This is a genomic window from Nonomuraea sp. NPDC050680 (assembly GCF_040654555.1).
Taxonomy (GTDB): Bacteria; Actinomycetota; Actinomycetes; order Streptosporangiales; family Streptosporangiaceae; genus Nonomuraea.
Genome location: NZ_JBFAIF010000007.1, coordinates 283,249 through 340,141, shown reverse-complemented (window position 1 = coordinate 340,141; position 56,893 = coordinate 283,249). Strand labels below are relative to the sequence as shown.

General features: G+C 69.8%; 53 protein-coding genes and 1 tRNA gene. 33 read left to right on the top strand and 21 right to left on the bottom strand.

Annotation, left to right across the window (positions count from 1 at the left end; genetic code table 11):
• Positions 1–200 precede the first annotated feature (200 nt).
• A complete protein-coding gene (locus AB0H88_RS25945; RefSeq protein ID WP_357648623.1) occupies positions 201–932 on the top strand; it encodes a GntR family transcriptional regulator in 732 nt (243 codons plus the stop codon).
• A gap of 7 nt (positions 933–939) precedes the next feature.
• Here the strand turns inward: AB0H88_RS25945 and AB0H88_RS25940 are convergent, their stop codons facing one another.
• Positions 940–1,335 (bottom strand): hypothetical protein, encoded by a 396-nt coding sequence (locus tag AB0H88_RS25940; RefSeq protein WP_357648621.1) that lies wholly within the window; start codon positions 1,333–1,335, stop codon positions 940–942.
• Positions 1,336–1,495: 160 nt separating this feature from the next.
• Here AB0H88_RS25940 and AB0H88_RS25935 point away from each other — a divergent pair, with 160 nt between their 5' ends.
• The 7 genes from AB0H88_RS25935 (at position 1,496) to AB0H88_RS25905 (ending at position 6,890) form a co-directional block, all read left to right on the top strand.
• Positions 1,496–1,915, top strand: a complete 420-nt coding sequence (locus AB0H88_RS25935; RefSeq protein ID WP_357648619.1) for a plasmid replication, integration and excision activator — start codon at positions 1,496–1,498, stop codon at positions 1,913–1,915.
• The gene (locus AB0H88_RS25930; protein ID WP_357648617.1) at positions 1,915–2,181 is read left to right on the top strand and encodes a hypothetical protein; all 267 of its coding nucleotides are present in this window, start codon (positions 1,915–1,917) and stop codon (positions 2,179–2,181) included. Before AB0H88_RS25935 ends, AB0H88_RS25930 begins: the two co-directional genes overlap by 1 nt.
• Positions 2,178–2,492, top strand: a complete 315-nt coding sequence (locus tag AB0H88_RS25925) for a hypothetical protein (protein WP_357648615.1) — start codon at positions 2,178–2,180, stop codon at positions 2,490–2,492. Before AB0H88_RS25930 ends, AB0H88_RS25925 begins: the two co-directional genes overlap by 4 nt.
• An 84-nt stretch (positions 2,493–2,576) precedes the next feature.
• Positions 2,577–3,995: an FtsK/SpoIIIE domain-containing protein gene (locus AB0H88_RS25920; RefSeq protein WP_357648613.1), complete on the top strand. Its 1,419-nt coding sequence runs from the start codon at positions 2,577–2,579 to the stop codon at positions 3,993–3,995.
• Positions 3,992–4,147 carry a hypothetical protein gene (locus AB0H88_RS25915; RefSeq protein ID WP_357648611.1) on the top strand — a complete coding sequence of 52 codons (156 nt, stop codon included), beginning with the start codon at positions 3,992–3,994 and terminating at the stop codon, positions 4,145–4,147. The genes AB0H88_RS25920 and AB0H88_RS25915 overlap by 4 nt, the downstream gene beginning before the upstream one ends.
• Complete coding sequence (locus tag AB0H88_RS25910; RefSeq protein WP_357648609.1) at positions 4,144–5,754, top strand: replication initiator; 1,611 nt, start codon at positions 4,144–4,146, stop codon at positions 5,752–5,754. Before AB0H88_RS25915 ends, AB0H88_RS25910 begins: the two co-directional genes overlap by 4 nt.
• On the top strand, positions 5,754–6,890 hold the full coding sequence (locus AB0H88_RS25905) for a site-specific integrase (protein WP_357648607.1): 1,137 nt from the start codon (positions 5,754–5,756) through the stop codon (positions 6,888–6,890). Before AB0H88_RS25910 ends, AB0H88_RS25905 begins: the two co-directional genes overlap by 1 nt.
• A gap of 83 nt (positions 6,891–6,973) precedes the next feature.
• On the opposite strand, the gene AB0H88_RS25900 is transcribed toward AB0H88_RS25905, so the two are convergent.
• From AB0H88_RS25900 to AB0H88_RS25870, 7 genes are all read right to left on the bottom strand, one after another.
• Positions 6,974–7,045, bottom strand: a tRNA-Val gene (locus AB0H88_RS25900).
• Positions 7,046–7,062: 17 nt separating this feature from the next.
• Positions 7,063–8,004, bottom strand: coding sequence for an ROK family protein (locus AB0H88_RS25895; protein WP_357648649.1), 942 nt, complete (start codon positions 8,002–8,004; stop codon positions 7,063–7,065).
• Between the two features lie 100 nt (positions 8,005–8,104).
• Positions 8,105–8,431: a hypothetical protein gene (locus AB0H88_RS25890; RefSeq protein ID WP_357648605.1), complete on the bottom strand. Its 327-nt coding sequence runs from the start codon at positions 8,429–8,431 to the stop codon at positions 8,105–8,107.
• An 11-nt stretch (positions 8,432–8,442) separates the two neighbouring features.
• Positions 8,443–8,904 carry a peroxiredoxin gene (locus tag AB0H88_RS25885; protein WP_357648603.1) on the bottom strand — a complete coding sequence of 154 codons (462 nt, stop codon included), beginning with the start codon at positions 8,902–8,904 and terminating at the stop codon, positions 8,443–8,445.
• 37 nt (positions 8,905–8,941) lie between these two features.
• On the bottom strand, positions 8,942–9,370 hold the full coding sequence (locus AB0H88_RS25880; protein WP_357648601.1) for a DUF3052 domain-containing protein: 429 nt from the start codon (positions 9,368–9,370) through the stop codon (positions 8,942–8,944).
• Positions 9,371–9,487: 117 nt separating this feature from the next.
• Positions 9,488–9,895: a secondary thiamine-phosphate synthase enzyme YjbQ gene (locus AB0H88_RS25875; RefSeq protein ID WP_357648599.1), complete on the bottom strand. Its 408-nt coding sequence runs from the start codon at positions 9,893–9,895 to the stop codon at positions 9,488–9,490.
• Positions 9,896–9,904: 9 nt separating this feature from the next.
• Positions 9,905–10,087 (bottom strand): DUF1918 domain-containing protein, encoded by a 183-nt coding sequence (locus tag AB0H88_RS25870; RefSeq protein WP_357648597.1) that lies wholly within the window; start codon positions 10,085–10,087, stop codon positions 9,905–9,907.
• A 397-nt stretch (positions 10,088–10,484) separates the two neighbouring features.
• Here AB0H88_RS25870 and aceE point away from each other — a divergent pair, with 397 nt between their 5' ends.
• The 3 genes from aceE to AB0H88_RS25855 all read left to right on the top strand — a co-directional run bounded on the left by aceE (position 10,485) and on the right by AB0H88_RS25855 (position 15,647).
• Positions 10,485–13,232 (top strand): pyruvate dehydrogenase (acetyl-transferring), homodimeric type, encoded by a 2,748-nt coding sequence (aceE, locus tag AB0H88_RS25865; protein WP_357648595.1) that lies wholly within the window; start codon positions 10,485–10,487, stop codon positions 13,230–13,232.
• Between the two features lie 153 nt (positions 13,233–13,385).
• Entirely contained in the window at positions 13,386–14,888 is a 1,503-nt protein-coding gene (locus tag AB0H88_RS25860; protein WP_357648593.1) for an alpha/beta hydrolase, read from the top strand.
• 15 nt (positions 14,889–14,903) lie between these two features.
• Complete coding sequence (locus AB0H88_RS25855) at positions 14,904–15,647, top strand: maleylpyruvate isomerase family mycothiol-dependent enzyme (RefSeq protein ID WP_357648591.1); 744 nt, start codon at positions 14,904–14,906, stop codon at positions 15,645–15,647.
• 164 nt (positions 15,648–15,811) lie between these two features.
• On the opposite strand, the gene AB0H88_RS25850 is transcribed toward AB0H88_RS25855, so the two are convergent.
• The 3 genes from AB0H88_RS25850 to AB0H88_RS25840 all read right to left on the bottom strand — a co-directional run bounded on the left by AB0H88_RS25850 (position 15,812) and on the right by AB0H88_RS25840 (position 18,147).
• Positions 15,812–16,171 (bottom strand): VOC family protein, encoded by a 360-nt coding sequence (locus AB0H88_RS25850; RefSeq protein WP_357648589.1) that lies wholly within the window; start codon positions 16,169–16,171, stop codon positions 15,812–15,814.
• 77 nt (positions 16,172–16,248) lie between these two features.
• The gene (locus AB0H88_RS25845; protein WP_357648587.1) at positions 16,249–16,977 is read right to left on the bottom strand and encodes a YafY family protein; all 729 of its coding nucleotides are present in this window, start codon (positions 16,975–16,977) and stop codon (positions 16,249–16,251) included.
• 150 nt (positions 16,978–17,127) lie between these two features.
• Positions 17,128–18,147: a PHP domain-containing protein gene (locus tag AB0H88_RS25840; protein WP_357648585.1), complete on the bottom strand. Its 1,020-nt coding sequence runs from the start codon at positions 18,145–18,147 to the stop codon at positions 17,128–17,130.
• A gap of 102 nt (positions 18,148–18,249) precedes the next feature.
• Here AB0H88_RS25840 and AB0H88_RS25835 point away from each other — a divergent pair, with 102 nt between their 5' ends.
• The 9 genes from AB0H88_RS25835 to AB0H88_RS25795 all read left to right on the top strand — a co-directional run bounded on the left by AB0H88_RS25835 (position 18,250) and on the right by AB0H88_RS25795 (position 26,461).
• On the top strand, positions 18,250–18,663 hold the full coding sequence (locus tag AB0H88_RS25835) for a hypothetical protein (RefSeq protein ID WP_357648583.1): 414 nt from the start codon (positions 18,250–18,252) through the stop codon (positions 18,661–18,663).
• Between the two features lie 2 nt (positions 18,664–18,665).
• The gene (locus AB0H88_RS25830; protein WP_357648581.1) at positions 18,666–19,814 is read left to right on the top strand and encodes a glutathionylspermidine synthase family protein; all 1,149 of its coding nucleotides are present in this window, start codon (positions 18,666–18,668) and stop codon (positions 19,812–19,814) included.
• Positions 19,811–20,242 carry a DUF350 domain-containing protein gene (locus AB0H88_RS25825; RefSeq protein WP_357648579.1) on the top strand — a complete coding sequence of 144 codons (432 nt, stop codon included), beginning with the start codon at positions 19,811–19,813 and terminating at the stop codon, positions 20,240–20,242. The genes AB0H88_RS25830 and AB0H88_RS25825 overlap by 4 nt, the downstream gene beginning before the upstream one ends.
• A 119-nt stretch (positions 20,243–20,361) precedes the next feature.
• Positions 20,362–21,486 carry a helix-turn-helix domain-containing protein gene (locus AB0H88_RS25820; protein WP_357648647.1) on the top strand — a complete coding sequence of 375 codons (1,125 nt, stop codon included), beginning with the start codon at positions 20,362–20,364 and terminating at the stop codon, positions 21,484–21,486.
• Between the two features lie 103 nt (positions 21,487–21,589).
• Entirely contained in the window at positions 21,590–22,486 is an 897-nt protein-coding gene (locus tag AB0H88_RS25815; protein WP_357648577.1) for an ACP S-malonyltransferase, read from the top strand.
• On the top strand, positions 22,483–23,439 hold the full coding sequence (locus AB0H88_RS25810; RefSeq protein ID WP_357648575.1) for a beta-ketoacyl-ACP synthase III: 957 nt from the start codon (positions 22,483–22,485) through the stop codon (positions 23,437–23,439). The genes AB0H88_RS25815 and AB0H88_RS25810 overlap by 4 nt, the downstream gene beginning before the upstream one ends.
• An 88-nt stretch (positions 23,440–23,527) precedes the next feature.
• Positions 23,528–23,767 carry an acyl carrier protein gene (locus tag AB0H88_RS25805; RefSeq protein WP_357648573.1) on the top strand — a complete coding sequence of 80 codons (240 nt, stop codon included), beginning with the start codon at positions 23,528–23,530 and terminating at the stop codon, positions 23,765–23,767.
• Positions 23,768–23,803: 36 nt separating this feature from the next.
• Positions 23,804–25,036: a beta-ketoacyl-ACP synthase II gene (gene fabF, locus AB0H88_RS25800; protein ID WP_357648571.1), complete on the top strand. Its 1,233-nt coding sequence runs from the start codon at positions 23,804–23,806 to the stop codon at positions 25,034–25,036.
• Positions 25,037–26,461, top strand: coding sequence for a carboxyl transferase domain-containing protein (locus AB0H88_RS25795; RefSeq protein ID WP_357648570.1), 1,425 nt, complete (start codon positions 25,037–25,039; stop codon positions 26,459–26,461). It abuts the gene before it with no gap.
• An 82-nt stretch (positions 26,462–26,543) separates the two neighbouring features.
• On the opposite strand, the gene AB0H88_RS25790 is transcribed toward AB0H88_RS25795, so the two are convergent.
• Positions 26,544–27,038 (bottom strand): DUF3145 domain-containing protein, encoded by a 495-nt coding sequence (locus AB0H88_RS25790; protein WP_357648568.1) that lies wholly within the window; start codon positions 27,036–27,038, stop codon positions 26,544–26,546.
• 175 nt (positions 27,039–27,213) lie between these two features.
• Here AB0H88_RS25790 and AB0H88_RS25785 point away from each other — a divergent pair, with 175 nt between their 5' ends.
• The 4 genes from AB0H88_RS25785 to AB0H88_RS25770 all read left to right on the top strand — a co-directional run bounded on the left by AB0H88_RS25785 (position 27,214) and on the right by AB0H88_RS25770 (position 32,074).
• Positions 27,214–28,227, top strand: a complete 1,014-nt coding sequence (locus AB0H88_RS25785) for a S8/S53 family peptidase (protein ID WP_357648566.1) — start codon at positions 27,214–27,216, stop codon at positions 28,225–28,227.
• A gap of 107 nt (positions 28,228–28,334) precedes the next feature.
• Entirely contained in the window at positions 28,335–28,838 is a 504-nt protein-coding gene (locus AB0H88_RS25780) for a sigma-70 family RNA polymerase sigma factor (protein ID WP_357648564.1), read from the top strand.
• Complete coding sequence (locus AB0H88_RS25775; protein WP_357648562.1) at positions 28,835–29,281, top strand: hypothetical protein; 447 nt, start codon at positions 28,835–28,837, stop codon at positions 29,279–29,281. Before AB0H88_RS25780 ends, AB0H88_RS25775 begins: the two co-directional genes overlap by 4 nt.
• A 69-nt stretch (positions 29,282–29,350) precedes the next feature.
• Entirely contained in the window at positions 29,351–32,074 is a 2,724-nt protein-coding gene (locus tag AB0H88_RS25770) for a CHAT domain-containing tetratricopeptide repeat protein (protein ID WP_357648560.1), read from the top strand.
• On the opposite strand, the gene AB0H88_RS25765 is transcribed toward AB0H88_RS25770, so the two are convergent.
• The 3 genes from AB0H88_RS25765 to AB0H88_RS25755 form a co-directional block, all read right to left on the bottom strand.
• Entirely contained in the window at positions 32,014–32,826 is an 813-nt protein-coding gene (locus AB0H88_RS25765) for a sulfurtransferase (RefSeq protein ID WP_357648558.1), read from the bottom strand. The two genes, AB0H88_RS25770 and AB0H88_RS25765, sit on opposite strands and share 61 nt — an antisense overlap.
• A 43-nt stretch (positions 32,827–32,869) precedes the next feature.
• Complete coding sequence (locus tag AB0H88_RS25760; RefSeq protein WP_357648556.1) at positions 32,870–33,997, bottom strand: alkaline phosphatase family protein; 1,128 nt, start codon at positions 33,995–33,997, stop codon at positions 32,870–32,872.
• 591 nt (positions 33,998–34,588) lie between these two features.
• On the bottom strand, positions 34,589–35,179 hold the full coding sequence (locus AB0H88_RS25755; RefSeq protein WP_225288990.1) for a DUF5998 family protein: 591 nt from the start codon (positions 35,177–35,179) through the stop codon (positions 34,589–34,591).
• A 550-nt stretch (positions 35,180–35,729) separates the two neighbouring features.
• Here AB0H88_RS25755 and AB0H88_RS25750 point away from each other — a divergent pair.
• Positions 35,730–36,170, top strand: a complete 441-nt coding sequence (locus tag AB0H88_RS25750; RefSeq protein ID WP_357648554.1) for a hypothetical protein — start codon at positions 35,730–35,732, stop codon at positions 36,168–36,170.
• Here the strand turns inward: AB0H88_RS25750 and AB0H88_RS25745 are convergent.
• Positions 36,127–38,115 (bottom strand): zinc ribbon domain-containing protein, encoded by a 1,989-nt coding sequence (locus tag AB0H88_RS25745; RefSeq protein ID WP_357648552.1) that lies wholly within the window; start codon positions 38,113–38,115, stop codon positions 36,127–36,129. The two genes, AB0H88_RS25750 and AB0H88_RS25745, sit on opposite strands and share 44 nt — an antisense overlap.
• Positions 38,116–38,398: 283 nt before the next feature.
• On the opposite strand from AB0H88_RS25745, the gene AB0H88_RS25740 reads away from it, so the two are divergent.
• Together AB0H88_RS25740 and AB0H88_RS25735 are read left to right on the top strand one after the other, a co-directional pair.
• Positions 38,399–38,941 carry a hypothetical protein gene (locus tag AB0H88_RS25740; RefSeq protein ID WP_357648550.1) on the top strand — a complete coding sequence of 181 codons (543 nt, stop codon included), beginning with the start codon at positions 38,399–38,401 and terminating at the stop codon, positions 38,939–38,941.
• A 49-nt stretch (positions 38,942–38,990) separates the two neighbouring features.
• Positions 38,991–39,959: a C39 family peptidase gene (locus tag AB0H88_RS25735; RefSeq protein WP_357648548.1), complete on the top strand. Its 969-nt coding sequence runs from the start codon at positions 38,991–38,993 to the stop codon at positions 39,957–39,959.
• Between the two features lie 57 nt (positions 39,960–40,016).
• Here the strand turns inward: AB0H88_RS25735 and AB0H88_RS25730 are convergent, their stop codons facing one another.
• Positions 40,017–42,812 carry a GNAT family N-acetyltransferase gene (locus tag AB0H88_RS25730; RefSeq protein ID WP_357648546.1) on the bottom strand — a complete coding sequence of 932 codons (2,796 nt, stop codon included), beginning with the start codon at positions 42,810–42,812 and terminating at the stop codon, positions 40,017–40,019.
• A gap of 169 nt (positions 42,813–42,981) precedes the next feature.
• Here AB0H88_RS25730 and AB0H88_RS25725 point away from each other — a divergent pair, with 169 nt between their 5' ends.
• On the top strand, positions 42,982–43,872 hold the full coding sequence (locus AB0H88_RS25725; protein WP_357648544.1) for a sugar kinase: 891 nt from the start codon (positions 42,982–42,984) through the stop codon (positions 43,870–43,872).
• A gap of 190 nt (positions 43,873–44,062) precedes the next feature.
• Here the strand turns inward: AB0H88_RS25725 and AB0H88_RS25720 are convergent, their stop codons facing one another.
• Together AB0H88_RS25720 and AB0H88_RS25715 are read right to left on the bottom strand one after the other, a co-directional pair.
• Entirely contained in the window at positions 44,063–46,150 is a 2,088-nt protein-coding gene (locus AB0H88_RS25720) for an ATP-dependent DNA helicase RecQ (RefSeq protein ID WP_357648542.1), read from the bottom strand.
• Positions 46,151–46,409: 259 nt separating this feature from the next.
• A complete protein-coding gene (locus tag AB0H88_RS25715; protein WP_357648540.1) occupies positions 46,410–47,225 on the bottom strand; it encodes a TauD/TfdA family dioxygenase in 816 nt (271 codons plus the stop codon).
• Between the two features lie 127 nt (positions 47,226–47,352).
• On the opposite strand from AB0H88_RS25715, the gene AB0H88_RS25710 reads away from it, so the two are divergent.
• Both AB0H88_RS25710 and AB0H88_RS25705 read left to right on the top strand, forming a co-directional pair.
• Complete coding sequence (locus AB0H88_RS25710) at positions 47,353–49,878, top strand: DNA topoisomerase IV subunit A (protein WP_357648538.1); 2,526 nt, start codon at positions 47,353–47,355, stop codon at positions 49,876–49,878.
• 125 nt (positions 49,879–50,003) lie between these two features.
• Positions 50,004–53,051 (top strand): glycoside hydrolase family 3 N-terminal domain-containing protein, encoded by a 3,048-nt coding sequence (locus AB0H88_RS25705; protein ID WP_357648536.1) that lies wholly within the window; start codon positions 50,004–50,006, stop codon positions 53,049–53,051.
• A gap of 122 nt (positions 53,052–53,173) precedes the next feature.
• Here AB0H88_RS25705 and AB0H88_RS25700 read toward each other — a convergent pair whose 3' ends face one another.
• Positions 53,174–53,551, bottom strand: a complete 378-nt coding sequence (locus AB0H88_RS25700; RefSeq protein ID WP_357648534.1) for a VOC family protein — start codon at positions 53,549–53,551, stop codon at positions 53,174–53,176.
• 72 nt (positions 53,552–53,623) lie between these two features.
• On the opposite strand from AB0H88_RS25700, the gene AB0H88_RS25695 reads away from it, so the two are divergent.
• On the top strand, positions 53,624–54,187 hold the full coding sequence (locus AB0H88_RS25695; protein ID WP_357648532.1) for a thioredoxin family protein: 564 nt from the start codon (positions 53,624–53,626) through the stop codon (positions 54,185–54,187).
• A gap of 13 nt (positions 54,188–54,200) precedes the next feature.
• Here the strand turns inward: AB0H88_RS25695 and AB0H88_RS25690 are convergent, their stop codons facing one another.
• Positions 54,201–54,512, bottom strand: coding sequence for a hypothetical protein (locus tag AB0H88_RS25690; protein ID WP_357648530.1), 312 nt, complete (start codon positions 54,510–54,512; stop codon positions 54,201–54,203).
• A gap of 153 nt (positions 54,513–54,665) precedes the next feature.
• On the opposite strand from AB0H88_RS25690, the gene AB0H88_RS25685 reads away from it, so the two are divergent.
• A complete protein-coding gene (locus AB0H88_RS25685; protein ID WP_357648529.1) occupies positions 54,666–55,163 on the top strand; it encodes a carbonic anhydrase in 498 nt (165 codons plus the stop codon).
• 263 nt (positions 55,164–55,426) lie between these two features.
• Entirely contained in the window at positions 55,427–56,833 is a 1,407-nt protein-coding gene (locus AB0H88_RS25680) for a DNRLRE domain-containing protein (protein ID WP_357648528.1), read from the top strand.
• Positions 56,834–56,893 lie beyond the last annotated feature (60 nt).

The window sequence follows — 56,893 nt, the reverse complement described above, 5'->3', positions numbered from 1 at the left end:
GGCCACTGCCTTGTCTCGCCACGCCTCTCCCGGCAGGTAGATGCAGTGGCATCCACGCGGCAACCTTCCCAGCCCGGCCGCTGCGCTGCCTGTCGGGTTCTCATGTGCGCTCACGCTTCCGGTAACGCCGTGGACAGCCGGCGGTTGGCCGGATACTCTCAAACTTAGTAAAACAACCTGTCGGCTGTTGGACGGTCAAGATGTCGCTAGAGTCCGTGCCGCCTAAGTATGCGCAGCTTGTGCACACTCTTCAGAGGCGCATCGAGGCGGGAGCCTACCCACCGGGCACGATGCTCCCCAGCGAGAACCAGCTCATCCAAGAGTTCAGCGTTTCCCGTCCCACCGTGGTCGCCGCCCTTCGCGTCCTGCGTGAGCAGGGCTGGATCGAGTCTCAGCAGGGCAAGGGACGCTTCGTGCGCGGCCGTCCGGCGATGGCCTCTGTTGAGCAGAAGCGTCCGGGACAGGCGTATCTGACCAAGCCGGAGACCGACTCCGCGGGCGAGGTCGTCGAAGTCGGCACGGTCGCCGTACCGAATCGGGTCGGCGTGCTGCTCGATGTGCGGCCCAAGAGCAAGGCGTTCGTTCGGCGGCGATTGATCACGCGAGAGGGCGAGCCGACTGAGTTGGTGTCGCTCTGGCTGCCGTTGGAACTGTCCGAGGGAACGGATCTGACCAGCGGCGAGCCGTTGCAGCAGGGCTTCCGCGAGCATCTCCAGGCGCGCCAGGGCGTGCGTTTCGATCACATCGTGGAGCAGATCACCGCTCGCATGCCCTCTGCTGACGAGGTCAAGCAGCTTGCCATGCCGAAGAACCAGCCGCTCTTGGCCGTCTTCGGTGCGGTTCGCGATGCCTCCGGCCGGCCTCTGGCGGTCGTAGAGGTTCTACTGCCCGCCGACCGGCACGAGTTGGAAGACGCCTACCCGATCGCCTGAGGCCACGTCATCCGCCGGGACAGTCACTGTCTCCGCCGCTGTACTCGGCGCAGTAACCGGATGGCAGAGGCGGCGGAGGGCGGTGTAGCTCCGCCTGGCGTGCGTTCATGTACAGGCTCCCCTGGACGAAAACTACGCACGCCACTGCGATGAGACCGAAGATCCAAGCGCCCGTCACTCTGCGGGTGAAGACACAGATGCCGGTGGACATGACGGGCGCAGCGATGAAGATCACTGCCGCTGCGGTCGTCCACGCGTTCACTTTCTCGCTGTCGACTTCGGGGAACTTCAGGCCAGCATCAAGCGAGTGCCAGAGGCACAGCGGTACGCCGATGAACCAGATGAGTGCCAGGAGGCAGAGAACTACACCGCCGACCTTCACTGGCTCCGTATCTGCCTCCACGATTAAGACTATTTCGTCCAGTTCTGTGGTGAATGAAGCACGAGAGATTCACGATTCCGCACCAAAAATTCTCTTAGGCACTTGACCTAGCAAGTTTGAGCTGCCTAATCTCAGAGCACTTGATAGGTTAAGTGCCTGTCAGTCAAGAGAGGAAAGCCTTATGGCTCTGCAAGGCCCCATCCCTGTCACCTTCGCCATGGTCTTCCCGCACGGCTGCTACGTCGTCGGCGAGGTCGAGCCCGTCAAGGACTTCGACGCCTCGTCCAACGGCCGGTTCGTGCAGGCCCGCGACAAGCAGACCGGTGAGCTGGTCTGGCAGGTCGCGGTCATGGACGGTGACCCGACCCTCAAGCCCGCTCAGAAGACGGTGGCGGTCAAGATCCTCGCGCCGGTCCAGCCGGTGCCGCCGTCCCCGATGCCGGGCCTCCCGTTCACGCCCGTCGAGTTCGACGCCATCTCGGTCACGCCGTACGTCAACGGCAACGGTCGCCTCGCCTACTCCATCAAGGTCCGCGACATGCACGCTCCCCGCCAGACCGCACAGCCCACCCAGGCCAAGGCCGGAAAGGACGCCGCCTGATGACCCGCCGCCGTACCCCGCGCAACAGCGTGATCCGGCTGACCACCGGAAACGCCGCCCGCACGCTCAACCACCCGTTCACCCGCCGTGAGCCCGTCCTGGCGCTCGACTTCGGCGCCACGTCCGTCCTGGTCACCACGAGCGGACCCGTGACGGCGGAGGACCTGGAGTTCGCGCGCCAGCTCGCCCGCGAGGCCCACCGCTTCGCCCGCTCTCTGGAGCGCAGCTTCTACGGCCTGCCCGATGGTCAGGGAGTGGCGGCGTGAGCGAGCACCGGCCCTATACCTACGTCACCTTGTCCATGCGACCCGATTCCGACCCGCACGTCGGTGTCTCTTTCCACACGCCGCGCCTCCAGATCCGCGCCGGACTGCTGGTCAGCAATCCGCGGCCGTACCTGGAGTTCGCCTCCCACGAGGCCAACGTCCACATCTCCACCACCGGGTCCGGGCCGGTCACCGACGCCGACCTGAACATCGCCCGCGAGATCTTCAACGCCGCCGCTCGCTACCTGGCCGACTGCGAGTTGCTGCACGCCGAAGAGCCGGCCGACGACGCCAACGACACAGCGGCCTGACACGAAGCGGGGCCGCTGGAAGCGGCAACTTCCGGCGGCCCCTTGGTTCTCCCCTGACTGCACATCACGAGAGGTTTCCAGCTTATGTTCAAGCGGCTGCCTGGAGACGAGGCGCGCAACCTCGTCTCCACTACGCCCGATACGGCCGTCGTCTTCCGACCGGCCGTGCTCAAGACACCCGCCCTCGTCACCCTGCTCATTTACGGCTGGCGCTTCCTCGCCGCCCTCATCCGTACCACCTGGCGGCACCCCGTAGCGGTCGCCGTACCCATCGCTCTCGCTGCCATCGGCTACCACTTCGGGTGGCCTCTAGCCGCGTCCCTCCTGGGGACCATCGTCTTGGCTCTGGCCTCCTGGTCCTACATCGATCGCGGCTCCTTCTCCCGTATCGTCGGCTTCCGGCTGCTGGCCTGGTGGCGACTGATGTCGGTGTACCGCCGACACTGGCACGGCGTCATGGACGTCTCCGGCCTGGCCAAGCGCGTCAACGGACGCGTCTACATGCCCCGTCTGATGCGCGTCACCTGCGATGGCTGGGCCGACCGCATCACGGTCCGGATGCTCGGCGGTCAGGCGGTCAAGGACTGGTCCGATCGCATCGACAACCTCGCTCAGGGCTTCGGCGCTACCTCCTGTCGTGTCGCGCTCGTCAAGGGCGGCCGGTTGCTGCTCACCTTCCCACGCAGCGATCCACTCGCCTCGCCCATGCCAGCCCTTCCCATCCCGGACGAGCCAACCGTGGGACCGGTTGAGATCGGCAAACAGGAGGACGGCCGACCGCTACGGCTCAAGGTGCACGGCACGCACATCCTGATCGCGGGCGCGACCGGCGCTGGCAAGGGCTCGTTCCTGTGGGACACCATCCGCGGGCTACTCCCCGCCATGCGGGCGGGCCTGGCCCAGGTATGGGCGTTGGATCCGAAGCTCATGGAGCTTTCGTTCGGACGGGAGTTGTTCCAGGGCCGGTACGCCGCCGATCCGACCGATTGCGCCGACCTGCTCGACGAGGCGGTCAGCGTCATGCAAAAGCGCGCGACCCGCTTCGCCGGTCTCCAGCGCTCCCACGTTCCGACGATCGAGGACCCGTTCGTCCTGGTGCTCGTCGACGAAGTCGCGTTCCTGACCGCCTACCAGCCCGATAGGCAGCTTCGGCAGCGCATTTCCGCCGCCCTGGCCACGCTCGCCACCCAAGGCCGCTCAGTCGGCGTCGGCGTCATGGCCGCCCTCCAGGACCCACGCAAAGAGGTCATGAACATCCGCAACCTCTTCCCCGACAAGATCGCCCTCCGACTCGACGAATCCGAACAGGTGGACATGATCCTCGGCGATGGCGCACGCGATCGTGGCGCACTTGCTGATCACATCTCACCGGTCCCGGAGCTGGGCGCAGGTGTCGCCTACATGCGCCTGGAGACCTCACCCGAACCGATCCGCGTCCGCGCCGCGTACGTCTCCGACGCTGACATCCGCGCCATGGTCGCCTACTACGGGCAGGCCGCATGACACTGGCTCACTTCCTGGACGGCCTTCGCTGCGCCACCTGCCTCACTCTGAACGCTCTGTGGCTCCACCCCGTCCGCGCCCTGGTCGAATGCCGCGAGTGCGGCCAGACCGCACTCACCGTCACCGATCCCGACGAAGGGAGGACCGCATGACCCATGCGCACGACCGCGCACTCCCCCGGGCCGTCCGACAGGCCATGCCGATGGCCCGCGACGTGCTCGAAGAGGTCGCCAAGCTCCACGGCGTCTGCATCCGGCCCATCCCGCTCAAGCGGCTCGACATCGTCACCGGCAAATCTGAGATCATCGACGTCCCCTGCGGCGCCACCCTCGACAGCAAGTGCCCGCCATGCGCCAAGCGCAACAAGCAACTGCGTAAGGCCCAGTGCCGCGAGGGCTGGCACCTCGACGCCGAACCCGCCATCACACCCGACGAGCCGAACGAGGAACAGCGCTGGCTCGTCGAGTTTCGCGCCGACTACCACGCGCAGCGTGACGCCGCCGAAAAGGCCGGCGACGACACCACCGAACTCGACACGATCATCACCGGCCTGGACGAGGAGATCAACGCCGCAGGCATGCGCGGCAACATCCTCGGCCGAACGACCGCCAAGCGCTCCCGCTCGACCAAGAGACGGCAAGACGCGCCCGACCTGCCCAAGCGCAAGATGACCAACACCACCCTTGGACGCACCTTCCAAGGCACCGACGGCAAGACCTATCGGCCGTCCCTGTTCGTCACACTCACCCTGCCCTCGTACGGCAAAGTTCGCGACGGCGTACCCATCGATCCGGACACTTACGACTACCGGCGCGCCGCTCGGGACGCGCTGCACTTCTCCAAGCTCGTCGATCGCTTCGTGCAGAACCTGCGCCGCGTCGCGGGCTATGACGTGCAGTACTTCGCCTCTGTGGAGCCTCAGAAGCGGCTCGCGCCGCACCTGCACATGGCCATTCGTGGAACGCTCCCACGTTCGGAGATCAAGCAGATAGCCGCCGCCACTTACCACCAGGTCTGGTGGCCGCAGGCTGACGAAGTCGTCTTCGAGGGCGATCACCTGCCGGTCTGGCAGGACGGCACCGGCTACCTGAACCCGGCCACCGGCGAAGTCCTACCCACCTGGGACGAAGCTCTCGACGCGCTTGACGAGGACGCCGAACCCCTCCACGTCATCCGCTTCGGCGAGCAAATAGACGTCCAAGGAGTCCTCGGCGGAACTCCGGATGCCGACCAGTGCATCCGCTACCTGTCCAAGTACCTCACCAAGTCCATCGGCGACACCCTCGACGGCGGCCAGGCCAAGCAACAGCACGCCACCCGCATGCTCGACGCCCTCCGCTTCGAACCCTGTTCACCTAACTGCCCGAACTGGCTGCGCTATGGCATCCAGCCCAAGAGCGCCAAGCCCGGCATGCTCCCCGGCCGGTGCCGTGGCAAGGCCCACAAGCCCGAACACCTCGGCTACGCGGGCCGTCGCGTCCTGGTCTCGCGCAAGTGGTCCAACAAGACCCTCGCCGAACACAAGCAGGACCGCCGCACCTGGGTCCTGCAAGCCCTCGGCCAACCCGACGAACCCACCGACCCACACCGCTACATCTGGCGCCCCGTCCCAGCCGGAGACGCCAACGTGCCACCCCTCGCCGTTCGCCTCCTCAGATCCGTCCACGAACGCCAACGCTGGCGAGCCCACCTCCGCGAACTGGAAGCCAGAGCGAACGGCCAAGACCTTTCGGCAACTGATCTCGGGAGGGCGGCCTGATGCCGAACAAGCCAGGCAAGCGCCGCTTCGGAAGCATCCGCCAACTCCCTTCCGGCAGATTCCAGATCCGCTACCCCGGCCCCGACGGCCAGATCCGCATGGGCGAGACCACCTATGCCCGCGAGCGCGACGCAGAGAAGGCACTCTCGCTGATCGAGGCCAAGCTGCTCACGGGCGACTGGACCGACCCACAGCGCGCCAAGGTCAAACTTGGCGACTACGCGGACAAATGGATCACAGAGCGGACGAACCTCCGACCTCGAACCGTCGAGATCTACAAGGGATTGCTCAAGCGCTACATCCGCCCCCACCTCGGCGGCGTGCCCATCGGCAAGGTGGACACGGCTGCGATCCGTGAGTGGCGGGTCCTGCTGCTCGGCAATGGCGTCGGCCCGTCCGAGGTGGCCAAGGCGTACCGCTTCCTGCGGGCCGTTCTCATGACGGCGGCAGACGATCAGATCATCCCGCGCAACCCGTGCCGCATTCGAGGCGCGGGCGAGGAGAAGCCGGAAGAGCGGCCGGTGCTCACCGTGGCGAAGGTGTTCGAGCTGGCCGGCCAGATGCCTGAACGGCTGCGCGCCTTGGTCCTCCTCGCCACCTTCGCCAGCCTGCGTTGGGGCGAAGTGGCGGCCCTCCGGCGGATGGATCTGGACCTCGCCGCCCGGACCATCAGCGTTCGGCAACAACACGTCGAACTCGACACGGGCGAACTTCTGGTCGGCCCTCCGAAGTCCCGCGCAGGAGTCCGTACGGTTGCTATCCCGGAAGCGATCATCCCGGCACTCCGCGAACACCTCGACCGGTTCACCGAGCCAGAGCCCGACGCGCTGATCTTCACTGGCGCACGAGGCGGCATCCTTCGCCGCAGCAATTTCCGACGTGCGGCCAAGTGGGACTTTAGCACCAAGAAAATCGGCTTTCCGGGCCTCCACTTTCACGATCTACGACACACCGGCAACACGATCGCCGCCAGCTCCGGCGCGAGCCTCAAGGACCTCATGCAGCGCATGGGACATGACTCCGTAAGGGCCGCGTTGATCTACCAGCACAGCACGGCGGAGGCAGACTCCAAGATCGCTGATGCCATGAACAGCAAGATCGCAGAAGCTCTGCCCGTCAAGGCGAGAGGGGACTGACCAAGATCACCCGCGTCGGCTAATGGCACGTTAATGGCACGAGCCCCGTTTCCGCAGGTCGGAAACGGGGCTCTTTTCGCAGGTGGGCGGTACTGGTATCGAACCAGTGACCCCTCGCTTGTAAGGCGAGTGCTCTACCGCTGAGCTAACCGCCCCTGATCGGCACTACACCTTACGACACCAACGGCTCCGATCGCACATCCACCGCCCACCCGGCCCCCAGGTCTTCCCGGCCGGCCGCGCGCCAGCCCAGCAAGGCCGCCCCCAGCATGCCGGCGTCGACGCCCAAGGCGGCGGGCAGGAGGGGTGGGGCGTCTCGGAAGGCGAGGCGTTTGACGAGGCGGGTGCGGACGGGGTCGAAGAGGGCGGGGCCCGCCTCGGCCAGGCCGCCGCCCAGGACGATCATGGAGGGGTCCAGGAGCAGGGTGTAGGTGGCCAGGGCCAGCGAGAGGGCCTCTACCGCCTCGTCCCAGACCTCTACGGCCAAGGGGTCGTCCGAGGAGACGACCTGTTCGGCGCGGACGTCCTCGAGGCCGGAGCGGAGGCTGTAGCGCCGGCCGACCGAGGCCGCCGACGCGTACGTCTCCAGGCAGCCGAACTGGCCGCACGCGCACTCCTCGCCGTCCGGGAAGACCGGGATGTGGCCGACCTCGCCGCCCCAGCCGGAGGAGCCGCCGTACGGCTCGCCGTGGACGATCATGGCGCCGGCGATGCCCGTGCCGATGGGCAGGAAGAGGAAGTCGGGTACACCGCGCCCCGCGCCCAGGACGCTTTCCGCCAGGCCGCCGGTGCGGACGTCGTGGCCCAGCATGACCGGCACGTCGAGCGCGGTGAAGTCGGAGGCCTGGACGTCACGCCAGCCGAGGTTCGCCGCGTAGACGGCCACGTCCTCGGACACCAGCCCAGGTACGGCCAGGCCGACGCCTGCCGGGATGCCGTCGCCGGAGGCGGCCAGGTGGCTGATGAACTCGCGGATGGCGGCCACGACGGCCTCCGGGCCCTCCGTACGCGGAGTGGGGCAACGCTCGCTCAGCAGCACCGCGCCGGACTCGCTGACCAGGCCGCCCTTCATGGACGTGCCACCGACATCGAGCGCCACCACGAACGAACTCATTGCAGACACGCAGGAGACGATAGCGCAGCTCAGCAAATGTCTGGATAAAGGCGGGCCGCGCCCTCGACGCCCCCAGGACCGCGCCCCCCGCGCCCCCAGGTCAGGCCCGGCCGAGTACCCGGTTCAGCGCCGCCTCGACCTCGGCCGAGAGGCCCGGCGGGGCGCCCGAGCCCGCCATCGCGTCCGACCCCACGAACGCCTCCGCCCGCGCCTGCCGCACGGCCCCGCAGGCCCGGCACTCCACCTCGCCCAGCCGGCAGATCAGCGTCGTGGACCCGCATGTGCCGCACGCGTCGAGGTCGAGGTCGTGCAGCCGTTGACAGTCCGGGCAGATGAGCACCTGCGTCTCGCGGCGCACCCCACGCTTCCACGGGCTGGCGCCACGGACGGGGTCCGTCTGCCGGGCCCCGCAGCGGTAGCAGGGCATCGTTTCCTCCGTTAAGAGATGTCGGCGAGTGCCTTGACGTAGTCGGCGACGTCACGTGCCTGGCTGGTCGGATTGACCACCGACCACCGGATCACGCCCGCGCCGTCGATGATGAAGGTCCCCCGCAGAGAAACCCCCTTCTCGTCATCGAACACACCGTACGCCCGCGCGACCTGTCCATGTGGCCAGAAATCGGACAGCAAGGGGAACGTGTAACCCTCCACGTCCGCCCAGGCGCGATGGGTGAACATGGAGTCGACCGAGACGGTGAGGAGCTCCGCGTCAGCCAGGGAATCCTGGACATCGCGCAGCGCCGACAGCTCCCGATGGCACACGCCACTGAAGGCAAGCGGATAGAAGACCAGCACGACCTTCCTCCCCCGGAAGCCCGACAGCTTCACCGGAGTGCCGTGCTGGTCCCGCAGTTCGAAGTCTGGAGCAAGGGCGCCGACCTCGGCAGGACGTTCGTTCACACACGCCATCCTGCCGCATGGCAGGCGCTCAGACTCCCTAGCGTCGGCCCTTCGGTGAGGCCAGTCTGGTCCCAGACCAGTCAGGGGCGGCGGAGATGCTGCTGGTCTGCGAGAGACCCGCGGTAGCGGCATCCTCCCCGATGTCGCTCGGCTCCACATGGCCGTCGCGCCCGGCCTTGGGAGTCAGCAGCCAGATCTGGCCGGCTTCGGCGAGTGCTCGCATGGCGTTGGTGAGGACATCGAAGAGATCGCCGTCGCCGTCGCGCCACCACAGCAGCACCACGTCGACTACGTCGTCGGTCTCCTCATCCAGCAACTCATTACCGGTCAGGTCTTCGATGGAGTCGCGAAGCTCGTCGTCGACGTCCTCGTCCCAACCGATCTCCTGCACCACCTGACCCGGCTTGAGGCCGAGCCGTTCGGCCAGGCCGCGCTCACTTTGCGCCTGACCCGCGGTCGCGCTCACGTTTATCCCTCCTGCTTGAGTGGCCCCGCATATGCGGTTTATCGCTTCGGGACAGTCCACACGCTGTGACCCTTAGTCGTCAACGGTCGCCACGGGTACGGCCGTAGACGGGCCGCATCAATCCGACAGAAACGACAGGCGGACCTGACGTTGCGGGTTGTCGACATTAAGGTCGACGATTGCGATGGACTGCCAGGTGCCCAGCGCCAGACGCCCGCCGAGTACGGGGATGGTCGCGTACGGCGGGATGAGCGCGGGCATGACGTGTGACCTGCCATGACCGGGCGACCCGTGGGCGTGACGCCACCTGTCGTCGGCCGGGAGCAGGTCGCGCAGGGCGGCGACGAGATCGTCATCACTGCCCGACCCCAGCTCGATCAGTGCCACCCCGGCCGTGGCGTGCGGTACGAAGACGTGCAGCAGCCCGTCCTCCCCCAGCGTCCGCACGAAGTCCGCGCAGTCCGAGGTGATGTCGTGCACCGTCTCCCGTGAACCCGTGGCCACGGAGATGATCTGAGATCTCACACACGAATTCTACTTAGGTACGACGACCGCATCAGGGCCGGGAAAGACCAGCCCGGTGTGCCCGTCATCGAACCGCACGGTGTACGGGGGCCCACCGGAGGTTCCGTGGATCTCGATGATGATCCCACCGTGATCCCGCTCGCCGACCGTATTGCCGTGCACCAGCAGCCGGTCGCCTATCGTCGCGTTCATATCTCCACACTCGTACGGAGAGCGCCGTTCGGAAAGAGGGACACACTCCTCCCTCCGCAGGGAGAGGGAGAATCCTGACCGAAACGTTACGCTGTCCAGGCTCGCGGCTGGGACTCGCGCGGCGCATCGCGTCCGGTGGGAGTCGTTCTCACCCTTACGGGGCTCTCCACGCCACGCCCGGCGAAATTTCGGAGCTTTTCCGGTCTTGTTAAATTGACGGGCCAAGGTAACCTTGGCCGGGATTCGTCCTACCATCGGTGGTCTAGGCCACCGTTCGTGACCCTGCCAGCAGGGACACACTGGTTACCGACCAGTAGAGATGCACTTTCTACGGTAAGCGACCAGGATGGAAGGCGACCCAGACCAGACATCAGTCACCCTCGGAAGGCGAGACCCAGTGGCTTCCGGACGCCAGCGATTTTCGATCATCAGCGACGGCCTACCCAGCCAACTGCCTGATGTCGACCCCAGTGAGACCAACGAGTGGCTCGAGTCCCTCGACAACGTCGTCAAGACGGAGGGCCGCAGCAGAGCTCGCTACTTGATGCTCCGCATGCTGGAGCGCGCCCGTGAGCACCAGGTCGGCGTGCCGGGCCTGCGCAGCACCGACTACATCAACACGATCCCGCCGGAGCGCGAGCCCTGGTTCCCCGGCGACGAGCACGTCGAGCGGCGGATCCGCGCCTACATCCGCTGGAACGCCGCGATCATGGTCTCCCGCGCCAACGCGCGCACCAACGTGGGCGGTCACATAGCCACCTACGCCTCGGCCGCGTCGCTCTACGAGGTGGGCTTCAACCACTTCTTCCGCGGCAAGGACCACGGCGAGTCGGGCGATCAGGTCTTCTTCCAGGGCCACGCCGCGCCGGGCATCTACGCCCGCGCCTACCTGGAGGGCCGCCTCAACGAGGCGCAGATGGACGCGTTCCGGCAGGAGCTGTCGCACGGCTTCCACGGCCTGCCCTCCTACCCGCACCCGCGGCTCATGCCCGACTTCTGGGAGTTCCCCACCGTCTCCATGGGCCTGGGGCCGATCGGGGCGATCTACCAGGCGCGGTTCAACCGCTACCTGCTCAACCGCCAGATCAAGGACACCAGCCGCAGTCACGTATGGGCGTTCCTGGGCGACGGCGAGATGGACGAGCCCGAGTCGCTCGGCGCGATCGGCCTGGCGGCCCGCGAGGAGCTCGACAACCTCACGTTCGTCATCAACTGCAACCTGCAGCGGCTCGACGGCCCGGTACGCGGCAACGGCAAGATCATCCAGGAGCTGGAGTCCTACTTCCGGGGCGCCGGCTGGAACGTCATCAAGGTCGTCTGGGGCCGCGACTGGGACCCGCTGCTGGCGGCCGACGTCGACGGTGTGCTGGTCAACCAGATGAACACCACGCCCGACGGCCAGTTCCAGACCTACTCCGTCGAGTCCGGCGGCTACATCCGCGACAACTTCTTCGGCGGCGACCCGCGCCTGCGCAAGATGGTCGAGCACATGTCCGACGACGACATCCGCAAGCTGTCGCGCGGCGGCCACGACTACCGCAAGGTCTACGCGGCGTTCAAGGCGGCCCGTGAGCACGTCGGCCAGCCGACGGTCATCCTGGCCCAGACCATCAAGGGCTGGACGCTCGGCAAGGACTTCGAGGCGCGCAACGCCACGCACCAGATGAAGAAGCTCACCAAGGCCGAGCTCAAGGAGTTCCGCGACCGGCTCTACCTGCCGATCCCCGACTCCGCGCTCGAGGGCGAGCTGCCCCCCTACTTCCACCCGGGCGAGAACGACCCCGAGATCGAGTACATGCGCGAGCGCCGCGCGGCCTTGGGCGGCGTGCTGCCCAAGCGCGTCATGCGCGCCAAGCCCATCAAGCTGCCCGGTGACAACATCTACGAGCAGTTCGGCAAGGGCTCGGGCAAGCAGCAGGTGGCCACCACGATGGCCTTCGTCCGCGTGCTGAAGGACCTGATGCGCGACAAGGAGATCGGCCACCGGTTCGTGCCGATCATCCCCGACGAGGCCCGTACGTTCGGCCTCGACGCGATGTTCCCGACGGCGAAGATCTACTCCCCGCACGGCCAGACGTACGAGGCCGTCGACAGGGAGCTGCTGCTGTCGTACAAGGAGGCCGTCCAGGGCCAGATCCTGCACGAGGGCATCAGCGAGTCGGGCTCGATGGCCTCGGCGATCGCGGCGGGCACCGCCTACGCCACGCACGGCGAGCACATGATCCCGATCTACATCTTCTATTCGATGTTCGGCTGGCAGCGCACCGGCGACCAGATGTGGCAGATGGCCGACCAGATGGGCCGCGGCTTCCTGCTCGGCGCGACGGCCGGCCGCACCACGCTCAACGGCGAGGGCCTGCAGCACGAGGACGGCCACACGCCGCTGATCGCCTCGACGAACCCGGGCGCCGTCTCCTACGATCCCTCGTGGGCGTTCGAGGTCGCGCACATCGTCAAGGACGGCCTGCGCCGGATGTACGGCGAGCAGCCCGAGAACGTCTTCTACTACCTGACCGTCTACAACGAGCCCTACACGCAGCCTCCGCAGCCCGCGGACCTCGACGTGCAGGGCCTGCTCAAGGGCCTCTACCGGTTCGCCACGGGGCCTCAGACGCAGGGACCGAAGGCCAACATCCTGTCGTCGGGCGTAGCGGGGCCGTGGGCCGTCGAGGCCCAGCGGCTGCTGGCCGAGGACTGGGGCGTGTCGGCCGACGTGTGGTCGGCGACCTCCTGGACCGAGCTGCGCCGCGACGCGCTGGCGTGCGAGGAGCACAACCTGCTCAATCCCGACGCCGAGCCGCGCGTGCCGTACGTCACCCAGGCCCTCTCCCAGGCCGCCGGCCCCTTCGTGGGCGTCAGCGACTACATGAAGGCCGTGCAGGACCAGATCGCGCAGTGGGTGCCGGGTGACTGGTCCTCGCTGGGCACCGACGGGTTCGGCCTGTCCGACACCCGCTCGGCGCTGCGCCGCCACTTCCACGTCGACGCCGCCTCGATCACGCTGGCTGTGCTGACCAGCCTGGTCAAGCGCGGCGAGCTCGACGGCGAGGTGCTGCGCGAGGCGATCGCCCGCTATCACCTCAAGAACGGCGTCACCGAGGCCGGTGGCGCGGAGAGCAACGACACCCAGTCGATGGGCGTCTGAGCGCACAACCTGACGGCGACGCCCCCGCGGAAGGCCTTCCGCGGGGGCGTCGCCATTTTCAGCCAGGAGGGGTACGTGCCGCCTCGCTCCATTGATACGCACTCGCGTATTGTGGGGAAAACTTCCCCCTGAGCTATCGAGGGGGAGATGGACATGCGACGCGTCCTTGCCGTTGTCACACTGGCCGCATCGGCCGCAGCCTGCATGAGTGCGCCGACGAAACCGGCCGTGGACGGAGGCACCGGCGCCGCCCAGCAGATCGCCTGGGGACCGTGCACGGACCTCAAGCGGCCCGACGGGCAGCGACCGGCCAGGCAGGACACCTCGGTGCGGTGCGCCAAGCTGGCGGTGCCCCTTGATTACGCCCATCCCGAGGGCGACAAGATCGAGATGGCGCTCATCAAGGTCCCCGCCACCGACCAGAGCAAGCGGCTGGGCTCCCTGGTGTTCAACTTCGGCGGCCCGGGAGGCTCCGGCGTCGACACTCTTGATCAGGCCGCCAAGTCGCTCACCAGCCTGCGCTCCCGCTATGACCTGGTCAGCTTCGACCCGCGCGGCGTGGAGCGGAGCTCGGGGGTGCGCTGCGGCGACAGCGCCGAGCTGGACAAGTACATGGCCCTCGACACGCTGCCCGACACCGAGCAGACCCGCGCGGAGGGCGACGCGGCCAACAAGGAGCTGGCCCAGCACTGCGAGAAGGACTCCGGCAAGATCCTGCCGTACGTCGGCACGGTCAACGCCGCCCGCGACATGGACCTGCTGCGCGCCGCGCTGGGTGACGACAAGCTCAACTACGTCGGCATGTCGTACGGCACGCAGCTGGGCGCCGTCTACGCCACCAAGTTCCCCAAGAGGGTGGGCCGGATGGTGCTCGACGCCCCGCTCGATCCCACGGTCACGTTCGAGCAGCGCACCCTGGCCCAGACCCGCGGCTTCCAGCACGCCTACCAGAGCTTCCTGAAGTCCTGCGTCAAGGACCGCTGCGAGGTCGGCAAGGACGTGCCGACCGCCGCCGCGAACGTCGACCGGCTGATGAACCAGCTCGCCGCCAAGCCGCTCAAGGTCGGCCAGCGCGACCTCACCCAGGGCCTGGCCTCCACCGGCGTCGCCGCCGCCCTCTACTCCGAGTTCGCCTGGCCGTTCCTGGGCAACGCGCTCGGCGCGGCGCTCAAGGGCCAGGGGCAGGCGCTGCTCTACCTGGCCGACTCCTACACCGGCAGGTCACAGGACGGCACGTACTCCACGCAGATGACCAGCTTCCCGGCCATCACCTGCGCCGACACCTCCGAACGGCCCGACCTGGCCGCCCTGCGGCACACCGAGGACGCGGCCGTGAAGATCTCGCCGCTGTTCGGCAGCGAGGGCCCCGGCGGGCTGTGCACCGTCTGGCCGGTCAAGGGCGACGACGAGGCCAAGCACGTCGACGCGACCGGCTCGGCGCCGATCATGGTGGTGGGCGGCACGGGCGACCCCGCCACGCCGTACGAGTGGGCGCCCAAGCTGACCGCGCAGCTCAAGACGGCCACGCTGGTCACGTACGAGGGCGAGGGGCACGGCGCCTACCTGTCGGGCAACAAGTGCGTCAAGCGGTTCGTCGACTCCTACCTGCTGGCCGGGAAGATGCCCGAGCGGGGTGCCACCTGCAAGTCGGTCTGATCTAGTCTCGGTCACGTGACGGACTATCCCCGGCTGGTGGAGAGCGAGAGCGCGCGGCTGGCCGAACTGGCCACCGGCGCCGATCCCGGCACCCCGGTGCCGTACTGTCCGGGCTGGACCCTGGCGGACCTGATCACGCACGTCGGCACGTTGCACCGGTGGGTGGTGCACATCGTGGAGACGGCGCGGCAGGAGCCGATCTGGTCCCGCCAGGTGCCCAACGGCCTGGCCGAGGGGCAGCGCGGCGATCCGGCCTGGTTGGGCTCGGGCGCCCGGGAGCTGGTCGCCACGCTGCGCGAGACCGACCCGGACACGCCCGTCTGGGCGTGGGGCGGCGATCAGCGCGTGCGGTGGTGGGCCCGCCGGATGGTGTTCGAGCTGGTCGTCCACCGCTGTGACGCCGAGCTCGCGGTCGGCGTGGCGCCCGTCGTCGAGGCGCCGGTCGCGATCGACGGGATCGAGGAGTTCCTGGAGGCCCTGCCGCACGCGTTCTGGGTCGCCAAGCGCCTGGCGGCGCTCGACGCGGAGGGGGCCACGATCCACCTCCACGCGAGCGACGCCGACGGCGAATGGACCCTCACCCAGGGCCCGGCGGGCCGGATCAGCTGGGCGCGCGGCCACGCCAAGGGTGACGTCGCCGTCCAGGGCCCGGTGAGCGACCTGCTGCTCATGCTGTACGGCAGGCGCTCCCCCGACGCGCTGACCGTCCACGGCGACCGCGCCTTCCTGGACCGCTGGCTGGCGACCGCCGCGCTGTGATCAGCCGGCTGATTCAAGCCGCGGTAATCGATGGTGAGGCCCTGGACGCGCCGCCACTCGGCGGTCGGCGGCGTGTCCAGGGCGGGTGACCGCTCGCCAGAGCGGCTCGCGCGCGTGCCCCGGTCGGCGGGGAAGGTGCCTTCCTGGGTGCACGCCCGGCCAGGTCACCTGCGGTGGAAGACCCCGAAGAGGTTGCCCGAGCCGTCCTGGAGGTAGGCGAAGTCGGTGCCCGCGCCGTCGTCGACGACCTTCGTGACGACCTTGCCGCCGAGCGACTCGGTCTCGCGGCACTTCTCCTCCACGTCGGCCACCTCCACGTGGAAGATCGCGTGGCCGGGGAACTCGCCCTTGGTGTTGTAGAGGCCACCCCCGGGCTGCTCACGACCCGGATAACCGATCGTCCGGTAGTCGACCGGGCCACCGTCGGACGCCCCGAAGGTCCAGCCGAACAGCCCGCCATAGAACCGCTGGGCACCTTCGGGGTCGTCTGTCGCAACCTCGAACCAGGTAACCGTGTTGTCCATCGTTGTCTCCCTAATTTCTCGAACAAGACAACGATCTAACGGATGGGCGACAACCCTATGTCGGTGTTTTCGAATGATTAATCGAGCACCGTGCCGTGTACGAACATGTCCGGGATGTCGGTGGCGAACCTCTCCAGCGGCCGGTCGGGGCAGCGCTCGGCGATCACCGAGGCCGAGGCGATCCGGTCGAGACGGAAGACCCGTACGTCATCGCGCAGGCGGCACCACGCCACGAGATACCAGAAACCGCCACGGCCGCCCAGGAACACACCGGGCTCGACGTCGCGCGAGGTCAGTGCCCCCTTCGCATCGGCATAGTCGATCCTGAGCAGGCGCCGGCGCTGCAGGGCCTCCTCGATCGCCCGGGAGATGCCCTCGCCGCCCAGCGGCCGGATCTCGGCGCCCGGCTCGGCCGCCGGAGTGACCATGCGCACCCGGCGCGCCAGCTCCCTGGCCAGCTCGCCCTCCCGTCCCGGCATGGCCGCGACCACCTTGCGCAGCGCGCTGCGCGCCTGCCTGCCGAACGGCTGGTCACCCGCCCGGCTCAGCGCCACGGCGATGGCGACCGCCTCGGCGGGGGTGAAGTTGAGCGGGGGTAACGACATCTTCTTGTCGATCGCGTAGCCACCCTTACGCCCCGGATGGGCGTAGATCGGCACCCCTGACTCCTGCAGCGCGGTGATGTCGCGCTCGATCGTGCGGGCGCTGACCTCGAACCGCTTGGCCAGCTCGCGGGCCGAACGGCAGCGTGGCGAGATCGCGCGCAGGTCCTCGACGAGCGCGTAGAGCCGGTCGGTACGGTTCACACCCGTGACGTTACGCCGCGCCACCGACAATCGCGGGTCGCAAACCCCTTACCAGGCAGGCGATCCCGGTTCAAGCGTGACACGCCAGCACGTGCCGCACCGGCAGAGGTTCAAGCGTGACACGCCAGCACGTGCCGCACCGGCAGAGGTTCAAGCGTGACGCGCCAGCAGATCGGCGAGCGGCCAGGTGTTGACGATCCGCGCCGCCTCGATGCCGCACTGGGCCGCGCGCTCGCAGCCGTGGCGTTGCCAGTCGAGCTGGCCGGGCGCGTGCGCGTCGGAGTCGATCGCGAAGTCGCAGCCCATCTCGTAGGCCAGCCGCAACAGCCGTTTCGGCGGGTCGAGCCGGTCGGGCCGCGAGTTGATCTCGACCGCGACCCCGAACCGGCGGCACGCCTCGAAGACCACCTCGGCGTCGAAGTCCGACTCCGGCCGCACCCGGCCCCGCCGGCCGCCCGCTTGCACGACCCGCCCCGTGCAGTGGCCGAGCACGTCCACGTGCGGGTTCGAGATCGCCGTCACCATCCTGCGCGTCATCTCATGACCGCTCATCCGCAGCTTGGAGTGCACGCTGGCCACCACCACGTCGAGCCGCTCCAGCAGCTCGGGCTCCTGGTCCAGGGTGCCGTCCACGTTGATGTCGACCTCCACACCGGTCAGGATCCTGAACGGCGCGAACCGCTCGTTGAGCCGTTCGACCTGGTCGAGCTGCCTCTTGAGCCGGTCGGCGGACAGCCCGTTGGCCACGGTCAGGCGGGGCGAGTGGTCGGTCAGCGCCCAGTAGGCGTGGCCGAGCCCCTCGGCCGCCTCGGCCATCTCTTCGATCGGCGAGCCGCCGTCGGACCAGTCCGAGTGGCTGTGCAGGTCGCCCTTGAGCGCCGCCCTGAGCGCCGCGGTCGCGTCGTCGAGGTCGGCACCCTCGGTGGCGCGCATCCTGCGCAGGTACGTGGGCACGTCGCCGTCCAGCGCCTCGGTGATCGCCAGGGCGGTGACCTTGCCGATGCCCGGCAGATCGGTCAGGCCGCCGACCCTCGCCAGCCGTACCAGCTCGTCGTGGGGCAGGTCGGTGACGACGGCGGCGGCGTTGCGGAAGGCCCGTACGCGGTAGGTGGGCTCGCCCGCCCGTTCGAGCAGGTAGGCGATCTCGCGCAGCGCCTCGACGGGTGTCATGTGTTGATACGTACCCAAGCCGAGGGCAAGCGGCCGGTTGTAGGCATTGAAGCGTTACGACGTGCGGCTATAGGCTGTTCGGCCAACGAAAGCAGGAGCTTGATGGGTTACTCGCCGCCCGTGCCGCCTCCCTCGCCGGAGGCCCCCAAGCGGTCGAAGGCGTCGAAGGTGGTCACGCTGTCCATCCTCGGCATCGTGTCCGTTCTCTTGGTGGGCTACTGCTCGGCCCAGAACGACGACGACGTGACGGCCGACTGCGTCGACATGAACAACCAGCTGAGCGACGGCTCGTACGAGGTCGTCGACGAGTCCCTCTGCGACGATGACGACGACGGCACCTCCCACTTCTACGGCGGCTCACGCGGCGCCTACCACTGGTACTACGGCGGCACCAGGATCGGCACGCGCGTCCGCGCCGGCACCAGCTACCGCCCCTCCGACGTGAACATCTCCAGCCGCAAGGGCCGCGACATCCAGCGCGGCGGCTTCGGCAGCCACTGGAGCGGCGGCGGCTGACGGTGCGACGCGAACACGGCACTCCCAGGGACGGCTGGGAGAAGACGATCGAGAGCCATGGGCTGGCCTACCACCGGGCCGCCCACCCGGAAGGGCTCATCCGGCCCTACTGGGACGAGTCCATCCACTACGTCTTCTCGCTGGCGGAGGTGGAGGCGCTGGAGGAGCAGGTGGAGGAGCTCCACGGGATGTGCCTGCACGCCGTCGAGCACGTCGTCTCGACCGGGCGCTACACCGACTTCGCCATCCCCGCCTGGGCGCACGAGGACGTGGCGCGCTCCTGGGAACGGCGTGACCCGCACCTGTACGCCCGCTTCGACCTGCGCTACGACGGCACCGGCCCGGCCAGGCTGCTGGAGTACAACGCCGACACTCCCACCTCCCTGGTCGAGTCGTCGGTGGCGCAGTGGTTCTGGCTCAAGGACGTCCACCCGGCGGACGACCAGTGGAACTCCCTCCACGAACGGCTCGTGGAGCGCTGGGGAGAGCTGACCCTGCCCGCGGGGCCCGTCCACTTCGCCTGGACGAACATGGACGAGACCGGCGAGGAGGCGATGACCCTGGCCTACCTCCAGGAGACCGCCGAGCAAGCCGGGCTGAGCACGGTCGCCGTCGCCATGGAGGACATCGGCTGGGACGCGCTCAACCGCCGCTTCGTCGACGTCGAGGAGCGGATGATCCGCTCGGCGTTCAAGCTCTACCCGTGGGAGTGGATGCTGGCCGACCCGTTCGGACGGCACGCCGTCCGGCACGCGACCTGGATCGAGCCGCTGTGGAAGACGCTGCTGTCGAACAAGGCGCTGCTGGCCGTCCTCTGGGAGCTCTACCCGGACCACCCCAACCTGCTGCCCGCCTACCTCGACGGCCCCCGCGACCTGGACTCCTACATCGCCAAGCCGCTCCTGGGCAGGGAGGGCGCGTCGATGCGCATCGTCACGCCGGACGGCACCCAGGAGACGCCCGGCTCCTACGGTCAGGAAGGCTACGTCTACCAGGGGTTCGACGCCCTGCCCGACTTCGAAGGCGAGCGGCCGGTACTCGGCGCCTGGGTGATCGCCGACGAGGCCGCCGGAATGGGTATCAGGGAGACTACTGGCCTGATCACCGACGACACCTCTTCCTTCGTCCCTCACCGAATCGAGCACCCATGACCCTGCTGGAAACCCTCGCCCGCGGCGCGGGCGCCATCGCCGCCTACGCCGCCGTGGGCGTCGTGCTGCTCATCGTCGGCTTCTACGTGATCGACCTCGCCACACCGGGCAAGCTGAGCTCGGTCATCCGCACCGAGCGCAACCCCAACGCCACGCTGCTGGCCACCTCGGCACTGGCCGCGGTGGGCCTGATCGTCGCGGCCTCCATCTGGTCGTCGGGCGGCCGGCTCACCGAGGGCCTGGCGGGCACGGTGGTCTTCGGGCTGGTCGGCATCGTGGTGCAGACCGTCGCCATGCTCGTCTTCGACAAGCTGGTCGGCATCTCCGTACGCGATCTGGTCAAGGAGGCCGAGCTGCAGCCGGGCGCCCGGCTGCTCGCCGTCACCCACGTCGCCATCGGGCTCATCACCGCCGTCGCGGTCATCTGACCCAGATCCCGCTATGACCGCGGCCAGGCTCGCGTCGCGGTCATCTGACTCCACCTGGCACTCTAGGAGGCGTGACAGATCGGACCCGGGAGGACACCACGCGCAGGCTGGAGCGGGCCATGGGCTCGCTCGGCACTGCGGCCATGGCGCGCATGGACGATCAGCTGCCGTGGTTCCGCGCCCTCAGCGCCGAGGACCGCTCCTGGGTGGGACTCGTGGCACAGGCCGGCATCGCCGCGTTCGTGGAGTGGTTCCAGCACGCCGGCGAGAACCGGCCCACGCCCAGCATCGAGTTCTTCGGCACCGCGCCGCGCGAGCTGAAGCGGTCGATCTCCCTGCAGCAGACCGTCGACATCGTCAGGGTCGTCGTGGAGGTGGTCGAGGCGCAGACCGACGACCTGGCCGCGCCGGGCGGCGAGGACCAGCTGGAGCAGGCCATGCTCCGCTACACCCGCGACGTGGCCTTCGCCGCCGCCCACGTCTACGCCCGCGAGGCGGAGGCCAGAGGCTCATGGGACGCCCGGCTGGAGGCGCTGATCGTCGACGCGCTGGTGCGCGGCGAGGTCGACGACGGGCTGCACTCCTGGGCCGCCGCGCTGGGCTGGACCTCCTCCCCCGTCGTCGTGATCGCCGGCCGCGCCCCTGAGGGCGACCCGCGCGCGGTGATCGACGGACTGCGCGAGAAGGGCCGCCGCATCGGCATGGACCTGCTCGCCGGCGTGCAGGCCGACCGGCTGATCGTGATCGTGGGCGGCGCCGACAGCGTGGACGCCGCGGCCAAGCAGGTCGTGGCCCGCTTCGGGGAGGGGTCGATCGTCATCGGCCCGGAGGTGCCCGACCTGCACGCCGCCGCCAGATCGGCCAAGGCGGCGCTGGCCGGGCTGAAGGCGTCGTCCGGCTGGCCCGACGCGCCCCGCCCGGTGCACGCCGACGACCTGCTCGCCGAGCGGGCGCTCGACGGCGACGACGACGCCAGGGAACAGCTCATCGAGAACGTCTATCTCCCGCTCGCCGGCACCCCGCTGCTCGATACGCTGGCCACGTACCTGGAGCAGGGCACCTCTCTGGAAGCCACCGCCCGGCTGTTGTTCGTCCATCCCAACACCGTGCGCTACCGGCTCAAGAAGATCACCGAGCTGACCGGCTACCAGCCCACCGAAGGCAGGTCGGCCTTCACCTTGCAGGTGGGGCTGATTCTCGGCAGGCTTTCGGAGAGCGCTGTCACCTGGCGCGCCCTAACGTAATTACCCCGAAACCCCCACTGTAGGGTTCCTACAAAACCCCTGGGACCAAGTTCGTACGGATCCTTATCCGCGTGTCGAACCTCTACAGGGCAGTGTGGATTGTGTGCTTGTACTCGTCGCCCCGGGCCAAGGTGCCCAGACTCCAGGCTTCCTGACGCCCTGGCTCGAACTCCCCGGCTTCGCGGATCGACTGTCCGCGTGGTCCGAGGTCGTGGGCCTCGATCTGATCACCTATGGGACCAAGGCCGACGCCGACGAGATCCGTGACACCGCGGTCGCCCAGCCGCTGCTCGTAGCCGCCGCGCTGGCCTCGGCCGAGGTGCTCGGCGCGGCCCCGGACCTGCTGGCGGGCCACAGCGTCGGCGAGTTCGCCACGGCGGCGCTGGCCGGCGTGCTGACTCCCGAGCAGGCGCTGTCGCTGGTGCGCGAGCGCGCCCAGGCCATGGCCAAGGCCGCCGCCGTCACCGAGACCGGCATGACCGCGGTGCTCGGCGGTGTCGAGGACGAGGTGCTGGCCGCGCTCGACAAGCACGGCCTGACCCCCGCCAACGTCAACGGCGCCGGCCAGATCGTCGCGGGCGGCACGCTGGAGCAGCTGGCCGCCTTCAAGGAGGACGGGCCGGCCCGCGCCAGGCTGATCTCGCTCTCCGTCGCGGGCGCCTTCCACACCGTGCACATGGCCCCGGCCGTCGACCACCTGCGCACGGCCGCCGAGGGCATCACCCCCGCCGACCCGCGGGTCAAGCTGCTGTCCAACGCCGACGGCGAGGTCGTCACCGACGGCGCCGTGCTGATGCGGCGGCTGATCGACCAGGTCAGCAGCCCCGTACGCTGGGACCGCTGCATGGCCACGATGACCGACCTGGGCATCACCGGGATGATCGAGCTGCTTCCGGGCGGCACGCTGACCGGCCTGGCCAAGCGCGCGCTGCGGGGCGTACGCACCGTGGCACTGAAGACACCCGACGATCTCGACGCGGCCAGGGAGCTGACAAAGTGAGGATTCCCGACATCGCCCCGGGCGCCAAGGTGCTGGCCCTCGGCCACTACCAGCCGTCCAACGTCGTCACCAACGACGACCTGGCCAAGACCATGGACACCAACGACGAGTGGATCCAGTCACGCGTCGGGATCAAGGAACGCCGGGTCGCCGGCGCCGCCGAGTCCGTCGAGGACATGGCCGTGCAGGCCGGCGGCAAGGCACTGGCCGCCAGCGGCCTGTCCGCCGCTGACATCGACCTGGTCATCGTCGCCACCTGCACGCTGGAGAGCCAGATCCCCAACGCCTCGGCCGTCGTGGCCCACCGCCTGGGCATCAAGGCGCCCGGCGCGTTCGACGTGAACGCCGCCTGCGCCGGCTTCTGCTTCGCGCTCGGCGTGGCCAGCTCCGCGATCCGCGCCGGCTCGGCCAAGCACGTGCTGGTCATCGGCGCCGAGAAACTGTCCCAGTGGATCGACTGGACCGACAGGTCCACCGCCGTGATCTTCGCCGACGGCGCGGGCGCCGCGGTGGTGGGGCCCTCCGACACGCCCGGAATCGGGCCGGTCGTCTGGGGCAGCTCGGGCGACAAGTCCGACGCGATCATCATCAACGACCGCAACGACTCCCTCCACCAGGAGGGTCAGACCGTGTTCCGCTGGGCCACCACCGCGCTGCACCCGGTGGCCAAGGAGGCTTGCGAGCGCGCCGGGGTCGACCCCTCGGAGCTGGCGGCCTTCGTACCTCACCAGGCGAACCTGCGCATCATCGAGGCGATCGCCCGCAAGATCGGCGCCGACCAGGCCGTCATCGGGCGCGACATCGTGACCGCCGGCAACACCTCCGCCGCGTCCATCCCGCTCGCGCTCTCGCGCATGCTGGAGCGTGGCGAGGTGCGCTCGGGTGAGCTCGCGCTCATCCTCGGCTTCGGTGCGGGCCTGACCTATGCGGGTCAGGTCATCGAGATTCCGTAGGATCCGGTACGGCTCGTTCCGTACCCAGGAGAACTTGTACGGCCTGAGCCGTACAGAACCAGAAAAAAACCAAAGGAGAAATAGCGACATGGCTGCCACCGAGCAGGAGATCCTCGAGGGCCTCGGCAAGATCATCAACGAGATCACCGGTATTCCGGTGAGCGACGTCACCCCCGAGAAGAACTTCGTGGACGACCTCGACATCGACTCCCTGTCCATGGTCGAGATCGCCGTGGCCGCCCAGGACGAGTTCGGCGTCGAGATCCCGGACGACCAGCTCAAGAACCTGAAGACGGTCAAGGACGTCCTTACCTTCATCCAGAACTGATCTCACTCCCAACCTGATCGACAAGGAGCGCGAAACGTGAGTGCAAACCGGGTACGTGTCGTGGTCACCGGGCTCGGCGCGACGACGCCCGTCGGTGGAGACGTCACCTCGACCTGGTCGGCGCTCCTCGCCGGTCAGTCGGGCGTCGAGAGCATCACCGCGGACTGGATCGACACCGTCCCCGTGAAGTTCGCGGGGACGGCCGCGGTCGATCCGACCGAGGTGCTGGCCAGGCCCGAGGCTCGTCGCCTCGACCGCAGCGAGCAGTTCGCCATGGTCGCCGCTCGCGAGGCCTGGCAGGACGCGGGCGCCCCCGAGGTGGCGCCCGAGCGGCTCGGCGTCGTGGTGTCCTCCGGCATCGGCGGCATCACCACCACGCTGTCCGCCTACGACACCTACAAGGAGCGGGGCTGGAACCGGCTCTCGCCCTTCACCGTGCCGATGCTGATGCCCAACGGCCCGGCCGCCTGGATCGGTCTCGATCGCGGCGCCCAGGCCGGCGTGCACGCGACCGTGTCGGCCTGCGCGTCCGGCGCGGAGGCCATCGGCTACGCGATGGACATGATCAGGTCCGGCCGCGCCGACGTGGTGATCGCGGGCGGCACCGAGGCGGCGATCCACGGCCTGAACGTGGCCGCCTTCGCCGCCGCGCGTGCCATGTCCACCCGCAACGACGACCCCGCGGGCGCCTCGCGGCCGTGGGACCGCGATCGCGACGGGTTCGTGCTCGGCGAGGGCGCGGGCATCATCGTGCTCGAGTCCGAGGAGTACGCCCGTGCGCGCGGCGCGCGGATCTACGCCTACGCCTCGGGCGTCGGCTACTCCGCCGACTCCCACCACATCACCCAGCCCGAGCCGGAGGGCCGGGGCATCAGCATGGCGATGACCCAGGCGCTCACCGACGCGGGCGTCACCGGCCAGGACGTCAAGCACGTCAACGCGCACGCCACCTCCACCCCGGCGGGCGACGTCATCGAGGTGCAGGCGGTGGCCAAGGCCATCGGCACGCACCCGCTGGTCACCTCGACCAAGTCCATGACCGGCCACCTGCTGGGCGGCGCGGGCGGCATCGAGTCGGTCTTCACGATCAAGGCGCTCCAGGAGCGCCTCGTGCCGGCCACCATCAACCTGGACAGTCTCGACGACGGCATCGAGGTGGACCTCGTCTACGGCGAGAACCGCCCCCTGCCGCAAGGCGACATCGCCGCGGTCAACAACTCGTTCGGATTCGGTGGTCACAACGTGGCAGTCGTGTTCAAGGGGGCTTAAATGACTGTGCTCGACAATCGGGTGGCGCCGCAGGGCTCCGATCAGGAGCCCGCTGATCCCCGCGATCCGGTCGTCAGGCTGACCGCGCTGCTCGATGAGGGCTCACTGCGGTTGATCACTCCCGAGGACGAGAGCGGCGTGCTGGCCGCCACCGGCCGCGTCGAAGGTGTCCCCGTCGTCGCTTTCTGCAGTGACGCCCGCTTCCAGGGCGGCGCGATGGGCGGCGAGGGCTGCGAGCACATCGTGCACGCCTACGACGTGGCCGTCCGCGAACGGGTGCCGGTCATCGGGATCTGGCACTCCGGCGGTGCGCGACTCGCCGAAGGCGTCGAGTCGCTGCACGCCGTCGGCCGGGTCTTCGCCGCGATGACCAAGGCCTCGGGCGTCGTCCCGCAGATCTCCGTGGTCGTCGGACCCGCCGCCGGTGGCGCCGCCTACGGCCCGGCGCTGACCGACCTGGTGATCCTGGCCGACTCCGGCCGCATCTTCGTCACCGGCCCCGACGTGGTCCGCAGCGTCACCGGTGAGGACGTCACCAGCGCCGCACTGGGCGGCCCCGAACCGCACAGCAAGCGCAGCGGCGTGGTCCACGTCATCACCAAGTCCGAGACCGACGCGCTGCTGCGCGCGCGGCAGCTGGCCGTGCTCCTCGGCCACCAGGGACGGGTGCGCACGACGGGCATCGACGAGGTCGACTTCTCCACGCTGCTGCCGGAGTCGGCGCGGCGGGCCTACGACGTCAAGCCGCTGGTGAACGGCCTGCTCGACGAGCCGGGCATCGAGCTGCACCCCAAGTGGGCGCCGAACATCGTCACGTCGCTGGGCCGCCTCGGTGGCCGGACGGTCGGCGTGATCGCCAACAACCCGATGCGGCTGGGTGGCTGCCTCGACGCCACGTCCGCCGAGAAAGCTGCCCGCTTCGTTCGTATGTGTGACGCTTTCGGCGTCCCATTGGTTGTCCTGGTCGACGTACCCGGTTATCTCCCGGGTGTCGGACAGGAGCACGACGGCGTGGTCCGCCGCGGCGCCAAGCTGCTGCACGCCTTCGCTGAGGCGTCGGTGCCGCGCGTCACGCTGGTCACGCGCAAGGCCTACGGCGGCGCGTACATCGCCATGAACTCCCGCGCACTGGGCGCCACCAAGGTGTTCGCCTGGCCGACGACCGAGGTCGCGGTCATGGGCGCGGTCGCGGCGGTGCGCATCCTGAAGCGGCGCGAGCTGGCCGCGGCCCCCGAAGAGGAGCGGGCCGAGCTGGAGCAGCGGCTGGCCGAGGAGCACGAGAAGCTGGCCGGTGGGCTCGAGCGGGCACGGCAGCTGGGCGTGATCGACGAGGTCATCAAGCCGGAGGAGACCCGGGGGGCGATCGCCACGGTCCTCGCCCAGGCCACCCCGGCCAGGGGTGCCCACGGGAACATCCCCCTGTAAGCCACTCCTGTAGTCGTATGCGAAGAGCCCCGCACCTCCTGGGTGCGGGGCTCTTTCACGTTCTGACGGCCTCGTGCGGGTCTCAGACGGCGGCGTGCAGCCAGCGGACGGGCGCGCCGTCGCCCGCGTACCTGAACGGCTCCAGTTCCTCGTCCCACGGCCGGCCGAGCAGCTTGTCCAGCTCGTCCTCCAGCACCGCGCGCCCCTGGGCGGCCATCAGCATCGCGGTGCGGAGCCGGTCCTCGGGGATCATGATGTCCCCCGCGGCCCCGACGACCGCGCTGAAGGCGCCGAGCGTCGGTGTATAGGCATGCCGGGACCCGTCGACGCCCGGTGAGGCGTCCTCGGTGATCTCGAACCGGATGCGCTGCCAGCCCATGAGGGAGGAGGTGATGGCCGCCGCGATGCCCGGACGACCCTCCCACTCGGCCTGCGCCCGCAGGACGTTGGGCGCGGCAGGTTGCGGCGTCCACGTCAGGTCCACGGGTACGCCAAGAACACCCGCGACCGCCCATTCGATATGAGGGCACAGCGCGGGCTGAGCTGAGTGGACGTAGAGCACGCCACAAGCAGACACCGGACCTCCCGATTCGGTACGAGGTGCGCCTTCCCCAACGGCCTCGCCCCAGGATGATCACAAGTGACTAGGGAGAGACTACCGTCGGTCGCTACCCGGCACCAGAGGGGGGCCATACCAACTTGGTGCCGCAGTGGCGTGTGACACGCGGGTGAGCGCGGAAAGATACCCGCTCATGGACATCCAATCTGTCGGCGAGTCGCTCATCCGGCCAGGTCAGATACTGACCGACCGGGGCGCGCTGTCCGCCGCGGCTCGCTGGACTCAGGCCGTCGCCGACGCCGACGGCGTCTGCGTGATCCACTTGTCACCTGGCGTCGACCCCATCGAGATCACCATGGACCTGCGGGAGCGCGGCTTCAGAGCCTCCCCCAACCATCTGCTCACGGGGCAGCCGCTGTTCTGGGGCGGGCCCGCGTCCCGGCCGTTCCCCACCTCGGCCGTGTCGTACAAACCGGGCAGAGCACACTCGGACGTCGTCGTCGGTCTGCTCGACACCGGGATCGCCCCGCACCCGTGGTGGGCCGACAGCGATTGGTACAAGGAGCAGCCCGGAGACGACGCCGAGTTGCCCGAAGGTCCTCAGGCGGGCCACGGGACCTTCCTCGCCGGGCTGCTGCTGCGGCAGGCGCCGGGCGTGTCGCTGCGGGCGTGGCGGGTGCTCGACGGGCAGGGCGTCGGCGACGAGGCGAGCGTGGTCCGCGTCCTCAACCGGCTGCGCGAGCGCCCGCCACAGGTCCTGAACCTGTCCTTCGGCTGCCACACCTTCGACGACCGGCCGCCGCCCCTCCTGGCCGACGCGCTGCGGAGCCTGACCGACACCGTCGCGGTGGCCTGCGCGGGCAACACCGCGAGCGACCGGCCGTTCTGGCCGGCCGCGCTGTCGGAGGTCGTGGGCGTGGGCGCGGTCGACCCGACACAGGAGCACCGGGCGCCGTTCTCCGCCTACGGCTCCTGGGTCGACGCGTGCGCCCGTGGCGAGTGGCTGGCCAGCAGCTTCCTGGAGCGCGACGACTTCACCGGCTTCGCCGTCTGGAGCGGCACCTCCTTCGCCACGGCCCTGGTCGCGGGCGCCATCGCGGCCGCCGCCAAGGACCTGCCCGTCAAGGAGGCGGCCGGGCGAGTCCTTGACCCTGAGACGACCCGGCAAATTCCCGATCTGGGAGTTCTCATCAGGTCGAGTCTGTAGAGTTTACGCTCAGTCCTCGGCCAATCACGAGGAGGCAGGGTGGCCTCCTCGTCCGTCACGGCGAAGGAGGCCGCATGCACGAGCCACGCGATCCCGCGGAGCTGCTCATGGCTGCGGCCGAAGGCGACCACACGGCCTGGGACCAGCTTGAGTCCAGGTTCGGATCGCGCATGTGGGCGGTCGCCCGCGCGTGCGGGCTGAACGAAACCGATGCGGCGGACGCGGTTCAGGGTGCCTGGCTGCGTCTGCTCGAAAACCTCCACACCATCAGGGAACCATCAGGCGTCGGCGCGTGGCTGGCGACGACCACGCGTCGCGAGGCGCTTCTGATCATCAGGAAGGAACCACCCGGATTTCCGTCCTTCGACGTCGTACACGACCCTGATCCGGCGACTGCCGTCCTGGAGGCCGACGGCAGGCACCTGCTATGGAAGTCGGTCTCCGCCATGCACGAGCCTTGCCGCACCCTCCTCCAGCTGGTGGCGACGGATATGGGGAGCCAGCAGGTGGCGATGCGGCTCGGCATGCCCGTGGGCACCGTGGGTCCAACCAGGATCCGGTGCCTGGAAAAACTGCGCACCCTGCTCTCACTACAGGAGACGGTGCAATGATCAACGACGAGTATTTCCTGGCGGCTCTCCGGCTCGCCGCCGGGAGCGATCCGATTCCTGGGCATGTTTCCGCCGCCGCACGCGATGCCTTCGGACTCCGGGTCTCTCAGGCGGTGACCGCCCCGCCGGCCGACTGCGCCACACCCCGTGGCGTACGAGGCGGCGACGGTCCCGGCATGATCCGCTTCGTCGCGGCCGGCCTCACCTTCGATCTGGAGGTGACGGTGGGCGACGGACTCATCGACGTCGCGGGACAAGTGTTCCCGCATCCCGGCGAGGGCAGCCACGTCGATGTGAGGACTCCGCATCTGACGCTCACCAGGCGTCTTGCGCGTTCGGGCCAGTTCGCGGTCACCGGCCTGCCTCCGGGCTGGCTCAGCGTGGTCTGCCACCGGCCCGGCTTCGCACCCGTCCAGACCAGGTGGGTGCGGATCCGCCCATGACCACCCGGGAGCCAGGCACCGCGTCCCACCCCCTGGCTCCCAACCTCCCCCTACGAAGCCCAAGGCGCCATGATCGCAACGTCGGACGACCGTTCCGCCCCCGACACCATCGGGCCGCTGGTGGTGGCGGCCGAGACGGCGGTCCTGCGTTCGGTGGTCGATCCTCAGCAGGCACTGCACGCCGGGCGCACCGTCCTGGCCGCCGCCCGGGCAGCGGACTGCGCCGAAGCCGCGGTGGTCGCCCTCAGGGCGATGGCCCTGGCAGCCCGCGAGCTCGGCGATCTCGACGCCGCCGAAGATCATCTCCGGCAGGCCATCGACACCCCCGGCGCCACGCGACAGCGTCTGTCCCAGGCACGGCTGTCCCTGGTGACCGTACGCACCGAACGCGGGCACCCCCTGCAGGCGCTCAGGATCGCCGCCCTGGCCTGGGCCTACCTCTCCCCGCTCGACCGGGCCAAGCTCGACACCCAGCGCGCCGTCGCGCTCGCCCACCTGGGCCGCTACCAGGAGGCCGTCGCCTCGTGCGACCGCGCGCTCCAGGCGCTCGTCGGCGCCCCGGGCACCATCGACGACCGCCGGTTCCTGGCCGGCGGCCTGCTCAACCGCGGTCTCGTCCACGCCTACCGGGGCGACTGGGACGCCGCGACCCGCGACATCACCGCCTGCCTGGAGATCGCCCGTCACGCCAGGCTCGATTACCTGGCCCGCCTGGCCGCCGCCAACCTGCCCTTCCTCGCCGTCCGCCAAGGCGACATCACCGGAGCCTTCGCCCACTACCGGGCGGCCGAGAACACCCTGTTCGGCTTCCCCGAGCGGCTGGCCACGATGCGGGCCGACTTCGCCGGGGCCTTGCTGGCCGCGCACCTCCCCGGCGAGGCCAGGGCGCTGCTCAGCCTGGCCGTACCCGATCTGGAGTCGTCGGCCGCGCTGGTGGCGCTGTCCGAGGCGCGGCTGAAGCTGGCCCAGGTGGAGTTGCTCACCGGCGACGCGCGCCGCGCGCTGGCCGTGGCCGAGCAGGCGGCGGTCGAGCTGGCCGAGCAGGACCGCCTCTCCTGGCTGCCGCTGGCCACGGAGGTGGTGTTGCGGGCCCGCCTCACGCTGGAGGGCTCCTCCCCGGACCTGCTCGACCAGCTGATCGCGTGCGCCGACGACCTCGAGAACGGTCCCGCCTACCTGGCCGGCGCCGCCGCGCTGCGTTTGGTGGCGGCGGAGGCGGCACTGGCGCTCGACGACCACCCGACCGCGTCGGCGCAGCTGGGCCGCCTCACCGTGCACGTGCCGCGCGGCGAGCGCTGGGTTCCCGCCGGCACCCGTCTCACGTCGCTGGCCTCGGAGTCGCAGGCCAGGCATCTCGCGCAGGTATCACAGATCCCGGTGCTGGTGCGTCAGCACGCCCTCGCGCTGGAGGCGGCGCTGCAGGAGGACGTACCCCAGGCCTTCCGCGCGGTCCACGACGGGCTGAGCGAGATGGGCGGCAGCATGGAGTCGTTCGAGGACCCTTCGCTGCGGGCCCACGCGGCGCGGGCGGGTGAGCGGCTGGCGGCGTTCGGGCTGACGATGGCGGTGCGTGACGGGTGTGCCCGGGAGGTGTTCGACTGGGCCGAACGCTGGCGGGCGGTGGCCGCTCCCGCGCACGCCTGCGGGCTGGCCGATCCCGACGCCGTGCGGGCCGGGCTGGGCGGCGCGGCGCTGGTCGAGTTCGTCGCCGAAGGCTCCTCGATGCTGGCCGTGCTGATCAGCGGCGAACGGCTCACGCTGCGGCGGCTGGGCGATGTGCGGTCGATTCGCGAGGCGCTCGTCCGCCTGCGCTACGCACTGCGCCGGGCTGTGCTCGGCGACAGCACCGCCGGGGCGCCAGTCGAGCCGGCCGCGGCGGAGCTCGAACGCCTGCTGCTCCGGCCGCTGCACGCCGAGCTCGGCGACCGGCCGCTGGTCCTGGTGCCCGCCGGCCTGCTGCACACGGTGCCGTGGGGGGCGCTGCCGTGCCTGCGTGATCGTCCGGTGTCCGTGGCCGCGAGCGCGGCCGCCTGGCTGGCGGCCGGGCGGCGCGCCACCGTACCCGCCGAACGGCCCGTGATGATCGCCGCGGCCGGGCCGGGGCTGGCGCACGCGCGCGCGGAGGTCGCCCAGGTGCTCGCCTGCCATCCCGGGGGACGCGAGGTGCCCGCCCGCTCCGGGTCCGTGCTGGCGGCGCTGACCAGCGCCGACGTGCTGCACCTGGCGGCGCACGGGGTGTTCCACGCGCGGAGCCCGCTGCTGTCGGGCATCACGCTCGCCGACGGGCAGCTCATGGCCTACGACCTGCTCGGGCTGTCCCGGACGGCCCCGCTCGTGGTGCTGTCGGCGTGCGACTCGGGGATGGCGCACACGCCCACGGACGGCGCACCGCTCGGCTTGGCCGGAGCGTTCCTGGCCAGGGGTACGGCCTGTGTCGTCGCGGGGATGGTGCCGGTGCGCGACGAGGAGGCGTTGGCGGTGATGTCCGCCTTCCATGGGCTCCTCGCCGACGGCCAGGCTCCCGCCTCGGCCCTGGCATCGGCCTCGGCCAAGACGGGAGTGCTCGGCTTCGTGTGCTTCGGCGCGGGAGACCGGCCGTTCACCAGGGGCCGGGCGGAGGCACAGCGCTCCAGGGGCCGAGCGGGCGCTCAGCCGGTAACGACCGGAGCTCAGCCGGTAGCGACCGAAGCTCAGCCGATGGCGACTGAGGCTCAGCCGGTGGCGACCGAGACTCAGCCGGTGGCGACCGGCCGGGTGGGGTCGGCGACCCACTCCGACCACGAGCCCACGTAGAGCGCGGCGGGCAGGCCCGCCACCTCCATGGCCAGCAGCTCATGCGCGGCGGTGACGCCGGAGCCGCAGTAGGCTCCAGCCGGCACCCCCTCACCCACCCCGAGGGCGGCGAACCGCTCGCGCAGGTCGGCCGCGGGACGGAACCGGCCGTCGGGGCCGATGTTCTCCGTCGTCGGCGCGCTGACGGCACCGGGCACGTGCCCCGCGACGGGGTCGATGGGCTCCACCTCACCCCGATAGCGCTCCCCCGCCCGCGCGTCCAGCAGCACTCCCGACGTCGCGAGCGCCCCGGCTTCGGCGGCGCTCAGCAGCGGCATTCCGCCCGGCCTGGCGACGAAGTCTCCGGGCGCCACCCCGGACGTCTCCTTGACGACCGGCAGGCCCGCGCCGGCCCAGGCGGACAGGCCGCCGTCCAGCACCCGGACGTCCGGGTGACCGAAGTAACGCAGCGTCCACCAGGCCCGCGCGGCGGCCATCGAACCCGTGTCGTCGTAGACCACCACCGGCCGTTCGCCGGACACTCCCAGCCGCCGCATCGCGCTCTCAAAGTCGTCCGGCTCCGGCAGCGGATGCCGCCCGGCCGTCCCGGGCGGCGCGGCGAGGTCGGCGTCGAGGGCGCAGAAGACGGCGCCCGGCAGGTGCCCCTCGTCATAAAGCTCGCTCCCCACTGGGCCGCCGAGCCGCCACCGCACGTCAAGCAGGGTCACGTCGTCCAGCGTGGCGAGCTCCTCGGGCGTGATCAACGGGCTCATCGGGTACTCACCTTCGCCGGCGACACGGTTGCCGTCAATGACCTCATCGGCTGCTTACCTCCAAGAGTGGTACGTGCTGTTCGGCGGTCGTCATCGAACCGTGGTAGCCGGTGAACAGCGCCTCGATCGGATGCGCGCTCGGCGCGGTGAGGGCCAGGTCGGTGTACGGGACTGCCACGACGTCGCCGATGCGCCCGAGCCATTCCGACCGTACGCGCGGCCCGAACCAGCCTGACTCGACCGCCTCCTGCCTCGACACCACCCATGCCCTGCCCATCAGGGTCTCACGCCAGGCGTCGAGCACCTCGGAGGCGGCGCCCGGCTCGGCGTACACATGCCTGGCCCGCGCCTCCCCGCCGAGCATCGCCACGCCCCGGCTCAGCGCGGGGTCGGTCTCGGCGTCGAGCTTCTCGCTCACGTTGACCATGCCGTGGTCGGCGGTGATGTAGAGGGCGGAGCCTGGGGGCAGGTCCGCGGCCATGCGTTCGGCCATCCGGTCGACGATTTCCAGCTGGTCGAGCCACTCCTCGCTGCCCCAGCCGGTCATGTGGCCCATCGCGTCGAGATCGCCGTAGTAGACGGTGACGTGGGCCCTCGGCTCGGCCATCGCCGCGCGTACCCTGGCCACGCGCTCGTCGACGCTGTCGGCGGCCAGGTAGCGCACGCCGCGGTAGACGGCCTCGGTCAGCCCGCTCCCCTCGAACTGGCGCGGAGCCACATAACTCGGCGTGATCCCCGCGGCGGCGGCGCGCTGGAAGACGGTCTCGGCGGGCTGCCATCGGCTCGGCTCCATGAAGGCGCCGCCGGGCAGCGTCCACCGCAGGCAGTTGAACAGGTGCCCGGCGCCGGGCACGGCCAGCATCAGACCCAGCATGCCGTGCTCACCCGGCGACACACCGGTGCCCAGCGAGCACAGGCTGGTGACGGTGGTGGCGGGGAACCCGGCGGTGAGCGTGGTCCGGGTGGCGGCGGCGAGGAAGGGCGCCCGGTCGGCGTGCGCTTGGAGCAGCTCGTCGCCGAGACCGTCCACGATGAACAGGCAGACGCGGTCGGCGGGGGCCAGCTGGAGGGGGTTCGGCTCGGCCACGCCCAGCGCCGCGAGCAACGCCCCGGGCAGCTCGGCCAGCGACGCGGTGCCGTAGCTGGGAATCAGTGGCGCGTATCCGTCCATGGCGCTCCATTCCGTTCGTCGAAACTCGATCAAACCGATCTTGTTGTACGGCGCTGCCCAGTGGGCGCCATCCACCGCACGGCCGATCGCAGCAAACCCCAAAAGCCGATCTTGTTGTACGGCACTGCCCAGTGCGCGCTATCCACCGCACATGGCTGAGGGCCTCCAGGAATACGCCCGCTGAGCCCGCACGTGGCTGGGCGACGTTACGTGCGTATGCTTGGCCGTCTTCTTCGTTTGGTCGGCTGGGCACCATACATACGGTGCGGGACCGTTCGTTGGGAATCTCCGGCTGGAGCGGCGCGCCCACGCGGGGCCGCATGGGCACCGTGGACGCTGTGGACGCCGTAGATGCCGTAGATGCCGTGAGGCAGCCGGGGCAGCGGCCATCGCGGGCGCGCGGCCGCCGTGGACCGGACGGCGTCGCCGGGGCGCTGTCGTTTGGGCGCGGCTCATCGACCCCGTCCGAGAGCGCCGTGCGCTGTCGCCGAGGTTCCCTCCTGGGCGCGGTCTCATGGACCGGGGTGCGCGTTGTCCGCATGCGTCTTGCCCTGGTGGCGCCGAGAGGGTGGGCGCCTGGGAGCGCTTGTGTCAGGTCGTGGCGCGGGCGGTGGCTTCGGAGAGGGACTTGGAGAAGGCGAGGACGTGGTTGACCGCGTCGGGGCCGTCGGCCGCCTCGCTCACCCGGAGCGAGAGGTCGTCCGCGGTGATGGCGCCCGTGTAGCCGTGGTCGGCCTCGCAGTTCTCGTCGCCGCAGGTGGCCGGCTCGAGGTCGACGTGGGAGATGGCGCCCCAGCCGATCGTGAGCGTGACCTCCGTGGGAGGGACGCCGGGGACGTAGGAGGCGGGGTCGGGGACGACACGGGTGACCGCGACCGACTGGACTCGGCTCAGGCGGACGGCCTCCGTGGTCGTGGAGGCGTGTGAGGTCGAGACGCCTTCCACCGCCGGATGCTCGTCGGTGTGGCAGACCAGCAGCCTCGTCGTCGACAGCACCAGGACGGTGACGTGCCTGCGCACCTCCATCGCGGGATCGAAGGTGGCCTCATGGTGGACCACGAATGCGGTCACCGCCTCCTTGCCCAGCGCGGATTCGACCGCATCGGTGACGAGGTCGGGGTAGTAGCCGCTGCGCTCGATCGCTTCACGCAGGCCCGCGGCTGAGACTCGGGTTTCCCTCATGGGTCCATCCTGCCAGGACCGCGCAGTGCACTCACCCACCAGACATAACGCTCTATAACGTCTTTTATCCGTTATCTACGTGTACGGCCATGCGCAATTACCGGACGTGCCATTGCGCCCCATCACTGCCGCCGCGCCGACCACTCGAGTGGCAAATGGTGAAATTTCATAGAAATGAGGTTTAGCGACCCTCCGAGAACCACCGTCCAGACGAACGCCTGGGACCCACAAGTTCGCGAACAGTGAAACGATCACAAGCTCTCAGACGGAGCTAGTTACGGTCAAGACCCAAATTTCCTAACACCGACTCGTCTCCTTCGCGGAGTGTACTGCACCCTATTGACGAGGCGTGCGCCAAAAGTTACGGTCAGGGCCGAAATCGAGCAGAATCGAACAAGCTCGCTGGAGGTACGGACATGACACGATCCCCTCTGGTAACCCTGGCCGGGTTCATCCCACGCTTGTCATCACCGCCACCGCCTGAGGTCGACGGCCTGAACCCGGCCGGGTTCACGCCCGATGGGCGCCGTCTCGCCGTGAAGGGGACGTTATGAGGCGCCTGCTGGCAGGGACGCTGTCGGCGGCTCTGCTCACCGTCCCGCTCGCGCCTGCGCAGGCCGCCGACCTGCGGATCGGCAACGGCGGTTTCGACGACGGACTGACCGGGTGGAGCGGATCGCACAGCCCGGGCGGCGTCACGGCCGTGACCTGGGACGGCCGCAGCACGGCGCGCGTCGCCGACGCCGAGCCGGGCAACGCGTACGGCAGGGAGAGCCAGCCGGGCCTGCCCGCCACCGCGGGTACGCGCTACACCGCCGGCACCGGCGTGTACGACCCGCTGCGTGGCGACGTCGACGACGGCAGCCCGGACACGCCCACCCGTACCGGACTCAGCCAGACCGACAGCGTCTTGAATTCTCTGTGGTTCCCTGAAGGAATCAGGCAACTCAGACAGGCGTGGCCTGGCCTGGGCCGTTCCCGTGCCCGATGAACGTGAGCACGGGGGTGGCTTTGGCGTGGTGGAAGCCGGTCCGATGGTGAGAATTCCTGACATGCCCTGTCCGGTACGGCTGGCGCCGTCCCGGCTTGGGTGCATGGCCCGCCGGACGCTGTCCACCGCCGGTGGGCGGTGGGGCGGGCACCGTGCGCCGATCGGGCACACGGCTGGACGTCATCGAGTTGTTTCGTGCGGTGGCTGAGGTGCGGGTGGGCCGTTTCGGAGTGGGGCGCCCCTTGGCTCTGTCGCGTGCTGCCGGTCGGGGGTGCAGATCGGTTCGGGTGCGGCGGGCGCGGCGGGCCCCTCGGGTGGGTTTGCGGGTTGATCGGGCGCGGGCGACGTTGCCCTCCACGATGGCGTGGATGGTGCGCACCCCGGTGGAACGATGGGTGCGGGTAGCCTGCTGGCCGAGCAGGCCACGGGAGACGATCCGCTCGGCCGCTGCCCAGTCCCGATCACACGACAGGCCGCAGGCCGGGCAGTAAGCCCACCTCCAGCCCCGCTCGCCGAGCCGGTCCGGGGCAGGGCAATGCTGGAGCACCGACGCGCCATCCCCGCACCGGGGACAGTACCGGGAGGTCCCACGCGCCGCGACCGTGACCACCGCGATGGCGTGCTTGGCCGCCAGATGCCGGATCGCCTCGACGATCCGCCCGCGCACCTGCCCCGACAGCCGCGCGTTCACCCTGGCCCGGCGCCCGCGCGCTTCCAGGGTGGCCAGATCCTCCAGATAGATGACCGTCGCCCCCGCGGCGGCGGCCTGATCGACCGCCCATCGCGCCGCCGACCAGGTCAGCGCCTTGTTCAGATTGCGGATACGGGCGCACAAACGCTCATGCTCGACCCCGAGCATCTGGCAGGCCGTACGCAACGCGGCGTAGCGGGGATCAGCAGGCGTGATCCCGGCTAGGAGCCTTTCCAGGTGCCGGTGCTTGGCGGCCAGGTGTTCACGCTCGCCGCGCAGCCGGTGCAGCTTGGCCGACACACCGCTCGCGTCGTAGACCAGCGGCCGCCCATCACTGATCACCCGGCCATCGGCCACATCGGCCATACGCCCCGCCACGCCGACCAGCAGCCCGTTGAGGCCCCAGTCGAACCCGCACCCGATGCGATGACCGGTCGCGGGCGCGAAGCCGACCGGGATCTGGAACGGCAGATCGACGCGCACCCGCCCCTTGACCACCCGCACGGTAGGGGCGCACAACGCCGCCTCAGCCGGCACCGTCGGCGGCAACGCGACCGGCAGCACATGCCACCCCCAGTCCCTGGAAGAGGAGGGAAACTCGACCAGCGGAAGCCGCACCCGCAGCCGGGCGCCGTCATCGCCGGCGCGCTCCAGGGTGAGCAGTTGCCGGTCGGCCGCCGCCAGCACCACCTGCGCCGCAACGTTCGGCGGCTCCTCCAGTTCGGTCAGATCGGCCGGGAAGGTGTGATGCTCGTCAAGGTAGGCGCGAACCTGCCGGGTCCGGTTGCGGATGTCGGCCGCGCTCACCCCGTCCGGCAGCAGCGCACGCAACGCGTCCCATTCGACGCCGGTGCGTGCACCCGTATTCTGCGGCCAGGTGGCCACGATCGCCGCCACCAGACGGCGCCGGTGCAGCGCCAGCCGCAACAGGCGGGCGGCCTGCTCTTGGGCGCACCGGAGCACCCGATCGCACACATGCACGCCCGAGGGCGGGCTCACGGCCCAGCCGAGCCGGCGCAGCGCCATCCAGCCCTTCGACGGCAACACCCGCCCGTCCAGCCCCACCCCGGACCCCAAAGCGTCCAGATCAGCCGCATTCCACCGGGCCACCACCAGACGGGCGGTCATATCGCGTGCCAGAGCGGCCAGCCAGGCCACCCGCCGCACCAGCAGCGCCTGCGCGACGATCTCACCGCTCGCCTCCACCACGGCGGCATGGGCGGTGCAGAGAGCGGTCGCGGTGAGCTTACTCACCCACCGCCCCCATCAGGTGATGCAGGCGGCATCGACGCGTGTACCGCACGGCCTGGAGCCCAATCTGCACCTCGCCCACCCCCCGCCACCACGAAGTGTGACCTTAACGCTACCAAGAGTTGGCATCTTTGGGTAGAACACGTGAGCGATACACGCCCGCCGGATACCGATCCATCCCGCGGATCACATTCCACCGACACGGCACGGACCACGAGCCCGGCGCAGAAGCAGCGGCGCGCTCACCATCTGGAAGGACGGCACGGCGGGCCGGACCGTGTGCGTGGTGCGGGACCAGGCCGTCGTCTCGCTGGCGTACGCGGGCGGCAAGGTGTTCGGCGGCACCTCCACACGCGGGGCGCTGGGCGTCGACCCCGTCTACACCCCGGGGGCCTCGGCCACCCTGTTCTCCTACGATCCCGCGACCGGCGCCGTGCGCACCCACCCGCTGCCGCTGACCGGGCCCAAAGCCGTCACGGCTCTCACCGAGGTGGACGGCGGGCTCTGGGGGCTGGCCGGTGGGTCGCTGTTCACGCTCGACCCCGCCAGCCCCGACGCGATCACCGTGAAAAGGCTGTTCGCCGACCCCGACTACACCGCCAAACCCAGTCTGGCCTGGCGCGACGGGGTCCTGCTGACGGTGGACAAGGATCCCGGCCATGTGTACGGCACCTCCGGCGACCAGATCTTCCGGATCGACAAGTCGACCAAGGCCATGACCGTGCTGCTGACCGACCCGGGGATGGAAGGGCTGACGGCCGACAGGTTCGGCAACCTCTACTACAAGATCAACGAACGGCTGCACAGACTCACGGTGACGGCACCGTAACCGATCTCCTCCGCTTCACGCACCACGTCTCAGAGAAGGACTTGAACCCGTGAAAAGACTGCTTTCGGCGTTACTCTCGCTGCTGGCAGGCGTGGCACTCGCGGTGGTCGCCGTGCCCGCCCTCCCCGCCCAGGCCGGAATCTGGCATGAGTATCCGTCCGCGGCCAACAGAACCTGCAACGACACCCAGTCGTACAACGGGACCGCCTACCAGGTGTGCCTGGAGTTCAACGGCCCCCGTACGCAGGTACGTGCGGTGGCCTTCATCAACCCGGGCGCCTACACCAACTTCCAGGTCAACCTGACACTGAAGTTCGGCGGAGGCGGCCCGACCATCGCCGACTCGTGCCCGACGATGACCACGAATGCCAGCCGGGCGTGCTACACCGCGTTCACCGATCTCAGACGTCCCTACGTCGTCGCCGATGCCACCTTCGGTATCGCCGGAACCTGGCGGCCGACCGTCCGGGCCCTGGACATGAGGCTCTCACTCAAGCAGCAGGAGAAGGCGAACTGGTGCGGGCCCGCCGCCGTGCAGATGACGCTCGCCACGATGGGCCACTCGGCTCCGCCGCAGTCCGAACTGGCCGACAAGCTGGGCACCGACGAGGCGATCTACGGCATCACCTGGCCGGGACGGATCCCCGACGTCATCAACCAGTACCTGCCGGCCTCTGACTGGCAGTACTCGTTCGAGGGACTGGACGTCAGCATCGACCAGACCCGCAGGGTCGTCTTCGACCGGATCGTCACCTCCCTGTCTCGCGGCAATCCCGTGATGATCATCGTGAAACCCGGCGCGTTGCCGTGGAACAACCAGGCCTCTCTCTTGCGGCACTACCTCGTCATTCACGGATACGGCGGCTTCTACGCCGACGGGTCCTTCTATCCCACGACGTTCAAGGTCGCCGACCCCGCGGACGCGACCGAACACTCCATCGACGCGCTGAACCTCGTCCTGGACAACGCGGGCACGGCGTGGAACTGGATCGACAACGTCGCGATCGTGCACGGCTGACCGAGCCCTTGGCCGCCCTCTGGGATCCCGAGGGCGGCCTCCAACGAGCGGGCGCGCTCAGGCCAGCCTGCGGGGACCGCCGTCCGGGCGGGGGCCGGGTGGGGTGCGGATCGTGGCGCGGGCGCCCAGGATGATGACGCCCTCCCGGCCCACCAGCACCTGGTCGAGGTCGAGACGGGCCACCTCCGGCAGGTCGTTGGCCATACGGCCGACCCTGACCAGGAGGTCCTCCAGGGCGTCGACCGCCACGGGCGGGTAGCCGTACTCGCCGAACAGCAGCGGGGCCCCGCGGACCGAACGGACCAGCCCGGCGGCGTCCTCGCCCGTGAGCGGCGCGAGCCGGAAGCCCTGGTCGAGGAGGAGTCGCGCCGTCACCTCGCCCAGCCCGAACGAGACGACGGGACCGAACGCCGGGTTCTCGGTGACGCTCACCACGGTCGGTACGGCGGGCTGCGGCGCCATCCGCTGAACCGCCAGCTCCACGTCCTCGCCGAACTGGGCGGCGAACTCGGCGTGGGCATGCCGCACGCTGTCCGGCCCCGCGAGCCCGAGGCGCACGGTCCCGGCCCGGCGGGCGGCCTCGGCGCCGGCCACCTTGAGCACCACCGGCCAGCCCAGCCGTTCGGCGGCCACCACCGCCTCCTCCGGGGATCGCACGACCTCGGCCGGCCAGACGCTCAGTCCGTAGCAGGCGAGCAACTCGGCCACGTCGGCCGCATCGGCCTCGACCGGCGGTCCGGGCTCGGCGAAGAAGCTCCGCGCGGAAGCAGACGATGCGGAGACGGAAGACGCGGATACGGAAGCGGATGCGAAAGGAGATGCGGATGCGGATACGGAAGCGGATGCGAAAGGAGATGCGGATGCGGATGCGGAAGCGGAAGCGGAAGCCTCGTCGACGGTGGCGGTGACGGGCTGGTGGAGAGCGTGGTGGATCAGGGCACGGGCGCGCTGGGGGTCGATGTCCGGGAGTTCGGGGGGCGGTAGAGACGGCCGGGCGCGCCATCTCGCGTAGCGGACCACGTACTCCAGCGCCCTGACCGCTTCCTCCGGCGCCGCGTACGAGGGAATGGACCCCCGCGAGGGCACCGAGCCCACCAGCAGGTCGGGGTGCATGCCGAGATGCCCCTGGAAGGTGGCGAGCACCGGCTTGGCCGAGTCCTGCGAGACCCGCAGCAGCTCGGCCGCGACCGCCGAGTCCTGGCCGGGGATCGGCGGCATGTAGATCACCACCACCGCGTCCACCGACGGCGAGTCGAGCCGCTCCGCCAGGGCCGTACCGAAGGCGGATGCCCCGGCGCCCGCGCCCAGGTTGACCGGCGGCAGGGGCTCCAGGCCCGCGGCGACGCAGGCGTCGACGGCGAGCAGGCCCAGGGCGTCGGAGTTGGTGACCAGACCGACCCGGGGGCCGGCGGGCAGCGGCTGGTAGGCCAGGAGCTGGCCCACGTCGAACAGCTGGATGAGGTCGTCCACCCGGATCAGCCCCGCCTGCGAGAACAGCGAGCTGATCGCCGAGTCGGGCAGCCCGAGCGCCTCCGCGGAGTGACCGGCGGGCGTACCGCCGCTCTTGACGACCACGATCGGCTTGCTGCGCGCCAGGCGCCTGGCCAGGCGGGTGAACTTGCGGGGATTGCCCAGTGACTCCAGGTAGAGCAGGATCACCTCGGTCGAGGCGTCCTCCTCCCAGTATTGGAGCAGGTCGTTGCCCGACACGTCGGCCCGGTTGCCCGCCGAGACGAACGACGAGATGCCCATCCCCCGCTGCGCCACCCGCTGGAGCAGCGCGGTGCCGAGCGCGCCCGACTGGCTGAAGAAGCCGACCCGGCCCCGGCCCGGCACGGTCGCGGCCAGTGTGGCGTTGAGCTTGACGGCCGGGTCGGTGTTGGCGATGCCGAGGCAGTTGGGCCCGACCACGCGCAGGCCGTACGCGCGCGCGATGCGGGCCAGCTCATCCTGCCGCTCACGGCCCTCGGCGCCCGTCTCGCCGAACCCCGAGGAGACCACGACCAGTCCGTGTACGCCCTTCTCGGCGCATTCCTTGACCACCTCGATGACGCCGGAGGCGGGCACGGCCACCACGGCCAGGTCCACCTGGTCGTCGATGGCGCCCACGCTCGGATAGGCGCGTACGCCCGCCATGGCGCGTACCTCACGGTGAACCGGGTAGACGGGGCCGCTGAAGTCGGCGGCGAGCAGGTTGCGCAGCACGGTGTGACCGACTCCGCCCGGCTCGCGCGAGGCGCCGATGACCGCCACCGAGCCGGGCGCGAGCAGGCGGGCGATGGACCGGGCCTCGGCGCGGTGTTCGCGGGCGGTCGTCACCTCGGTCGAGGTCTCCGTGGGGGTGAGGTCGAGCGTCATGCGGACGACACCGTCGGCGAAGGAGCTCTCGGCCGTGTATCCGGCCTGGCGCAGGACGCCCATCATCTTCATGTTGGCCGGGAGCACGTCGGCGACGAAGCGCTGGATGCCGCGCTCGCGGGCCGTGGCGGCCAGGTGCTCCAGCAGCACCGAGGCCACTCCCCTGCCCTGGTGGGCGTCCTCGACGAGGAAGGCCACCTCGGCCTCACCGGGACCGGTCTTGTCGTAGCGGATCACGGCCACCATCTCGGTGCCGATGGTGGCGATCAGCGCGACCCGGTCGACATAGTCGACGGTGGTGAACCAGGCGACCTCCTTGTCGGAGAGCCGCGGCCTGGGGCCGAAGAAGCGGAAATAGATGGACTCGTCGGAGAGACGGGAGTAGAAGGCGCGCAGTCTGTCGGCGTCGGCGGGCTTGATGGGACGCACATGGGCGGTGCCGCCGTCCGCCAGGACGACGTCGGCCTCCCAGTGCGCCGGGTACGGAGCCTCCACAGTCCCGAGCGTAGCCCCGCGTCCCGAATGCCACGCCCGGCAGGGCCTATTGGGCAACGCTTGTGCATCGACTGCCCCCCTGTGTCCGGGGTCCGCCCCACGGGCAGGCCGGAAGCTGTTAGTTTTGCCGTGGCCAGGCTCGTTCTGAAGGCAGCAAGGTGGTGGCATCATGACGCGGGTCGTCGTGGTGGGCGATCTCATGACCGACGCGGTCGCGCGCGCCCGTTATGCACTCGCCAGGGCGAGCGACACCCCGGCGATCGTGACGATGCACGGCGGTGGATCAGGGGCGAACATCGCCTCCTGGCTGGCCGTCGAGGGTGCCGAGGTGGCCTTCATCGGCCGCCGGGGCGCCGACATCACCGGTCGCAACCGTGACATGGAGCTGATGGGTTACGGCGTTGACGCCCGGCTTGTCATGGATCCTGAGCGGCCGACCGGCACCTGCGTGGTGCTCGTCACGCACAAGGGTGAGCGGACCATGCTCTCCGACCCGGGTGCCAACGCGGCGCTCTCGCCGGAGGATCTGCCGCGTGACCTGTTCGGCGGCGGTCATCTGCATCTGTCCGGCTACACCCTGATCAACGAGGGGTCCCGCGACGCGGGGCTGGCCGCGCTCGACATGGCTCGCCGCTCCGGGATGTCCATCTCGGTCGACTGCTCGTCGTCCGCGCCGTTGGAGCGTACGGGTGCCGAGCCGTTCCTGGAGTGGACCAACGGGGTCAAACTGCTGTTCGCCAACGTCGACCAGGCGAAGGTGCTGACCGGCCGCGATGATCCCGAGGCCGCGGCCAAGGTGCTCACCGCCTGGTTCCCGCAGGTCGTGATCAAGATGAACGACGAGGGCGCGCTCTGGTTCGGCAACAGCCGCTCGGAGCCGATCCGGGTCAACGCCGATCCGGTCGACCGGATCGTCGACGGCACGGGGGCGGGCGACGCGTTCTGCGCCGGGTTCCTGCCACCGTGGCTGGAAGGCAAGCCGCCGGCCGAGGCGCTGACGGACGGCTGCCGCCTGGCGGCCAAGGCGATCGTTCATCTGGGAGCGCGCCCGCGCCTCTAGTGCGATCTTTCCGGTGCCCTTTATCGTAAGAATCCTTATCGAAGGCGACCAACGTGCACGTCAGCCCGGTCTACGGCGGCTATGACCTGGCGACGATGTGCGTCAGCTGACCGCCGGCACCGGCCTGCGGTTGGGCGTCGGCTGACCGTCACCAGGGTCGGCGGCAGCAAGGCCCTGGTGGCGATGGGCGTCAGCTGACCGTCGCCAAGGCCAGCGGTAGCACGGCCGGGGCGCCCGCGTGGCGGACGAGCGCGGCGGCGAGCGTCATCGTCCAGCCGGTGTCGATGCGGTCGTCGATCAGCAGGACGGGACCGCCGCACGCGGCGATGGCGGCGCCGACCTCCTTTGGCATGGCCAGTGTCGCCCTGACCGCCCGCACCCGCTTGGCGCTGTTGAACTGCTTGCCCGGCGATCCGTCGCGGTAGCCGAGCTCGCCCAGGTAGGTCAGCCGCCCGACCTGCGCGAGCCGCTCGGCGAAGCCGCGCACGAGCAGGGGCCGCGATGTGGACGGCACGTTGACCACGGCGACGGGCCGCTCCCGCCAGTCCCAGGCGGACAGGACCTGGATCACGGCCTTGAACATGTCGTCGCTCATCGGCCCGTCGGCGCCGTTGAACAGCTCGCGCAGCCGGTTGCCCCAGCCGATGTCGGTGAGCCGCCCGAGCGCCCGGCCCGGCTCGGCGCCGAGCTCCGGCTTGATGCGGCCGGACAGGTCGGCCAGGCCGGTCGGCCACTGCCTGCGCGCGTCGATCTCGACGCCGGGCCTGGTCAGCCGCTCGCGGGCGCCCGCCACGGCCTGCTCGGCGATCTGCGGCGAGCGGTGCTCGCCGGTGCAGTTGTCGCACCTGCCGCACGGGCCGGCCGTCTCGTCGTCGAGGTGGCCGCGCAGGTAGCGTTCGCGGCACTCGGTCGTGGTCAGATAGCCGAGCATGGCCTCCTGCTCGGCCTTGCGCTCGCCGGCGATGCGGGCGTAGCGCTCGGCGTCGTAGTCCCACGGCTCGCCGGTCGCCTCCCAGCCGCCCTTGACCCTGCGGACGGCGCCGTCGACGTCGAGGACCTTCAGCATCATCTCCAGCCGCCCCCGGCTGAGGTCGACGGCCGTCTCCAGCGCGGGGGTGGAGAGCACGCCCCGCTCTTCGAGCGCCTGGAGCGTGGTCCGCACCACCGGCTCCGGCGGGAAGGCCAGCGAGGCGAAATAAGCCCAGATATCGCGGTCTTCGGTGCCGGGCAGCAGGATGACCTCGGCCCGTTCGACGCCACGCCCGGCCCGGCCGACCTGCTGGTAGTAGGCGACGGGCGACTGCGGCGCCCCCACGTGGACGACGAACCCGAGATCGGGCTTGTCGAAGCCCATCCCGAGCGCGCTCGTCGCCACCAGTGCCTTGATCTTGTTGTTGAGCAGCGCCTCCTCGGCGGCCAGCCGCTCGGCGGGATCGGTCTGCCCGGAGTAGGAGGCCACCTCATATCCCTGGTCGCGCAGGTATCCGGCGATCTCATGGGCCGCGGCCACGGTCAGCGTGTAGACGATCCCGGAGCCGGGCAGCTCGCGCAACGCCTGGGACAGCCACGCCAGCCGCTGCTCGGCGGTCGGCAGCCGCACGACGCTCAGGTGCAGGCTCTCCCGCTCCAGCGGCCCCCGCAGGACCAGCGTGCCCTCGCCCATCTGCTCGGCCACGTCCCGGGTGACCCGCGCGTTGGCCGTGGCCGTGGTGGCGAGCACCGGGATGCCCGGCGGCAGCTCGTTGAACAGCGTGGCGAGCCTGCGGTAGTCGGGCCGGAAGTCGTGCCCCCAGTCGGAGATGCAGTGTGCCTCGTCGACCACCACCAGGCCCGCGCTCTCGGCCAGCTCGGGCAGCACATTATCGCGGAAGTCGGGGTTGTTGAGCCGCTCGGGGCTGACGAGCAGCACGTCGATCTCCCCGTCGGCCACCTGCCCGTAGATCTCCTCCCACGCCTCGGGATTGGCCGAGTTGATGGTGACGGCCCGGATCCCGGCCCGCTCGGCGGCGGCGATCTGGTTGCGCATCAGGGCGAGCAGTGGCGAGACGATGACGGTGGGGCCGTCGCCGAGCTCGCGCAGCAGGGCGGTGGCCACGAAGTAGACGGCCGACTTGCCCCAGCCGGTGCGCTGGACGACGAGGCACCGCCGCCGGTCGATGACCAGCGCCTCGATGGCGGCCCACTGGTCATCGCGCAGCCGAGCGTGCTCACCGGCGAGCGCCCGCAGCCGGGTCTCAGCCTCTTCACGCAACATCTCGGCGTCTGGGGCGTCAATCATGTGCTCCTTGTTACCACCTCCCACCGACTTTTGGCGCCCAGCCGCTTAGTTACGGGCCGGACAAACCCCTTCCATCCGTTACGGCAAGCCGCACCCACCGCCACCCGCCGTACGTGGCTGAGGGCCTCCAGGAAAACGGCCGCTGAGCCCGCACCGGGCCAGGCGCCGTTACGTGCGCATTCTTGGCCGGTGGCGCCAGTGGTTCGGGCGGTGGTGGTCTGTGTCAGGTGGGTGCGGCTGTGCCGTAACAGAAATGCCGCTATTGATGTTCGGGGAAGGCGTTGATCGTGACCCGGTGCATGCGGCGGCGCTCGGTGTAGTCGGCCACCGCGTAGTGCTGCGTGGGGCGGTTGTCCCAGAACGCCAGTGTGCCCGGACGCCAGCGGAGCCGCAGCTGATACTCGGGCGACCGTATGTGGTCGATCAGCATGGGCAGCAACGCCTCGTTCTCCCGATCGGACAGCCCCACCAGCCGGGTCGTGGACGCCCGGTTCACGAACAGCGCCTTGCGCCCGGTCTCGGGGTGTACGCGTACGACGGGACGTTCGAGCGGCGGCCACTTCGCCTGGACCTCCGCCAGATCGAACGGATGCCCCTTGGAGATGGCCTTCTTCATCGACATCGTGATGTCGTGCACCGCCGTGAGCTCGTCGCAGAGCCGCTGCAGCGGCGGGGAGAGCGTCTCGTAGGCCAGGTAGGTGTTGGCCCAGCACGTGTCGCCGCCCACGCTCGGCAGCTGGACGCAGCGCAGCAGCGATCCCATGGGCGGCGTCGGCTCGAAGGTGTTGTCGCTGTGCCATTCGTCGCCGCCCTCCCCTTTGGGGTCGGTCTGGTCGAGTACGTGGATCGGGCTGGCGCTGTCTTTCTTGAAGGCCGGGTGGTTGAGCGTGCCGAAGTTCAGGGCGAACTGCAGATGCTGCTCGTCGTCGAGTTCCGCGTCCCGGAAGAACAGCACGAGGTACTTCAGCCAACCGGCCCGCAGGGTCTCCACCTGTTCCTGGGACAGCGGCTTTCGCAGGTCCACGCCTGTCACCTCGGCGCCGATGTGCTTGGTCACGGGATGGAACTCGATCATGATGCCTCCGGAAGCGAGTCTGCCGCTTTCATTTCCGAACGTAAGCCCCAAGCAATTGCTTGGTCAAGCACACTCTTTCGGCCCGGCGTGGCCGATGCGTCGCGGGCACTCAACTTTCTTCGGCACAATGTTCGACATGGCCCGACGTACGACTGCACCCCCACCCGAGGACTTCGAGGAGCGGATCGTCGACATCGACGTCTCCTCGGAAATGCGCGCAAGCTATCTCGAGTACGCCTACTCGGTGATCTACCAGCGCGCGCTGCCCGACGCGCGCGACGGTCTCAAGCCCGTGCAGCGGCGCATCCTCTATTCGATGAGCGAGATGGGCCTGCGTCCCGAACGCGGCCACGTCAAGTGCTCGCGGGTGGTCGGCGACGTGATGGGCAAGCTCCACCCGCACGGCGACGGCGCGATCTACGACGCCCTCGTCCGGCTGGCGCAGCCGTTCTCGATGCGCCTGCCCCTGGCCGACGGCCACGGCAACTTCGGCTCTCCCGACGACTCGCCGGCCGCCATGCGTTACACCGAGGCCAGGCTGGCCCCGGCGGCCATGCTGATGGTCGAGTCGCTCGACGAGGACACGGTCGACTTCAAGCCCAACTACGACGGGCAGGAGACCGAGCCCACGGTCATGCCGTCGGCCTTCCCCAACCTGCTGGTCAACGGCACGACCGGCATCGCGGTCGGTATGGCGACCAACATGGCGCCGCACAACCTCACCGAGATCGTGGCCGCCGCCCGCCACCTGATCAAGAAGCCCGACGCGGGGCTCGACGAGCTCATGCGCTTCGTGCCCGGCCCCGACCTGCCCACCGGCGGCTCGATCATCGGCCTGCAGGGCATCCGCGACGCCTACGAGAGCGGCCGCGGCACGTTCCGCATGCGGGCCAAGTGCAGGGTCGACCAGATCACGCCGCGCCGCAAGGGCCTCGTCGTCACCGAGCTGCCCTACAACGTCGGCCCCGAGCGGGTCGTCGCCAAGATCAAAGAGCTGGTCAACAGCAAGAAGCTGCAGGGCATCGCCGACCTCAAGGACCTCACCGACCGGCACAAGGGCCTGCACCTGGTCATCGAGATCAAGAACGGCTTCATCCCCGAGGCCGTGCTGGAGGAGCTCTACCGGCTGACGCCGATGGAGGAGACCTTCGGCATCAACAACGTGGCGCTCGTCGACGGCGAGCCGCGCACGCTGGGCCTGCGTGAGCTGCTGCGCGTCTACGTGGAGCACCGGCTCGAGGTCGTGCGCCGCCGCTCGGAGTTCCGCCGCCGCAAGCGCGAGGAACGCCTGCACCTGGTCGACGGCCTCATCATCGCGCTGCTCAACATCGACGAGGTCATCCAGGTCATCCGCACCTCCGACGACTCGGCGCAGGCGCGCGCGCGGTTGATGGAGGTCTTCGACCTGAGCGACATCCAGGCCGCCTACATCCTCGACACACCGCTGCGCCGCCTGACCCGCTTCGACAAGCTGGAGCTCGACCGCGAGAAGCAGACGCTCTCCGACGAGATCGCCGAACTGACCGGGATCCTGTCGTCGGACACCCGCCTGCGCCAGGTGGTCTCGGGCGAGCTGGCCGACGTGGCCAAGAAGTACGGCACGCCGCGCCGGACCGTCCTGCTGGAGGCGTCGGGCACGCCCCGCACGGCGGCGGCGGTGGTGGACCTTCAGGTGGCCGACGACCCGTGCCTGGCGATGCTGTCCTCCACCGGGCTGCTGGCCCGCACCTCCGACGCCTCGCCGCTGTCGGGCGGGGACGAGCGATCCGCGCACGACGTACTGGTCTCCGTGGTCCGCACCACCGTCAGGGGTGAGGTCGGCGTGGTGACGTCGGCGGGCCGGTTGATCCGCGTCGCGGTGGTCGATCTGCCCACGCTGCCGCCCTCCGCCAACCCGCCGTCGCTGTCGGGCGGCCATCCCGTCTCCGAGTTCGTCGCACTCGAACCGGACGAGACGGTCGTCGGGCTCGGCTCACTCGACCCCGACGGCCCCGGCCTGGCCGTCGGCACCGCGCAGGGCGTGGTCAAGCGGGTCGTCCCCGACTATCCGGCCAACCGCGACGACTTCGAGGTGATCACCCTCAAGGAGGGCGACACCGTGGTGGGCGCCGTGGAGCTCGAATCCGAGGACCACGACCTGGTCTTCGTCTCCTCCGACGCGCAGCTGCTGCGTTTCCCGGCCTCGCAGGTACGCCCGCAGGGACGTCCGGCGGGCGGCATGGCGGGCATCCGGCTCGACGACGCGGCCCGGGTGGTCTGGTTCGGCGTGGTCGATCCGTCACGTCCGTCCCAGGTGGTGACGGTGGCGGGCTCGTCCACCGCCCTGCCGGGGACCCAGGTCGGGGGCGGCAAGGTGTCGGACTACGCGGAGTTCCCCGCCAAGGGCCGGGCCACCGGCGGAGTCCGGGCCCAGCGCTTCCTCAAGGGCGAAGACGTGCTGCTGCTGGCCTGGGTGGGGCCCGCGCCGGCCAAGGCGGTGTCCTCGGTGGGCAAGCCGGTGCCGCTGCCGGACGAGATCGGGCGCCGCGACGGCTCGGGTGTCCGCCTCACCAACACCATCGGCGCCGTCGGCGGCGCCCTCGGGGCGGGCCCGGCCGAACCGGCCGAACCGGCCGAACCCGCTCAGCCGGAAGATGAAACGCCACTGTTCTAGCGTGCGGGCCGCCCGGCTCACGACAGCCGGGCGGCATCACACGGGTTGACGGGGGTTGTTATAAATCCCTCTCGTGACACGATCCCCTCTAGGAGAGAGCGCTCTCTCTTCTCTTGGGAGGAACCGTGTTCCGATTAAGGACCCCGTTATGGGCGGCGGTGGCTCTGGTAGCCGCTCTGGTCACCGCACCTCCGGCCCAGGCTGCCGCCGAACCGCTGACCGTCACCGACTTCGAGTCCGCGACCCTGCCCGCAGGCGTCTCCGCCTGGGGCAACGACACCGCCTCGACCCCGGCGCTGGCCGTGGAGCCCGACCCGACGAGGCCCGGCGCCCCCGCGACCAACCGCGTGCTCAAAGCGGTCTACACCGTGAGCCAGTGGGGCGGCTGGTCCCACGATCTGACGACCGCCCAGGACTGGTCCGCCTACGAAGGGTTCTCCTTCTGGGTCAAGGGCACCGGATCCGGGCAGAAGGTGTTCTTCGAGATCAAGGACGGCGGCGGCGGAGCGGGCAGCGCCGAGCTGTTCGAGTCGTCCTTCACCGACGACACGGCCGGATGGCGGCAGGTGCAGGTGCCGTTCGCCAGCTTCACTCGCCGCGCCGACTACCAGCCGGGCGGCGCCCCCACCGACGGGCAGCTCGACCTGGTCGCCATGTGGGGCTACTCGATGCGGCTCCCCGCCGCGTCCGGCACCCTGTTCTGGGACGACGTGCAGGTCTACGGCACCGCCCCGCCCCGGCCGGTACGCCTGGCCACGGACAAGCCGGTCTACCCGGTGAACGAGAAGGGCACGGCCGAGGTACGCGTCTCGGTCACCACCGCCACCGGCGGCCCGCTCCCCGCCGACCTGGCCGTCGGCTACCGCACCGGCACCGGCACGGCCACACCGGGCCAGGACTACACGCCGGTAGAGGGCACGCTGACCTTCCCCGCGGGCACCGCCTCGGGCTCGGCCAAGGCGTTCACGGTCAAGACGCTGGCCGACGGCGCGGCCGAGGTCGCCGAGACCATCCCGATCGAGCTGTCCGGCACGGGCACCAGACCCCCGGCCGAGACCCCGGCCATCGTGATCAACGCGCACGGCCTGCCGTACCTCGACGCTCGTAAGCCCGTCAAGCAGCGGGTCGCCGACCTGCTCGGCCGGATGAGCACCGAGGAGAAGGTCGGCCAGATGACGCAGGCCGAACGCGGCGCGCTCGGCTCGCAGAACGACATCGCCACCTACCTGCTCGGCTCGCTGCTGTCGGGCGGCGGCTCCACCCCACCGACCAACACGCCCAAGGCGTGGGCCGACATGATCGACGGCTTCCAGCTGCGCGCCCAGCAGACGCGGCTGCAGATTCCGCTGATCTACGGCGTCGACGCGGTCCACGGGCACAACAACGTGGTCGGTGCGACGATCTTCCCGCACAACGTCGGCCTCGGCGCCACCCGCGACGCCGACCTGGTCGAGCGGGCGGGCGAGGTCACGGCGAAAGAGGTCAAGGCCACGGGCATTCCGTGGGACTTCGCGCCGTGCCTGTGCGTGTCGCGGGACGACCGGTGGGGACGTGCCTACGAGTCGTTCGGCGAGGACCCGGCGCTGGTCTCGCGGCTGACCACGATCATCGACGGCCTGCAGGACAACGGCGTGCTGGCCACGGCCAAGCACTACGTCGGCGACGGCGGCACCACGTACGGCTCCTCGACCGGCGACTACAAGATCGACCAGGGCGTCACCCAGCTCACCAGAGAACAGCTGGCGGCCATCCACCTGGCGCCCTTCGCCGAGGCGGTCAAGCGCGGCGTGGGCAGCGTCATGCCGTCGTTCTCCAGCGTCGACTTCGGCCAGGGGCCGCTCAAGATGCACGCGCACAAGGAGCTGATCACCGACGTGCTCAAGGGCCGGCTCGGCTTCAAGGGCTTCGTGATCAGCGACTGGCAGGCCATCGACCAGATCCCCGGCGACTACCCGAGCGACGTGCGTACCTCGATCAACGCCGGGCTCGACATGATCATGGTGCCGTACGCGTACCCGCTGTTCACGAGCACGCTCAAGGCCGAGATCGCGGCCGGAGGGGTGCCCATGGCGCGGATCGACGACGCGGTCTCCAGGATCCTGACGCAGAAGTTCCGGCTCGGCCTGTTCGAGCACCCGTACGCCGACCGCTCCGGCATCGGCGACGTCGGCTCGGCAGCCCACCGCGCGGTGGCCCGTACGGCCGCCGCGAAGTCGCAGGTGCTGCTGAAGAACGAGGACCGGCTGCTGCCGCTGCGCCGCGACGCCAAGGTGTACGTCGCCGGATCCAACGCCGACGACCTCGGCAACCAGAGCGGCGGCTGGACGATCACCTGGCAGGGCTCGTCCGGGCCCATCACGCAGGGCACCACGATCCTGTCGGCCATCCGCGGGCGGGCGGCCTCCGTCACCTACTCGGCCGACGCCTCCGCGCCGCTGACCGGGCATGACGTGGGCGTCGTGGTGGTGGGCGAGAAGCCGTACGCCGAGGGCCAGGGCGACGTCGGTGTCAACGGGCACACGCTCGACCTGTCGGCCGCCGACCGGGCCGCGATCGACCGGGTGTGCGGGGCGATGAAGTGCGCCGTGCTGGTCGTCTCCGGCCGCCCGCTGCTGCTGGGCGACCTGTCCAAGGTCAAGGCGCTGGTGGCGTCATGGCTGCCGGGCACCGAGGGCGCCGGCGTGGCCGACCCGCTGTTCGGGGCCGTGCCGTACACGGGGCGGCTGCCCTTCACCTGGTTCCGTACGGCGGAGCAGCTGCCGATCAACGTGGGCGACGCGGCCTACGACCCGCTCTACCCGTACGGCTGGGGGCTGCGTACCGACCGGGCCCGCGACCGGCTCAAGGCGGCCTACGACCGGCTCGCCGGCGGCGACGGAGCCTCCAGGGCGGCTTCGGCGGCGCTGCTGGTGGCGCTGCTGGGCAACAACTGGAACGCCGACGGATCGGTGCGGGACACCCGCGTCGTGCTGGGGGCGATCGGCACGGCGGCGGCGCTGCTCGACCGTTCGAAGACGGACGCGTACGCGCAGGACGACGCCGTCGTCTCGGTGGCCAGGGACGTCGCCCAGGCCACCGGCAGACGGCCCGACCTGCAGGCGTCGGCCGACCACGAACTGGCGGCCGGCAACGTACGCAAGGCGGTGGAACTGCTGACACAGGCGGCCCGCTGACGCGGAGCGGTAGACCTGCTGACGCAAGACGGCGGGCCCACTGACCCAAGGACCGGCTTCTGGCGCCGGCACGCCAGAAGCCGGTCCACTCGTCCGTCAGGCGTCCTCGCAGAGGCGGTCTGTCAGACGTCCCTGCAGAGGCAGAACGTGTGGCCGGCCGGGTCGAGGAAGACGCGGAAGGAATCGTCCTCGCTCGGCTGGTGCTCGTGCTTGGTGGCACCGATCTCCAGCACCTGGGCCTCGGCCTTGTCCATGTCGCCGACCGTCACGTCGATGTGCATCTGCTGAGGATGCTCCGCACCGGGCCAGACCGGCGGCCGGTAATCGTCGACGGCCTGGAAGGCCACCCGCGCGGGCGAGCCCCCGTTGGTGACGACGGCCCACTCCTCGTCGGACCCCTCCAGGATGGGCCAGCCCAGCAACCGCGAATAGAACTGAGCCAGCTCCATCGGATGGGCACAATCAAGGACCGTGGTCCGGAACTCCGCGATGCCGTTCACTACCTACCTCCGAGACTCTCATACCGATGGCCACCGACGGTTTCGTCGGGGCCAGCAGCGACAATGGATGCCATGGCTGCCAACTCGTTCATGGTCCCACTCGGCTCTCCAGCGCCCGATTTCCAGCTGACCGCGATCCACGGCGGCAGCGTCTCGCTCGCGGATCTCAAGGATTCGCCCGCCATCCTCGTGGCGTTCCTGTCGAACCACTGCCCCTACGTGCGGCGCATCGAGCACGGCCTCAGCACCCTGGCCGCCGACTACGGGCCCAGACTGTCGATGGTCGCCATCTGCAGCAACGACAGCGTGAACTACCCCGACGACGACCCGACACACCTGGCCGAGCAGGCGGCGCGGGCGGGCTTCCCGTTCCCCTACCTGCTCGACGAGACGCAGGAGACGGCCAAGGCGTATCGGGCGGCGTGCACGCCCGACTTCTTCCTGTACGACGCCTCGTTCCGGCTGGCGTACCGCGGCGAGTTCGACGATGCCCGGCCCGGCAACTCCGTACCGGTGACGGGTTCCTCGCTGCGCGCGGCGATCGACGCCCTGCTGACGGGCGACCCGGTGAGCGAGGAGCAGAACCCGTCGCTCGGCTGCGGCATCAAGTGGAAGCCGGGCAACGCGCCCGCCTGACCGCAGCCGGGTGTCAGGCGGAGGTGGCGATGGCGGCCGGCAGGGCGAGCAGGAGTTCGTGGGGCTCGCCCTGCCAGCCCCGAATCAGCCGGAAGCCGGCCTCTCCGGGGTCGAAGTCGTCACAGCCCAGCGGCCCGAAGCAGCCTGCCTGGTCGAGCAGCACGATGAGCGGGTCGTCGTCGGGCAGGCCGCCCGAGTAGGCGGCCGCGTCGAGGAGCGCCAGCGCGCACTTCGCGTTGAGGCCGTCGTCTCGGGTCTCCACACGGTCGAGGCGGCGCCAGGCCTGGGTACGCAGGTACGCGGCGAGCGATTCGGACCTACTCACGACATCCTTCTTCGGTCACACACTGGACTGTTCATACGTTGGGCTACGACATCATCACGCAAAGTGAGCGTCGTGCGTGGGACCTTGGGCAACTTCAGCCGTGTCGCCACCCCGGAAACCACCACGAAACGGATGTGAGGGATCATCTGTCACATGAGCCAGTTCGATGACCTGATTTCCGCCAATGCGAAATATGCTGCTAAATTCCGGAATTCCGAACTGACCGGCCGGGCCGCTCGCGGACTCGGCGTGGTGACCTGCATGGACTCCCGCATCGACCCCCTTGGCCTACTGGGCTTGGAGGCGGGCGACGCGAAGATCCTGCGGAACGCGGGCGCGCGCGTGACGGACGACGTCCTGCGCACCCTCGTCCTGGCCGTCTACCTGCTCGGCGTGGAACGCGTCCTGGTGATGCCCCACACCGACTGCGGCATGTCGAAGGTCACCGACGCCGATGTACACGAGCTCACCCAGCGGCACGGCGTCGACACCCGCAGCCTGGAGTTCCACACCGTCCCCGACCAGGGCGCGGCCCTGCGCCACGACCTCACGCGGATCCGCTCCTCGCCCTTCCTGCCGCCGGGGCTGCCGGTGGGCGGCGCGATCTACGACGTGCACACGGGCGAACTGCTGCCGGTCGCCCTGGAATGACTCTCCGCTTGACCCGATAACTCTGCGTTTTGTGAGAAATATCGCACCCGAGCGGTCTCTTACTTTGCCGTGCTGTTGCCTGTGATATCCCTGTGACCCGTCGGCGATCTTGTCGCCGCGAAAGAAACGGGGATTCATGTTAACGATCAATCCGGTGCCGCCTAACGATCGGTGATCGTCGCCGGGGGCCAGTCCCCCGCCCGACGCCCTGAAGTCAGCGCATTCGCGCTACTCCACACCCATCGATTGTTAGGACGTTGATTTTGCGTAAGTCTCTCAACCGTTCCATGGGCCGCCTGGCCCTCGGGCTCAGCGCCGTGACCGTGCTCACCGCCGCCACGGCCATCCCGGCCTCCGCCGCTCTGGCCGCCACCGGCCAGAGCGCCGAGGACGTCGCGTCGGCCCAGGCCGCCGCCGACGGCCAGCCCGTACCCGTGCCGAGCCTGTCGGACGAGTCCAGCACCACCGTCGCCAACCCCGACGGCAGCTTCACCGCGACCATCACCTCGGGCCCGTCCCAGGTGCAGCAGAACGGCCAGTGGGTGCCCATCGACACCTCACTCGTCGCCGATGGCGCGGTACTGAAGCCGCGCGCCTCACGCGCCCAGGTCGAGGTCTCCAACGGCGGCGAGGGCACGCTGGCGAAGATGACCGACGACAACGGCCGCGTGTTCGCACTCAAGTGGCCGACCGCGCTGCCCAAGCCGGTCGTCAAGGCGAACGTCGCAACTTTCACCGACGCGGCGGGCCCGGGGGCCGACCTCGTCGTCACCGTCCTGCCGACGGGATTCCGTCACGACGTCGTTCTGCGCGAGAAGCCCTCCGGCCCGCTGGAGCTCCGCATTCCCGTACAGACCGAAGGCGTCGATCTGTCCGAGTCGGCCGACGGCCGCCTTCTCCTGACCAGTACGGCCGGTGACCAGGTGGTCGCCGCCGGGCCGCAGCCGGTCATGTGGGACTCGAAGGGCCACGGCAAGCCTCGCGGCGACTCGCTCTCGAAGATCGACACCACGGTCGAGACGCAGAACGGCACCAAGGTTCTCGTGCTCAAGCCGGACGCCAAGTTCCTGGCGGACCCGTCGCGCGTCTACCCGGTGACCGTCGACCCGGTGATCACGCTGCCGAGCGTGACGGACACCGACGTCGCCACCTCCTGGGCCTCGCACCCCGGCGACCCGATGATCATCGCGGGAACCATGCCATGGGAGAACGGCCAGGGTGGCGACGTCATGCGCAGCCTGGTCAAGTTCGACACCCACAAGCTGACCGGCAAGCGGGTCATATTCGCCAACATGGCGCTGTGGAACCTGGAGACGAACGCCTGCGGCCTCAGCGTGGGCTCCGGCCTCACCGCCCAGCGGATCACCAGCCCGTGGGACGAGACCGACCTGAACTGGGACAACAAGCCCAGCACCACCACACAGGGCCAGGCGACGAACCGCGCGGGCCGCGGCCGAACCTGGACCGCACCGTGCGCCGGGGGCGCCGGCTACCTGGCGTGGCCGGTGACCACCATGGCCAAGGCCTGGGCCTCGGGCGCCGCCAACTACGGCGTCCAGTTGAAGGGCGCCAACGAGACGGAGGCCACCAACTGGCGCGCCTTCGCCGCGTCGGAGAACAAGGACGAGGGCGTCAAGCCCCCGACCCTGACAGTCATCTACTGGCGCTGACCACCTGAAACCCCGAAGGGGGCCGGGCTCTCCCGGCCCCCTTCGGCATGTCCGGGCGAG

Coding starts and splice junctions, on each gene's coding strand:
- AB0H88_RS25945 (WP_357648623.1), top strand. CDS start 201: ATGTCGCTAGAGTCCGTGCCGCCTAAGTATGCGCAGCTTGTGCACACT.
- AB0H88_RS25935 (WP_357648619.1), top strand. CDS start 1,496: ATGGCTCTGCAAGGCCCCATCCCTGTCACCTTCGCCATGGTCTTCCCG.
- AB0H88_RS25930 (WP_357648617.1), top strand. CDS start 1,915: ATGACCCGCCGCCGTACCCCGCGCAACAGCGTGATCCGGCTGACCACC.
- AB0H88_RS25920 (WP_357648613.1), top strand. CDS start 2,577: ATGTTCAAGCGGCTGCCTGGAGACGAGGCGCGCAACCTCGTCTCCACT.
- AB0H88_RS25915 (WP_357648611.1), top strand. CDS start 3,992: ATGACACTGGCTCACTTCCTGGACGGCCTTCGCTGCGCCACCTGCCTC.
- AB0H88_RS25910 (WP_357648609.1), top strand. CDS start 4,144: ATGACCCATGCGCACGACCGCGCACTCCCCCGGGCCGTCCGACAGGCC.
- AB0H88_RS25905 (WP_357648607.1), top strand. CDS start 5,754: ATGCCGAACAAGCCAGGCAAGCGCCGCTTCGGAAGCATCCGCCAACTC.
- AB0H88_RS25895 (WP_357648649.1), bottom strand. CDS start 8,004: ATGAGTTCGTTCGTGGTGGCGCTCGATGTCGGTGGCACGTCCATGAAG.
- AB0H88_RS25890 (WP_357648605.1), bottom strand. CDS start 8,431: ATGCCCTGCTACCGCTGCGGGGCCCGGCAGACGGACCCCGTCCGTGGC.
- AB0H88_RS25870 (WP_357648597.1), bottom strand. CDS start 10,087: ATGAACGCGACGATAGGCGACCGGCTGCTGGTGCACGGCAATACGGTC.
- AB0H88_RS25860 (WP_357648593.1), top strand. CDS start 13,386: ATGCGACGCGTCCTTGCCGTTGTCACACTGGCCGCATCGGCCGCAGCC.
- AB0H88_RS25850 (WP_357648589.1), bottom strand. CDS start 16,171: ATGGACAACACGGTTACCTGGTTCGAGGTTGCGACAGACGACCCCGAA.
- AB0H88_RS25840 (WP_357648585.1), bottom strand. CDS start 18,147: ATGACACCCGTCGAGGCGCTGCGCGAGATCGCCTACCTGCTCGAACGG.
- AB0H88_RS25835 (WP_357648583.1), top strand. CDS start 18,250: ATGGGTTACTCGCCGCCCGTGCCGCCTCCCTCGCCGGAGGCCCCCAAG.
- AB0H88_RS25825 (WP_357648579.1), top strand. CDS start 19,811: ATGACCCTGCTGGAAACCCTCGCCCGCGGCGCGGGCGCCATCGCCGCC.
- AB0H88_RS25820 (WP_357648647.1), top strand. CDS start 20,362: ATGGGCTCGCTCGGCACTGCGGCCATGGCGCGCATGGACGATCAGCTG.
- AB0H88_RS25805 (WP_357648573.1), top strand. CDS start 23,528: ATGGCTGCCACCGAGCAGGAGATCCTCGAGGGCCTCGGCAAGATCATC.
- AB0H88_RS25795 (WP_357648570.1), top strand. CDS start 25,037: ATGACTGTGCTCGACAATCGGGTGGCGCCGCAGGGCTCCGATCAGGAG.
- AB0H88_RS25785 (WP_357648566.1), top strand. CDS start 27,214: ATGGACATCCAATCTGTCGGCGAGTCGCTCATCCGGCCAGGTCAGATA.
- AB0H88_RS25780 (WP_357648564.1), top strand. CDS start 28,335: ATGGCTGCGGCCGAAGGCGACCACACGGCCTGGGACCAGCTTGAGTCC.
- AB0H88_RS25775 (WP_357648562.1), top strand. CDS start 28,835: ATGATCAACGACGAGTATTTCCTGGCGGCTCTCCGGCTCGCCGCCGGG.
- AB0H88_RS25770 (WP_357648560.1), top strand. CDS start 29,351: ATGATCGCAACGTCGGACGACCGTTCCGCCCCCGACACCATCGGGCCG.
- AB0H88_RS25765 (WP_357648558.1), bottom strand. CDS start 32,826: ATGAGCCCGTTGATCACGCCCGAGGAGCTCGCCACGCTGGACGACGTG.
- AB0H88_RS25760 (WP_357648556.1), bottom strand. CDS start 33,997: ATGGACGGATACGCGCCACTGATTCCCAGCTACGGCACCGCGTCGCTG.
- AB0H88_RS25755 (WP_225288990.1), bottom strand. CDS start 35,179: ATGAGGGAAACCCGAGTCTCAGCCGCGGGCCTGCGTGAAGCGATCGAG.
- AB0H88_RS25750 (WP_357648554.1), top strand. CDS start 35,730: ATGAGGCGCCTGCTGGCAGGGACGCTGTCGGCGGCTCTGCTCACCGTC.
- AB0H88_RS25725 (WP_357648544.1), top strand. CDS start 42,982: ATGACGCGGGTCGTCGTGGTGGGCGATCTCATGACCGACGCGGTCGCG.
- AB0H88_RS25720 (WP_357648542.1), bottom strand. CDS start 46,150: ATGATTGACGCCCCAGACGCCGAGATGTTGCGTGAAGAGGCTGAGACC.
- AB0H88_RS25715 (WP_357648540.1), bottom strand. CDS start 47,225: ATGATCGAGTTCCATCCCGTGACCAAGCACATCGGCGCCGAGGTGACA.
- AB0H88_RS25710 (WP_357648538.1), top strand. CDS start 47,353: ATGTTCGACATGGCCCGACGTACGACTGCACCCCCACCCGAGGACTTC.
- AB0H88_RS25695 (WP_357648532.1), top strand. CDS start 53,624: ATGGCTGCCAACTCGTTCATGGTCCCACTCGGCTCTCCAGCGCCCGAT.
- AB0H88_RS25685 (WP_357648529.1), top strand. CDS start 54,666: ATGAGCCAGTTCGATGACCTGATTTCCGCCAATGCGAAATATGCTGCT.